Genomic DNA, 43,360 nt, shown 5'->3' with positions numbered 1-43,360 from the left:
ACCTCACGGTAGAACACGTTTCAGTCTGGAAGCAATGAGAACGTGTTCTCACCCCGCGCACCACGTTTTGTCTGCGCTGATCGTGTGCTTCAATGGGGCTAGAGAGTGTCGTAGCTCACTCGGCTCTCACTAGATGCTCTAACCAGATCGTCCCTGAAAGATGCCCCGAAAGGCCATAGGAGTTCAACGTGGTGCACCCCAGCCTTCCCGCCGGATTCGACTTCACCGACCCGGAGATCTACCGCACTCGCCTGCCCATTGAAGAGTTCAAAGAGATGCGGGCTCACGCCCCCGTCTGGTGGAACGAGCAGCCCGACGGCGTCGGCGGCTTCAACGATGGCGGCTACTGGGTTGTCTCCAAGCACAAGGATGTCAAGGAGGTGTCTCTGCGTAGCGATGTCTTCTCCAGCTGGGAGAACACCGCGTTACCGCGTTTCAACGACGACATCGCGCGCGAGGATATCGAGCTGCAGCGCTTCGTCATGTTGAATATGGACGCACCGCACCACACCCGGTTGCGCAAAATTATTTCCCGTGGTTTCACTCCGCGGGCGATTGGCCGCCTGCGTGACGAGCTGAATGAGCGGGCGCAACAGATCGCCAAGACCGCGGTGGCGAGCGGCACCGGTGACTTTGTTGAGCAGGTCTCGTGCGAGCTGCCGCTACAAGCGATTGCTGGGTTGCTCGGCGTTCCGCAGGAGGACCGCGGCAAGCTCTTCAACTGGTCTAACGAGATGACCTCGTACGATGACCCCGAGTACGCGCACATCGACGCTAAGCAGTCGTCGATGGAGATTCTGGCTTACTCGATGGAGATGGCGAAGCACAAGGCCGAGAACCCCGGCGAAGACATCGTGACCACGCTCATCAACGCCGAGGTCGAGGGTGAGGGCAAGCTCTCCGATGACGAGTTCGGCTTCTTCGTGATCATGCTGGCGGTGGCCGGAAACGAGACCACTCGGAACTCGATCACTCAGGGCATGATGGCCTTCACCCAGTTCCCGGAGCAGTGGGAGCTGTACAAGAAGGAGCGTCCGGAGACCGCAGCCGATGAGATCGTGCGCTGGGCGACGCCGGTTACCTCGTTCCAGCGGACTGCGCTGGAGGACACCGAACTGTCCGGTGTGCAGATCAAGAAGGGGCAGCGCGTGGTGATGATGTACCGCAGCGCCAACTTCGACGAAGAGGTCTTCGAGGATCCGTTCAGCTTCGACATCATGCGTAATCCCAACCCGCATATGGGATTTGGTGGCAGCGGTGCGCATTACTGCATTGGTGCAAACCTGGCGCGCATGACCATCAACCTGATGTTCAACGCTATCGCCGATCACATGCCGGACATCGTCTCGGCTGGCGAACCGGAGCGGCTTCGCTCGGGCTGGCTCAACGCGATCAAGCACTGGCAGGTTGATTTCACCGGCGCCAGCGGCTGCCCGGTTCTGCAGTAGCTTTTCAAAAGGAAACGAGCATAATGGATTTCGCTTTCGCGGAGGAGCAGTACGCTGTCTCTGACGTGGTCGAAGCGGTGCTTGCCGACCGTGAGTTCATCGGTGTGGTGCCCGGGATCGGATACGACGAAGACACCTGGCATGCCTTGGCTGTCAATGGGGTACTGAACCTGGCGCTGCCCGAACGGCTGGGCGGTGACGGGCTGGGCCTCGCCGAGGTATCGGTGGCGCTGCGGGTGCTCGGGAAGCATGGCGCCCTGACACCCGTGCTGGCTACGCTCGGATTCGGGGTGGTACCCCTGCTGGAGCTGGCCTCCGAGCAGCAGCAGGATAGGTTCCTCGATGGCGTCGGCGCCGGTGGAATCCTGACGGCGGCTCTGGATGAGCCCGGGTCCGCGTTACCTTCGTCGCCCTCGGTCTCTGCCGTGCGCGACGGGTCCGCGCTGGTGTTGAACGGCCGTAAGATCGGCGTTCTGCATGCGGCCGAGGCGAATTGGATACTTGTCACCACCGACAATGGCGTCGTCGTGGTGGCACCCAACACTCCGGGTGTGACGATCGCCCGGACGCCGACCGCCAGTAAGGCCGCCGAATACGCGGTGACATTCGCCGACGCATCGGTGCCCGATTCGGATGTGTTAGCGGGATCTGTTGAGCGCGTGAACCAGCTCGCCCTGGCGGCGATCGGGTCCTACGCGGACGGATTGGTCTCCGGCGCCTTGCGACTGACGGCCGATCATGTGTCCAACCGGGTGCAGTTCGGCAAGCCGTTGGCGACCTTCCAGGCGGTTTCGCAGCAACTGGCGGACGTGTACGTGGTCTCGCGGACATTGAACCTCGGTGTCACCTCGGCGGTGTGGCGTCTCTCGGCGGGTCGTGACGCGACTGAGGATTTGGACATCGTCGCGTTTTGGATGGCCTCGGAGGCGCAGCGAGTCATGCAGATCTGTCACCACCTTCATGGCGGTCTCGGCGTCGATATCACGTACCCGATGAACCGTTACTACTCGACGATCAAGGACCTGAGCCGCCTGGTCGGTGGGTCCTCCGAGCGCCTGGACGTTCTTGCCGCGGCGCAGGTTTAGGAGCCAGTGATGTTGATTGACCTCACGCCGGAACAGGCGAAGTTGCAAAGCGATCTGCGACAGTATTTCTCGAACCTTGTCACCGCCGATGAGACCCGCGACATGATGGTCGACCGTCACGGATCGTCCTACGAGGCCGTTGTGCGCCGGATGGGCCAGGACGGCTGGCTCGGTGTCGGTTGGCCCAAGGAATATGGCGGACACGGATTCGGTCCGCTGGAGCAGCAGATCTTCATGAATGAGGTCATGCGTGCCGACGTGCCGATGCCCCTGGTTACGCTGCAGACCGTCGGCCCGACCCTGCAGAAGTACGGCACCGAGGAGCAGAAGAAGAAGTTTCTGCCCGGAATCCTGGCAGGTGAAATCCATTTCGCCATTGGGTATACCGAACCGGAAGCCGGGACTGACTTGGCGTCCCTGCGTACCACCGCGGTGCGCGACGGCGACCACTACATCGTCAACGGGCAGAAGATCTTCACCACCGGCGCGCACCAGGCCCAGTACATCTGGCTGGCTTGCCGCACCGACCCTGATGCACCAAAACACAAGGGCATCTCGATTCTGATCGTCGACACCAAGGACCCCGGCTACTCGTGGACGCCGATCATCACCAATGATGGCGCGCACCACACCAACGCCACGTACTACTCCGATGTGCGGGTACCGGTGGACATGCTGGTGGGCGAGGAGAACTTGGGCTGGAAGCTCATCACCACCCAGTTGAACCACGAGCGGGTTTCGCTGGGCCCATCCGGGCGGATCGCGGGCATGTACGACCGCGTCTACGAGTGGGCCGCCAAGCCCGGGCCCGATGGTGTGGCGCCGTTGGCACATGAGGATGTGCGTCGAGTCCTGGGTGAGATGAAGGCCGTATGGCGGCTCAACGAGCTGCTCAACTGGCAGGTGGCCTCATCGGGCGACGACATCAGCATGGCCGACGCCGCTGCCACGAAAATTCTTGCCACCGAATGGATTCAGAAGCTTGGTCGGCTGAGTGAAGGCGTTGTGGGTCGCTACGGCGATCCCGCTGACGCGAACACCGCAGAGACGCTGGAATGGCTTGATGCACAGACCAAGCGCCACCTGGTGATCACCTTCGGTGGCGGCGTGAACGAGGTGATGCGCGAGATGGTGTCGACAGCAGGACTGGGCACGCCCAGGGTTCCGCGGTGACGAGCGACTTGCGCGAAGAACAGGTAGATATGAGCGTGGTTGATATCCAGGAAGGCTTCTCCAGGATCAAGGCCGACGGCCCCAGCGCCCCGCGTTTGGCGCGGGATCCGGTGAACCAGGCCATGATCAACAACTGGGTCGAGGCGATGGGCGATCGCAACCCCATCTATGTCGACGAGGAAGCTGCCCGCGGGGCGGGTCATCCCGGCATTGTCGCGCCGCCGGCCATGGCGCAGGTGTGGACCATGGCGGGGTTGTACGGCGAGCGCTCCGGAGATGACCCGTTGGGCCGGGTCATGGAGCTCCTGGATGCGGCGGGCTACGAGTCGGTGGTCGCCACCAACTATGAGCAGATCTATCACCGCTATCTGCAGCTGGGTGAGCAGGTCACCACCACCAACGAGGTGACCGAAGTCTTCGGGCCGAAGCAGACGGCGCTCGGCGAGAGCTGGTTCATCAACATCCACGCCGAGTGGCGTGTGGGTGATGAGCTCGTCAATGAAATGAACTGGCGCATCATGAAGTTCCGCCCGGGCGCTAAGAAGTCGGCCAACGTACCGAAGGATCTCGATCCGTCGAAACTGATGCGTCCGTCCTGGTCACGAGACAGCGCGTACTTCTGGGAGGGAATCGCGGCGCACGAGCTGCGGCTGCAGGAGCGTCCCGACGGTTCGCTGCAGCATCCGCCGGTGCCTGCGGTGTGGCAGGACAAGGACGCTGCGATCGCGTATCAGGTGGCCAGCGGCCGCGGCACGGTGTACAGCTACGTGGTGCATCACGCTCCTCAGGTGCCCGGTCGCACATTGCCTTTCGTTATCGCGCTGGTGGAGCTTGATGAGGGTGTTCGGATGCTGGGCGAGCTTCGAGGGGTGTCGCCCGACGATGTTCAGATCGGGTTGCCGGTTCAGGTGACCTATCTGGACTTTCCGGCCGATGGCGAGAGCCCGGCGTGGACTCTGTACGCATGGGAGGCAGCGTGAGCATCGACGAGCAGCTCGCGCCAAGGGCGCAAGCAGAAGTCGGCGAGAAGCTGCCGGAACTGAAACTCGAAGGCACTCCGACGTTCATTGTGTCGACAGCGCTGGCGACACGTGACTTCCAGGACGTGCATCACGATCGGGATCTGGCGCAGGCCAAGGGATCAAAGGATATCTTCATCAACATCCTGTCCGACACCGGTCTGGTCGAGCGGTTTGTCACCGACTGGGCCGGGCCTTCTGCGCGCGTGAAATCGATTTCGTTGCGGCTGGGTGTGCCGTGGTACGCCTACGACACCACTGTGTTCACTGGTGAGGTAACCGCCGTCGAGGACGACGTGGTGGAAGTGGATGTGGTGGGCAACAACAGCCTTGGTGCGCACGTCACTGCCAAGGTTACGCTGACGATCGGAGCAAGCGCGTGAGCTTGTCGGGTAAGGCCCACATCGCCGGTATCGGCGCCACCGACTTCTCGAAGAAGTCGGGCCGATCCGAGCTGAGGCTGGCGGCCGAGGCGGTGCTCGATGCGCTCGACGATGCGGGTCTGGCACCGTCGGAAGTCGACGGTTTGGTGACCTTCACCATGGACTCCAACCTCGAGACCGCCGTTGCTCGTTCGACCGGTATCGGTGAGCTCAAGTTTTTCAGCCAGATCGGTTACGGCGGCGGGGCCGCTGCGGCGACGGTGCAGCAGGCCGCGTTGGCGGTTGCTGCCGGTGTCGCGGAAGTCGTTGTGGCATATCGCGCATTCAACGAGCGCTCGGAGTTTCGGTTCGGTCAGGTGATGGCCGGGCTGAGCTCGACCGCCGACTCGCGAGGTGTGGAGTACAGCTGGTCGTACCCGCACGGGCTGAGCACGCCCGCGGCCTCGGTGGCGATGATCGCTCGCCGGTACATGCACGAATATGGGGCCACGAGTGCCGATTTCGGCGCGGTGTCGGTGGCGGATCGTAAGCACGCGGCCACCAATCCGAAGGCATTCTTCTACGGCAAGCCGATCACCATCGAGGACCATCAGAACTCGCGGATGATCGCAGATCCGGTGCGGCTGCTGGATTGCTGTCAGGAGAGCGATGGCGGGGTGGCGATCGTGGTGACCACGCCCGAGCGAGCGAAGGATCTCAAGAACCGGCCGGTGGTCATCGAGGCCGCTGCCCAGGGTTCCGGTGAGGACCAGTTCACCATGTACTCGTACTACCGCGACGAGCTCGGACTGCCCGAGATGGGGCTGGTCGGTCGGCAGCTGTGGGGTCAATCAGGCTTGACTCCCAACGATATTCAGACCGCGATCCTGTATGACCACTTCACCCCGTACACGCTGCTGCAGCTCGAGGAGTTGGGCTTCTGCGGTAAGGGTGAGGCCAAGGATTTTATCGCCAACGGCGCCATCGAGCTGGGGGGCAAGCTGCCCATCAACACACATGGCGGTCAGCTCGGCGAGGCCTACATTCACGGTATGAACGGCATCGCCGAGGGTGTGCGTCAGCTGCGGGGCACGTCGGTCAACCAGGTGCCCAACGTTGAGCATGTCCTGGTCACCGCCGGCACGGGTGTGCCGACGTCCGGCCTCATCCTGGGGTAATCGACTCAGCTCAGGAACCTGGCTATGCCCTGGGCGATCGCCGCTGCCAGACGGGCTTGGCCATCCGAGCTGGACAGCATCGCGGCGTCGTCGCTGTTTTTCATGTTCCCGCACTCGATGAGGATTGCCGGGTACTGCGCCAGGTTGAGCCCGGCAAGGTCGGAACGCCCATAGAGACCACCGTTTCCACGGTAGGTCGACGGCTGGAATCCCGAGGTCTTGAGCTGATCGCGCATGGTGCTGGCCAAGCGCAGCGACGGACCACCCTGCGCTTCGTTGATCGGCGGATTCGAGTAGTTGACGTGAAACCCCTGGCCGTCCCGGGGGCCGCCATCGGCATGAATGCTGACAATCGCGTCGGGCTTGAAGGAGTTGCCGGTCGCGGCCCGCTGGTCGATGCATGGTCCGAGTGCGTTGTCATTGCCGCGGGAGAGGGCGGTGCGCACACCGGCCCCGGTAAGGGCCTGGCGGATGTGCAACACCACATTCCAGTTGAAGGTGTGCTCAGGAAAGCCCGCGTCGGTTGCGGTGCCGCTGGTCTGGCACTCCTTGGTGCGCCCCCGGCCGTCACTGACCTGCCGGGTGATCGAGCCATCGTTGGCGCCGTTGTGGCCGGGATCGAGGAAGACGATCTTGCCCGCGATGGGAGATTGGGCATGAGCCAGGGCGGTACTGGAGAGCATGGCCGGCATGCTCAACAAGACGGGCACGGTCGAGGCGTACTTGAGGACATCGCGTCGCGAGAGGCAGCGGGACCGCTTGGCGGGACCGCACGGGGAGGTCTGCACGCGGGAAAGGTATGTCCCGAACCTGGGGTATGCGACTCGGACATGTGGCTCGATTGAACTGTGACCGAGACGAGACCGTATCGCAGTCACAGCTTTCTGACAGAAATCCCGGCAATGCTTGGCCGATGATCTACCGGGAGACCTCCACCGCTGCGGGCGTGCTGACCCGTCTGCGCACGGACGTCGCCGAGACCTTTCGGCCGCCACGGCGCTGGCTCGAAGGATTGGGTCTGAACCTGGCCCTATCGATCGCTTACCTGATCATCTGGCAGCCGATCGCCGAACACGGACGCAGGCGCGACTGGGCGCTGCTCGTTGGCACCTACTTCGCCATGTTCATCTTTGCCGATGTGTCCGTGACCAACATGCTCGGTCTGGATGCCGATCGAGTCAGGTACGCGCTGCGAGGTCATCGGTCGCTGCTACATATCTTGCTGGTCAAGAACATCGCACTGTTTCTCGTCGCCGGGCTACCGACACTCGTGCTGACGGTTTTTCCGACCATCCACCGGCAGCAGGCAACCCAGACAGCGATCACCGTGCCCGATGTCGCCGTGCACATCGTGAGCTGGCTGGGCCTGGGCAATCTGGTGTCGGTGCTGCTGCCCATGGTGGCCCGGCCGCTGCTGATGCGTTGGCGGCAACGGGGCGACCTGTTGGTCACCGCGCGATGGCTCCTTTATCTGGCCCTGCCGTATGGCGTCTACTACCTCGTGGCGCCCGTGGGAGGTATTCCACGGGCCATTTTCGGGCGCAACGTCTTCCACGCTATGCCGCTTACCGAGCGGTCCCTCATGGAGCTCGGGTTGGGCGTCGCGGTCTGGAGCATCGGCACCGCGCTCGCGCTAGGTGTGAACCGCTACCGCGGAATACGCTGGTACTAGCCGGTTGGGCTACTTGTAGGTGAGCTCCACGTCGGCGAGTGCCGGGGCGTCCTCGCGCTCGGCGACGACGGCAGAGATCAGCAGCGTGCCGTCTTCCTTCCAGATGCGGGTCTTGAGCGTCTCTCCGGGGAACACCACGCCCGCGAACTTCGCGGCGTACGAGGTCACCCGCGATGCGTCCCCGTCGAGCGCAGCGTCCACCGCTGCCTTGCACACCACGCCGTAACTGCACAGTCCGTGCAGGATCGGGCGGGGGAATCCTGCCGCCGCCGCAAATGCGGGGTCGGAGTGCAGCGGATTGCGGTCTCCGCAGAGCCGGTACAGCAGCGCCTGCTGCGGCAGGATGTGCGTCGAGACTTCGAGGTCGGCGGGACGGGACGGAGCCTCTCCCGCTGAGGACGGACCACGCTCGCCGCCAAAGCCGCCCTCGCCGCGTGCGAAGATCGACCGGCGGATCGTCCAGAGAGGCCCCTGGTCATCGGAAGTGGTCGTCTCCGTGACGATGACAGCCGCCTTGCCCTTGTCCCAGATCTCCACGATCTTGCCCTCGGAACGGGCAGAGCCCGACGGCGGCAACGGCCGGTGCGCGGTCACCTGCTCGGTACCGTGCAGGATCTTGGCCAGGTCGATCTCGATACCCGGGAACGACACCTTGGGCGGCTCGACCGCGTGGAAACCGGAGGCCACGGTCGCGAACGTCGGCAACACCTGCGGGGCCTTGTCCTGCAGGTAGCGCAGTTCGGTCTCGCTTACTGGATCGGAACCAGCCCCGATTGCCAGGTGATACAGCTGCACATCGGAGGCGGTCCACGAGAATTCGGCGGGCTCGACGGCAGCGCCCAGGGCGATATCAACATTGATAGGCATGACCCAGACCCTACTTTCCGGCGATATCGAGCGCCGCGAGGTAACCCCACGTCATGGCGGGGCCAATGGTGGCGCCGGGGCCGGCGTAGGTGTGACCCATTACCGGAGTGCTGACATTGCCTGCGGCGTAAAGACCTTCGATGACGCTGTTGTCATCGCGCAGCACCCGGCCCTGCACGTCGGTGCGCACGCCACCCTTGGTGCCCAGGTCGCCAGGCACCATCTTCGCCGCGTAGAAGGGGCCCTTCTTGAGCTCGCCCAGATTTGGGTTCGGCTTGTTGGTGGGGTCGCCGTAGTAGCGGTCGTAGGCACTCTTACCGCGGCCGAAGTCCTCGTCGGTGCCACTGCGGGCGAAGCCGTTGAACCGTTCGACAGTCTGGACCAACGCGTCCACGGGCAAATTTGTCAGTTCCGCCAACCCCTCGATGGTGTCGGCCTTGACGATGACGCCCGACTCGATCCACTTACTCGGAATCTTTTGTCCCGGCTGCAATCCGGCGAAGATGTACCGATTGCGGTATTCCTGGTCGAAGAGCAGCCACGCGGGCAGGTTTTCGCCCGGACCGGGGCCCTGGCCGTACTCGCCGCCATACATGCGATGGGTGGCCTCCACGTAGGGCAGTGACTCATTCATGAATCGCTTACCGGACGCGTTGACGATGATCGACCCGGGGGAGTTGCGCTCGGACAGGGCGAACCACGGCCGGCCCACCAGTGGAACAGTTGGGCCCCACCATGAGTCCTCCATGAACTCCAGTGCAGCGCCCAATTTTTCGGCTGCCAGGATGCCGTCGCCGGTATTGGCCTTGGCGCCGACGGTCCAGTCGGCGGTGATGGGGGCACGCTGGTACTTCACGCGCATCTGCTCGTTGTGCTCGAATCCACCGGAGGCCAGGATGACGCCCTTGCGCGCCTTGATGACGGTCGGCTCGGAAGCCTCTGCGGCGCCCGTCTCACGTACGTAGACGCCCTTGACGGTGCCGTTCTCGATGTACAGATCGGTCAGCGCGGTGTTGAGTTTCACCGGAACCCCGGCATCGCGCAGGCCGATACGCAGCGCTGCCGACAGCGCCCGTCCCATGCCGACGAGCTTCTTGCCGGTGCCCTGCGCCCAGAAGGTGCGCACGCCCACCCGCAGGCTGCGCAGCACACCGCGCGGGTGGCGCTTGAGCTGGTTCAGCCGTACGTAATCCTGCTGGCGCACGACGACATTCAGCGGAACCTTGCCGTATGGCGGCTCCAGGTTGGGCAGCTCGTCGCCTAGCTTCTTGGCATCGAACGGCTTGGGCTCCACCGAGCGGCCGGCCGAGCGTCCACCCGGGGCCTCGGGGTAATAGTCGGAGTAGTTGGGCACCCAGTCGAGCTTCAGCGGCGAGTTCGCCAGCACGAACGAGAGCATCTCCGGGCCGCGATCCAGGTAGGTGTCGATCTTCTCGCGGGGGACGACGTCGCCGATGATGTTGTAGAGGTACTCGCGGGCCGCCTCCGGGGTGTCGGTCTGGCGGGCCTTCTTGAGCACCTCGTTGTTGGGGATCCAGACGCCGCCGCCGGAACGGGCGGTCGATCCACCGAAGTGGGGGGCCTTCTCGATCAGCACGGTGTTCAGGCCGTTGTGTGCCGCGGTGAGCGCCGCAACCATGCCGGCGCCACCACTTCCGACGACGACGACGTCGTACTCCTGCTCAGTCATGTAGAACACGTTATAGAATTGAAGCGGCCCGGCGCTACCGGCGCTGGCCTGTGGTTTCACCGCCCGGACACATTGATGTTGCGGTGAAAACAGAAACTTGTTGCTGTTTTGGCTATATGACGGTGAGGGAGGCCCAGTGCCGGGTGATGTCGAGGCGCCTTCCCCGGATGTCGTCATCGTGGGATACGGGGTGGCGGGGGCGTCGGCAGCGCTGGCCGCGCGGGAGCGCGGGGCATCCGTGGCGATCCTGGAGCGATTCGACGGTGGTGGAGCTTCGGCCATTTCAGGGGGCATTTACTACGCCGGTGGCGGCACCAATGTCCAGCGCGACGCGGGCGTCGAGGACACCCCGGAGCTGATGCTGGAGTATCTGCGGCTTGAGGTCGGGGATGCGGTGAAACCGGAGACGCTGCAGAAATTTGTGGACGGCAGCGTCGCCACCCTGGATTGGCTGCAAGGTTACGGAGTTCCGTTCGAAGGTTCGCTGGCCCCGTTCAAGACTTCGTACCCCACGAACGACTACTACCTCTACTTTTCCGGTAGCGAAACCTCTGGCATGGCGCGGGCTGTTACCGCGCCCCGTCAGCGGGGGCATCGAGCGTTCGGTCGGGGCGTATCCGGCAAGGCGTTGTTTGCGCCGTTGGCGGCCTCCGCGGAACGTTTGGGCGCCGAGGTGTGGCGGCAGACCCGGGTCACCGGGCTGATCGTCGAGGACGGTCGCGTCGTCGGGGTGCGCGGGGTAACGCTGAAGAACGCGCCGAAGTGGGTCCAGCGCGCGTACTCGCGGCTCACGCACTATGCGACCAAGCCGGGTATTTACTACCCGCCGATGCGAAAGGCGTTGGAGGGGCCCGCCTATGCGTTGGAGCGCCGGTTCGCCAAGCCGTATGAGATCCGCGCTAACGACGGGGTGGTGCTGTCTTCCGGTGGGTTCATCGCCAATCGTGAGCTGGTAGAGCGGTATGCCCCGGCGTACCGGGACGGGTTGCAGCTGGGCACTGCCGGTGACGACGGCACCGCGTTGAAGCTCGCGGAGCCGTTGGATGCGGCCACGGGGCACCTCGATGAGATCTCGGCGTGGCGTTTTATCGTGCCGCCTGCCGCGTTCCTCGGCTCGTTGTTGGTGGATACCAAGGGCCAGAGGATGGTTGACGAATCGCGATATGGTGCCGCGCTCGGTAAGGCGATTGTGCGGAAGGCCGGCGGGGTTGGATATCTGGTAGCGGACAAGGAGTTGGTGAAGCGGGCTCGTCAGCAGCTGGGTTCGCAGACGCTGTGGTTCCAGCGAATACAAGCAGAAGCGTTTCTCAACGTCGGGCGCAAGAAGGCCGGATCCATTGAGGCGTTGGCGGCCAAGGCGGGTATCGATCCAGAATTGTTGGCGCGCACCGTATCCGAACACAATCGCGCCATCGCGGACGGCACCCCCGACCCGTTCGGGAAGCCCGACGACATCCGAGTCCCCATTGAGCAGGGACCGTTCTATCTGTTCAACGTGTCGATCAAGACCAACATGCTGAATCCGTGTCCGATGCTGACTCTTGGCGGGCTGGTCGTTGACGAGGAGACTGGTGCCGTGCAGACCACATCGGGCGCGGCGATTCCGGGGCTTTATGCCGCCGGACGCGCGGCGGTGGGTATCTGCTCCAATTCGTATGTGAGCGGATTGTCCCTGGCCGACTGCGTCTTCTCCGGACGCCGGGCCGGGACCGAGACTGGGAGACACATAGATGCTTAGTTCCGACGTTCGCGAGGCCATCGCCGCAGATCTGGCAGATGCTGAGCGCACCCGGGTGGCCATCGCGCCGCCCACCGACACCTACCCGGATTTCGGTGTGGTCGACGCCTACGAGATCCAGCTCATGAACATTCGCTCCCGCCTAGCGGACGGAGCCAAGGTCGTGGGGCACAAGGTGGGCCTATCGTCCGAGGCGATGCAGAAGATGATGGGTGTCCACGAGCCGGACTATGGGCACCTGTTGGCCGATATGGAGCTGTTTGAGGATGTCGCGGCTTCGGCATCCAAGTTCCTGTTCCCGCGGGTGGAGGTGGAGGTCGGATTCATCCTGGCCGCCGACCTGCCTGGTGAGGACTGCACCGAGGATGATGTGCTGGCGGCCACGGCGGCATACGTGCCATCGATTGAGGTGGTGGATAGCCGGATCACCAACTGGCAGATCAAGATCTGCGACACCATCGCCGATAACGCCTCTTCGGCCGGGTTTGTGCTTGGCAAGCAGCGTGTTTCGCCGAAGGACATCGACATCAAGTCGATCGACGCGGTGCTGACCTGCAACGGCGAGAAGTTGGCCGAGGGCAGAAGCGATGCGGTGCTAGGCAATCCGGTGACCTCGGTGGCATGGCTGGCACGCAAGGTGGCCTCGTTCGGGGTTCGTCTGCGGGCCGGAGATGTGGTGCTGCCGGGTTCGTGCACACGCGCGTTTGACGCGCATCCGGGGGATGAGTTTTTGGCCGAGTTCGCCGGACTTGGTTCGGTCCGACTGGCTTTCGAGTAGAGGAGATATGGTGGACAGGCACCCTAAAATTCAGGCAGCGATCGTCGGTTCGGGAAACATCAGCACCGATCTGCTGTACAAGTTGCAGCGGTCCGAGTGGCTGGAGCCACGGTGGATGATCGGCATCGACCCCGAGTCCGAAGGTCTCAAGCGCGCCCGCGGCTTCGGTCTGGAAACCTCGCATGAGGGGGTGGACTGGCTGCTGGCGCAGGACGAGAAGCCCGATCTGGTGTTTGAGGCGACGTCGGCATACGTGCACAAGGCCGCCGCGCCGCGGTACGCGGAGGCCGGGATCCGGGCGATCGATCTGACGCCTGCCGCCGTGGGTCCGGCCGTGGTGCCGCCCGCGAATCTGCGTGCGCACCTTGATGCTCCGAACGTCAACATGATCACCTGCGGCGGACAGGCGACGATTCCGATCGTCTACGCGGTGTCCCGCGTCGTCGAGGTTCCTTACGCGGAAATTGTCGCCTCCGTCGCCTCTGTCTCGGCGGGGCCGGGCACACGCGCCAACATCGATGAGTTCACCAAGACGACCTCCCGGGGTGTGGAGGTTATCGGCGGAGCCAAGCGCGGTAAGGCCATCATCATCCTGAATCCGGCCGATCCGCCGATGATCATGCGCGACACCATCTTCTGTGCGATTCCGGAGGACGCGGACCGGGATGCGATCGCCGCGTCGATCCACGATGTGGTGAGCCAGGTGCAGCAGTACGTGCCCGGGTACCGGCTGCTCAACGAGCCGCAGTTCGACGAGCCGTCGGTGGTCAACGGCGGCAACCACGTCGTCACCACCTTCGTCGAGGTGGAGGGTGCCGGTGACTTCCTGCCGCCGTATGCCGGGAACCTGGACATCATGACCGCGGCCGCGACCAAGGTCGGCGAGGAAATCGCCAAAGAACTTCTATCAGCGAAGGTTTCGTAATAATGGGCTCGGACACCAGCGCTCAGCTTTTGGGCACCGACGGCATCTTCTTCGACGCCGCATGGGATGTGCGGATCACCGACACGTCATTGCGTGACGGCTCGCACCACAAGCGGCACCAGTTCACCGCCGATGAGGTGCGGGCGATCGTCGCAGCCCTTGACGGTGCCGGTGTGCCGGTCATTGAGGTGACGCACGGTGATGGTCTTGGTGGATCGTCGTTCAACTACGGGTTCTCGAAAACCCCTGAGCAGGAATTGATCAAGCTCGCCGCGGAGACCGCGACGAACGCCAAGATCGCGTTCCTGATGCTGCCTGGTGTGGGCACCAAGGAAGACATCATCGAGGCGCAGGGTAACGGTGGGTCCATCTGCCGTATCGCCACCCACTGCACCGAGGCTGACGTATCTCTTCAGCACTTCGGGCTGGCGCGCGAGCGAGGGCTGGAAACTGTTGGCTTCCTGATGATGTCGCACACGATCTCACCGGAGAAGCTGGCCAAGCAGGCCCGGATCATGGCCGACGCCGGATGTCAGTGCGTCTACGTGGTCGACTCCGCGGGCGCGCTGGTTCTCGATGGGGTGGCGGACCGTGTTGCCGCTGTCGTGGCCGAATTGGGATCGGATGCTCAAGTAGGTTTTCATGGGCACGAGAACCTGGGGCTCGGCGTCGCCAACTCGATCGAGGCGGTGCGCGCCGGCGCCAAGCAGATCGATGGCAGCACGAGGCGCTTCGGTGCCGGTGCGGGCAATGCTCCGGTGGAGGCGTTGATCGGCGTGTTCGACAAGATCGGTGTGAAGACGGGTATCGATTTCTTCGATATCGCCGACGCCGCCGAGGAGGTTGTGGCGCCGGCGATGCCGGCCGAGTGCCTGCTGGACCGCAATGCGCTGATCATGGGCTACAGCGGCGTGTACTCCAGCTTTCTCAAGCACGCCATCCGGCAGGGTGAGCGATACGGCGTGCCCGCGCACCAGCTGCTGCACCGCGCCGGTCAGCGCAAGCTCATTGGTGGGCAGGAGGATCAGCTCATCGATATCGCGCTGGAGATCCAGCGGGAGAACGCCGACAAGACGTCGTAGTCGCAGCGCCTGCCAGGGGGCGCTCGTGCCTCTCGGGACCTCCGCAAGCGCATCGATCGTGTACGTGGCGTGACCAGCCGAGGACGTCCGCCCATCGGATTCTGGGTGGCCGACGGTTAACGCGGGTTTTCGTGGCGTCGCGCAACGTGCCGACGCCCAGCGGACAATCGTGGCGGTATGAAGATCGCGTCGGCAAGCGCTGCGGTGGCTTAGCCAGTTCGCGCTGATTGATCCTGAGACCGACCCGCAGGCCCTGCGCGGTGGTTACCGCCGAGATCGCGCCGGTACGGGATCACCCCGAAGGCTGCGAGGACATTGCCATCTCCCTTAAGCTGCTGGTTGAGTGCGGGGGTTTATTTGGTTGGGTAACCAGTCTTGGTACCTGTGCGCTAGCAACTGAGTACGATCGAGCTTTACGACGGTTTGGCGATTGAGGAAGGGGAGGGGGACGTTGCCCAAGCAGGATCGTGGTGCACCGGCCCGTCCTCCGTGGCTGCCCGAAGAAGACGAACAACGAGGGTTTCTCCGTTCGTTGAGGCGCAAGAAGCGCAACGCGGACGAGGTCGAGTCCAACGATGACTCGTTAACTCACGAGAGCGAACGCGCCTCCGCTGCCCAAGCTCCTGCACAGAAACCGATCGCCGAATCGGTCGCACCTTCAGTTGAGGAGCGCTCTACCGTCGCGCCCCGTGACGAAAAGGCCAACGGCGGCATACCGGTGACCAACGTCTCGAAGTACTACACCCCACCGCGCGCGACCGAATCACCCGATCAACAGCCGCTGACCGTCGAGCCGAAGGTGACTGCCCAGACGCCCATTTCTGAGGCGCCTCGGATCGTCACGAGCCCTATTCCTGAGATGATGCCCGAGCCGCGGCCGCTATCGCAGGCAGCACAGCCGCCGACGCCTCCGCCTAGCGGGCCCCCAGCAACCCCCATGCCAGAGCCCGCCGCTCCTGAGGCCGCCGCTGACGAGCAGTCACCTACCCCACCTGCGGGCGAAGCGCCCTCGGAGATCGTGCCTTCAGACGAACCGGTGCAGGTGGCCCCAGGGTCGGAGGAGGCGAGCCTACCGGTAACCACCGCCGATCAGCGTGGTGCGGCGTCCGGCGGCACAGACCCGTTCTCGCGTTTCAGCCTGCTCGAAGCGCAGCTGCGCCAGATGAGCCTCGATGAGAGCATCACCGACGCCGAACTCGAACGTCATCGGCGCCATGCGGTACCCGAATCTGAGGCTGCGCCCGCTGCCGAGGCCCCCGGGGCTCTCCGCTTCACACTGCCAGAGGCGGTCGATGATGCCCCCGATGTCGTCGCGGACGTGGGGGAGCAAGGGCAAGTACCGGAGGACGTGCACGCCGCTGAGCAGGTCCCCGGTCCTACGCTCCGTTTTACGGAGCCCGAAGCCATCGATGATGCCCCCGAACCGATCGTCGGGGCTGTTTCCGATACGGCCGAACCCGAGCCCATCGACGGGGCAGCGCCGGATGACGAGCCCGCACGGGTTCCCTCAGAACCGGAGCCACCCGCAGCGCTCACCGCCGATTTCGTGCCCCCAGTATCGGAGCCGAACGCAGATATCGTCGGCGATTTGGTCTCGCAGACTCCGGTTGTGGAGGAGTCAACCCAGGTATCCGAAGAGCCCTCTCAGGTAATCGAAGAGCCTGCGGAACCAGAAGTACCGGAGCCTCCGGTGGCTGCCCCCGAGGTCAATGACGTCGACGCCCGAGCGGCCGCATTGCTGCAGCGCATCGAAGCCAAACGTGCCGAGCTCAATGAGGAACTGGCTGCGCACGATGCTGCCGACCTGGAAGCGCCTGCCCCCGAGCCTGAACCCGCGCCGTTTGTGCCGATGATGGCGCCGTGGGCTGCCGTGCCGGAACCGGTGGTCGATACATCCGGATCCCCCGACTCCGGGGGTGCGGAATTCGGTGTCGGTGCCGAAGAACTCGCTGAGAAGGAAACAACGGCCACGGCAGCGCCCGACCTTGAGGGGTTTGCGCCCCTGGTCGACGAGGACATTGTCATCGACCTGCCGGCCGTGGTGTTCGAGGAGACGTCCGCTGCCCCCGAGCTTGAGGACGTCGAGGCGTCGGCAGACGAACGTCAGGACGAGTCGCAGGTTCCGGCGGCACCTATCGAGCCCGAGCCCATTTCGGACGATGCCGCAGCGGAAGACGAGCCAGGTCACCCCGATGTGCCTCAGTCGCGGGAGATTCCCCCGGCGATACAGCCGACTCCTGCGGTGGAACCGGTGCAACCCGCCTACTACGTGCCGCCGTCTGCCCCGCAACAGCCTGTTCCGCCGCGGCCTGGACTCGACCAGCAGCATGCGGCTCAGGCTCCGCCGGGATGGAACCCGCGTCAGCCTTACCCCGGGCAGTGGTCGCAGGGCGCCCCCCAGGCGCCGCAACCCTATGGTGGACAGCAGCTTCCGCAGCAGCCACCTCCGCAGCCCACTAGTGTTGAGGGTCAATGGCAATGGGTGCCGCAACAGCAGCAGCCACAGGCACCTCAATCGCCCGGGCCGCAAGACCTGCCTCCGGGCTACTTGCCGCCACCGCAAGCCGCGACGCCTCCTGCCAACTACCGTGCGCCGCAGGCTTACCGGATGCCGCCCTCGCTCGACGAGGCGGAGGTTATCAATCGTGGTCGTTACGCGCCGCGATCCGGCTGGCGCAAGGCGGTGCACAGGTCCACCGGCGGCCGTGTCAATCCAGGCGACTCCCGGAAGGATCGTGAACAGGAACAGCTACTGGCCAGCATTCGGCAGCCAATTCTCGGCGATTACCGCATCGCAGTGCTCTCTATCAAGGGTGGCGTCGGAAAGACTACCACCACACTGGGATTGGGCTCGGCATTCGCGACGATCCGTACCGATCGGATCATCGCTGTGGACGCTAACCCCGACCGTGGCACCTTGGCTGAACGGGTGCGCGACCATTCGACACAGTCCACCGTTCGGGATCTTCTCAACGATCGGAACATCAGAAGTTACGCCGACGTGCGCAACCACACTCGGATGGCGACCAGTCGTTTGGAAGTACTTGCCAGTGAACAGGATCCGGCAGTTTCGGAGGCTTTCGGCGAGGTCGACTATCGCAATACGATCGACATACTGCAGCGGTACTACAACATCATCCTGACCGACTGCGGCACGGGAATCATGCATTCGGCGATGGCAGGGGTGCTCGATCTTGCGCACACCATTGTGTTGGTGAGCTCACCGGCCATGGACTCTGCTCGAAGTGCCTCGGCTACTCTTGATTGGCTTATGCAGCATGGACATTCGGCGCTGGTGCGCGAGGCCCACGTCGTCTTGAGCGCCTCGCGTCCAGGATCTGCGGGGATCAAGCTAGACAAGGTTTATGAGCATTTCGAGGCACGTTGCCGGTCTATTCACATGATCCCGTTCGATCCGCATCTCGCCGAAGGCGCTGATGTCGACTTCAATCTGCTCAATGCGGATACCAATGCCGCGTACCTGAAGCTGGCCGGTGCTATCTCGGAGAGTTTTCCGCGACTTCGCATGCGCGGCGACGAGCAGCGATAAGACGAAAGAGGCAGGACAGCAGGATGGTTGACGCTAGGGACGCCCAGCGGGTTCTTGACGCCGGTGTGCTCTCGCTGGGTGGTCCAATTGACGGTCTGGAAACGGATCGTGATGTCGACTGCGCCAAGCTCACGCCGTTCGAAACAGGGCTGTATGCCAACAGCGAGGAACATGGGGCAGCAGTGAAAGAGCTCGACGAGGACTCGCTGCGCCGTATCGGAGCCCCGGAGATGCGGGCGGCTCTCGATAATGTGCCCGGAATGATGGCGAAGTGATCTGACATGGCTGATTCAAACGACAACGCACCCGATTCGCCGCCACCGAGCGGCCCATGGCGTGAGCCCATTGCCGATGGACTGGGGGGTGGAGAGACCAAGGGCAATCCGTTCCGTCGATCCAAGAGCCCGAACCAGGAATTCGTGCCGCCGAGCGCCGACTACTTTCCGCAACCGACGCTCAAGCCGCCGCCCGCGCTGCCGAAGGCCCCCAAGCTCTCACGGCGCCAGCGGAACCATCAGCGTCCGATGAATCCGATCTGGGAACCAGACCCGCTGAGCGCTTACGGCATGCCGCAGTACCAGAATCCGGCGCCCCAGGCTCCACCGCAGGGGTACGGTGCGCCGGCTCAGCAGCCGCCACAGAACTACTACGGGCCGCCGCCGCAGAACTACCATGTCCCGCCGGCGCCCCCTGCCCAGCCACCGGGGCCCGCGGCCCCGGTGGAACCCTACGCACCTGCCGCACCCCCTCCCGCGCCCGAGCGGGCAAGCCAGCTACCGGCATGGCCCGCCTCCGCGGTGGTGCCCGAGCCGCACGCCGCGCCGCCTCCGGTCGAACAGCCTCCGGTCCGGGAGGAAGAAGAGGTGACCAGGGACGAGGAGCCGAGGGTGGAGGCGCCCACTGCACAGCCGCAGGTGCCCCCGCCCGCACCCGTAGCCCCGGCGCCGGAACCGCAGACCCGGCCCGACGACGTGTCCTCGATGATTCCGGACGGCATGACGCCGTGGGGTGGACAGGCGCCCCAAACACCACCCGCACCAATGCCACCCGCGGCGTCGTGGGCAGCACAGCCGCCGCTTGCGCCCCCGCCCGCGGCCGCACCACCCCCGCTCGCGGCGTTCCCCCGAGCGGACTGGAGCGCGCCGGCCGCACCACCACGGGCGCCCTTTGTTCCGGGTCAGACTCCGTTCACCGCTGCGCGTCCTGAAGCACCTGTGTATCGGTCGGCGCCGCAGCCGCCGCAGCCAGCACGACCGCAGGGGCCCAGCCACGACCAGCTTGGTCTCATCAGGTCGGTCAAGCCGCTGCCGAGGAGCGGGTGGCGCAAGGCCGTTCACCGGCTCTCGGGTGGCGCGATCAACCCCGGAGAGTCTTCGGATGAATCGCATCGCAGCGAGCTAATCGACCGAATCAACCTTCCTGTCCGAGGGGACTACCGGATCGCCGTGTTGTCCTTGAAGGGTGGCGTGGGTAAGACCACCACTACGTTCTCGTTGGGTGCCACTTTCGCCTCAATGCGTGGCGATCGTGTGATCGCCGTCGATGCGAACCCGGACTTCGGGACGCTTGCTCAACGCGGTCCGGATGAGACACGTTCAACTGCACGAGATCTGTTGCGTGATCCGGATATTCACCGATACTCCGATGTACGCAGGCACACCTCGCAGAGCGCGAGCCGGTTAGAGGTACTGGCCTCCGAACGTGATCCTGCGGCATCCGAGTTGTTCTCCGAAGCCGACTACCTCGCGGTGATGCGGATCCTGCAGCGGTTCTACAACATCATCCTGACCGACTGCGGCACCGGACTAATGCACTCGGCGATGGCGGGCGTGCTGGGGGAGGCCAATGCCATCGTCCTGGTGACGTCACCGGCCATCGACGGCGCGCGCAGCGCCCTCGCCACCCTGGATTGGCTTGATCACCACGGGTACTCGCACCTGGTGCGGCAATCTGTGGTGGCTATCAGCTCGTCGCGACCGGGTGCTTCCTCGATCGACCTGGAACAGCTGAGCCGACATTTCCTGACGCGGGCCAGGGCGGTGCACATCGTCCCGTTCGACAACCATCTGTCGGAGGGGTCGGAGATCTCGTTGGATCTGATGGGCAAGAAGACCCGGCTGGCGTTCATGGAGCTGGCGGCCTCGGTGGCCGATGGCTTCTACGAGGGTGGAAACACCCGGCAGGCGAGTTGGAGCTAACGCTCCAGTTCGTCTGTCGTCATCAGATCGTCGCGGACGCTGCGCTCGTGATACGCGAGCCGTGCCACCCGGTGTGCGACTACCGGGGCGGTGATGATGGTGAACAGCCCGCCGAGCACGATCATGCTGACATCGGCGTGCCCGCGAAGCCGCAGCGCGGTACCGGCCAGGACCAGTAGCAGTCCCAGCACCTGCGGCTTGGACGCGGCATGCATGCGGGCCAAGGTGTCGGGAAATCGCACCACGCCGATCGCCGCGGTCAGGGCCAGTACTGAGCCGCACAACACCAGCGCACCGGAGATTCCATCGAGAAAAGTGTTCATTGCGGCTGCCTCCTCTCGTCGCGGGGGTCGATCGCGGTGTCGGGCACACGGAATCGCGTCACGCTCACCGAACCGAGGAAGCTGATCAAGGACAGCGCGACCATTCCATACAGCACAGTGGAATCCAAGCTGTACGCAGCCCATGCGGCCAGTGCGCACATGGTGACGGCCACCAAGGTGTCTACGGCGACGAGTCGATCCAAGGTGTTGGGTCCGGCGAGCAGCCGGTACATCGTGACGGTGGCCGCGGCGATGAGCAGCACCGCGGTGATATGCCATACCAGGCTCATAACCCCTCCCTCGTCTCGGACTCGTCGACGGTGTTGTCCTCGGGGTGCCAGTCAGCATCGCGTTCAAAGGCCGCGATGAAAAGTTTTTCCAGTTGCCGTAACTGGGAGTAAAAGCTCGCCACGGCCTTCGGTGAACCCACATCCAGCACGTGCACATACGCCAGTCGGCGTTCTTGGTCTATCTCCAGGACCACCGATCCGGGGATGATCGTCAGCGTGTTGAGTAGCAGCGCCATCACCAGATCTGATTTCACCGAAAGCTGGGCTCGCAGTACGGCACTCAACGGCGGCAGGCCCGGTCTGATCGCCAGCCACGCCACCTGCAGACTCGACAGCACCATGTAGTACGCGACGGTGAACGCAAGCCGGATCATCGACACCACATGCAGACGGCCCTCGACCGGCAGGCGCGGCATCGGTAGCAGAACCGTGATGACCAGAGCCACCAGTAATCCGGTAATGGTGTTGGCGACAGAGAAATTGCCCCATAACATTGTCCAGACCAGCACCAGCCATACCAAAATCCAAGCCCGCAAGATGATTTCGAGGGGGCCGTACATCGCCAGGGTTTTCATCGCGGGCCACCCCCGAGGACGGCGCTGATGTAGACCGTGCGGTCACGGACCTCGGCCGCGGCCCGCTCGCTGATCCCAATGATGGGTCCGGCGAAGATGGTCAGTGCCACCCCGACTGCGATCAATCCCAATGTGGGCGCCAGCATTCCGGCCGGCATCCGGCCCACGTCGGCGCGGTCCACGAAGGCAATCTCTTCACTGTCGTCAAGAAGCGCGGACGGTGACGCGGCAGCAAGGTCGCCCTCTGGTGCATCGGCGCGCGGTCGCCAGAATGCCTTGGTCCAGACGCGGGCCACCGCATACAGGGTCAGCAGACTCGTGATCGTGCCCCCGGCCACGAGGGTCCACGCCAGCACCGAGCCCTGCAGCGACCCCGCCTCCAGGAGTGCGACCTTGCCGATGAAACCCGAGAACGGTGGGATGCCGGCCAGGTTCAACGCGGGGACGACGAATGCGAAGGCCAGCACTGGGCTCGCCGCGGCGAGCCCACCCAGACGATTCAGCGATGATGCCCCGGCCTGACGTTCGATGAGTCCCACTACGAGGAACAACGTCGTCTGCACGATGATGTGGTGTGCCACATAGAAAATAGCGCCGGACATACCGAGCTCGTTGGATAGCGCGATGCCGAAGATCATGTACCCGATATGGCTGACCAGGGTGAAAGACAGCAGTCGTTTGATATCGCTCTGCGCGATGGCACCCAGGATGCCGACGATCATGGTGAGGAGAGCGGCCACCAGCAGCACCGTGTTCAGCACACCGCCGGGGAACAACAGGGAATGTGCGCGAATGATGGCGTACACGCCCACTTTGGTGAGCAGGCCAGCGAAGACTGCCGTCACAGGTGCGGGCGCGGTGGGGTAGGAGTCGGGTAGCCAGGTCGATAGCGGGAAGACGGCCGCCTTGATGGCGAAGCCCACCAGCAGCACCGCGAAGATCGCCATCCGGGTACCCGAGGGGATGCCGTCTGCGCGGACGGCGATTTCGGCCATGTTCAAGGTGCCGGTCGCCGCATACACGAAGGCGATACCCAATAGGAAGACCACCGAGGACATCATCGAGACCATCACGTACGAGATGCCCGCACGCACCCGGTCGGCACTGGCCCCGATGGTCAAGAGCACGAAGCTGGCGGCCAGCAGCACCTCAAAACCGACGTACAGGTTGAACAAGTCGCCGGCCAGGAAGGCGTTGCATACGCCGGCCGACAGCGCCAGGTACGTGGGCATGAAGATGGACACCGGCTGGCGCTCGTCGCCGTCACGGATACCTTGAGCCGCCGCGTACAGCACGACCGCCAGCAGCACGATGGCCGAGACCACCAGCATTAGGCCCGAGAGACGATCTACGACAAGGGTTATCCCGAGAGGTCCCAGTTTCTCCTCGGTGGGTCCCCAGCCGCCTACGGCCAACGCGAAAGTGCCGTCGCGATCGGCGAGGTATAGCAGCGCCGCGCAGACGCCGAGCACCGTGGTCAATGCGGTGACGGTGATCAACAGCTGTAATCGCGGGCGACGGCCCGCGATTAGAGTTAACGCGGCCGCCGCCGTCGGGATGAGGACCGGGAGCGGTGTGAGAACGGCCATGGCACTCATGACTTCTCACCCACCGGCAGCGCGTCGAGCTCGGCAGGGGAGTCCTCATCCGCAGGGCCTGACGTCTCCCTGTGTTCGTCCCGGTCGTCGGTGACGGGCTCCGGCGGTTCCTGGGCGACGCGCGCATCCTCGGCGTCGTCGTCCACGACATCATCGGCTTCCAGGGTGAACATGCGATAGATCAGGGCGAGGGTGAAAGCGGCAACCCCCATGGTGATGACGATCGCTGTCAGGATCATGCCCTGGGCCAGTGGATCTGCCACGGTGGTTCGGTCGGCGGACTGGCGTCCGATGATCGGTGGATTGCCGGATTGGCCACCCACCGTAAGGATCAGCAGGTTCACGGCGTTGCCGACAAGTAGCAGACCCAACACCATGCGGGTGAGGTTGCGTTCTAACATCAGGTACACGCCGCATGCGGTGAGGGCGCCGATAATGATGAGCAGTCCCAGATTGGTCATGATGCACGCACCCCTCCCCGGGCGCGCGGAGACTCCTCGAGCTCGACATCCAGACGCGCGCCCAGACTGCGCAGCACATCGAGCACTAGGCCGACCACTACCAGGTAGACGCCAAGATCGAAGAACAGAGCGGTCACGATCTTGACGTGTCCAAACCCGAGCATGTCGAATTGGATTGTGGCCGAGGACAACACCGGTGCACCTAGCAGAATCGAAGCGAGGGCGGTCCCCCCGGAGAAGGCCAGTCCGAACCCTAGGATCTTGCCGGCATCGAAGGGCAGGGTCTCGCCCAGCTCGTAACGGCCACCGGCGAGATAACGCAGTACGAGTGCCAAACCGGCTGTCAGCCCGCCGGCGAATCCTCCGCCGGGAACGTTGTGCCCGGCGAAGAAGAAGTAGAAGGACAGCACCATGACGAGCGGGAAAATCAGCCGCGTCGCCACTTCGAGGACCAATGACCGGTGCTTGGGATCGCGCAGCTCGCTGCCACGCAACCAGAGTCCCGATGCCACCACGACATCCGGTTGGCCTGCCGCGTCCCCCACTCGGGGAGCTCTGCCAAAACGCCGGTGCCGGAACATCAACGAGGCAACACCCGTCGCGGCAACCAGCAGTACGGAGATCTCGCCCAGGGTGTCCCAGGCGCGGATATCCACCAGTAGGACGTTCACTGTGTTGGCGCCGTGGCCCCGCTGATACGCCGCCTCGGGGAGCAAGTCGGCGATCGGGCGATCGCGTCGTGCCGCCATCGCATATACCCCGAGAGCGGTAACCGTGCATCCGACCGCGATGGCGAGCAGGGCACGGGGTAGCCGGAATCTGTTGGCCTGCTCAACATCCGATTCAGCAGGAAGGGCCCGTAGTACCAATACGAAGATCACCAGGGTCAGGGTTTCGACGAGGAACTGCGTCAGCGCCAGATCCGGCGCGCCGTGCAGCGCGAAGATGACGCCCGTCCCGTAGCCGGTGATGCCCACCAGGAGCACCGCTGCCAGGCGGTTACGCATCACGGTCGCACCGATGGCGGCCGCAAGCATCAGTAGCCCGACGACACCTTGCAGCGGGGAATCCCACAGTTTCAGGTGTGGTTGATCGCGGGCTCCGAGGGCCAGCACGATCGTCGGCAGCATGACCAGGGTCACCAGAATGGTGGCCTGGGTGAACGGGATAGACCCGCGCTGAGTCAGTGCGGTCAGCCGCTGAGACAGCACATCGGCCCCGCGCAGCACTGCATCGTAGCCGCGGTCGGCATTGCCCAGCGGATTGACGGCTAGCCGTGCCCTGCGCAGGCGGCCGCGGGAGAAGAACGCGAAAATACCGACCGCGAAGGCGAGCGCGGTGAGCAGAAGAGGTACTCCGAAGCCCTCCCAGATCGCGATATGCGCGTTAACAGGTTCGGCGTAGCTGCCCAGTGCCCAGTTGAGCCAGTCGGGCAGTATGCCGACAGCGAGGCTTGCCACGGACAGCAGCGCGGGCGCCACCAGGAAGGCGGGAGCCGGAGCGTGCATACCCTGCACCCGGGCACTGGGTTCGGGTAAACCCTTGCGCGCGAAAGCTCCCCACATGAACCGCATGCTGTAGGTGATGGTGAACATCGAACCGATGACGATCCCCGCCAGCACCCAGGGCGCGGCCGAACCGAGGACCTGGCTGTGCAGCACCGTCGCGAAGGCCATCTCCTTGCCGACAAATCCTAGGGTCAGCGGTACCCCCGCCATGCTCGCCGCGGCGACCATGGCGATCACGAGTAGCGATGGTTCGCGGTTTCCGAGCCAGGCCAGCTTGCGGATATCGCGGGTGCCGACGGTGTGGTCGATGATTCCCGCCACCATGAACAGCGCGGCCTTGAACAGCGCGTGTGCGCAGAGCATGACCAGCCCGGCCAGGAGGATGTCGGGATCGCCGGTTCCGGTGAGCACCACCAGGAATCCCAGTTGGCTTACCGTGCCGAAGGCCAGGATCAGCTTGAGGTCGTACTCGCGCAGGGCCCGCCAGCCCGCCAGGATCATCGTGGCGATGCCCAACACCAGCACGATGGGCCGCCACGGCGTCGCCTCGGCGAACCCCGGCGACATGCGGGCCAACAGGTAGATGCCGGCCTTCACCATGGCCGCGGCGTGCAGGTAGGCACTGACCGGGGTCGGCGCGGCCATGGCGCCGGGAAGCCAAAAATGCAAGGGCACAATGGCGGACTTGCTCAGCGCACCGATCAGCACCAGCACGAGACCGACGCTGGCGGCCATACCCGACGGTGGGCGCGCGATGAGGTCGGATAGCAGGAAGCTTCCGCCGACATGACCGAGCACGATGACCCCGACCAGCATGGCGAGCCCACCCGCGGTGGTCACCAGCAGTGCCTGCACCGCCGCACGGCGACTCGCGAGCCGTTCCGCGTAATGGCCAACCAAGAGGAACGACAGCACGGTCGTCAGTTCCCAGAAGATGTAGAGCAGCAGCAGATTGTCACTGACCACCAGCCCGAACATGGCGCCAGAGAATGCCACCAGCTCGGCAGCGAAGCTTGGCAGCCGCGGTTCGGTGTGACCGTCGCGGTGCCGGAAGTAGCTCGCGCAATAGAACAGCACCATCGACCCGATGCCGAGCACCAGCACACTCATGATCGCGGCCAGCGAGTCGAAGCGCAGTGCGATGTCCATCGCTAGCTCGGGCACCCACGGAATGTCCACGCGGACGTCCGCGCCCTCGCCCGGCCATCTTGCTAGTACCCAGATCAGCGAACCTAAGGGGACCAGGGCAAGGGGATAGAACGCCAGTCGGCCAGCGCGCGCCACAAGTAGCGGCGCCATCGCGGCCGCAAGTGCGTGGGCAAGCAGAATGGCAAGCAAAGGCACTCCCGTCTATCGGTTGTTGGGCGGGGTGTCGTGGTGCCTAGTTTACGGGGCAGTCGATGATTGGCGCGACGCAACCCTTTTCAGCGGTTGTCAGCAAACGCGCGCAGGGATGCCACCTGCACGGGATCCAGCGACGGGCGCACCGTGGCCCGCGCGGTCTCGACATCGGCGACGGTGACATCGGCGGCGTCGATGGATCGTCGCATCGCCGCCATCGCGGCCTCGCGCAACAACGCCGCACAGTCGGCTGCCGAGAAGCCGTCGAGCTCGGCAGCGAGGGCGTCCAGATCTACGTCGGCGTCCAGCGGGACCGCCCGTGCGGCCGTCTTGAGGATGTCTTTGCGGGCCTGAGCATCCGGAGGTTCGACGAATACCAGGCGTTCCATCCGGCCCGGACGCAGCAGTGCGGGGTCGATGAGCTCTGGCCGGTTGGTCGCGCCGAGCACGACCACATCACGCAGTGGTTCCACCCCGTCCAGCTCGGTAAGCAGGGCCGACACCACGCGGTCGGTGACACCCGAGTCGAAGCTCTGCCCGCGTCGCGGCGCCAAGGCATCGACCTCGTCGAGGAACACCAGGGAAGGAGCGGAATCGCGCGCCCGCCGGAACAGCTCGCGCACCGCCTGCTCGGAGGCTCCGACCCATTTGTCCATCAGCTCGGCGCCCTTGACCGCGTGCACCGACAACCGCCCGGAGCTGGCCAGCGCGCGCACCACAAAGGTCTTTCCGCAGCCGGGCGGTCCGTACAGCAGCACCCCGCGGGGCGGGTCCACGCCCAGGCGTTCGAAGGTATCCGGATGCTGCAATGGCCACAAAACGGCTTCTGTCAGAGCCTGTTTGGTGGTCACCATGTCGCCGACGTCTTCGAGGGTTATCGATCCGACGGCCACCTCCTCGGTACTGGACCGAGAGAGTGGACGGATCACAGACAGCGCGCCGACCAAGTCTTCCTGATCCAGCGCCGGTGCGCTGGCCTTCTCGCTGGCCCGTGCCGCTGCCCGCAATGCGGCCTCGCGCACCAGTGCGGCCAGATCGGCCACCACAAAACCCGGTGTCCGTGCCGCGATCTCATCGAGCTGCAGATCCTGCGACGGCACCTTGGCCAACAGGATTTCGAGTAATGACTTGCGGGTGGCTGCGTCCGGCAGGCTCAAACCCAGCTCGCGGTCACACAGTTCGGGAGCGCGCAGCCGAACGTCGATAGCGTCGGGATGTGCGGTCGTCGCGATGAATGCGACCCCGGAAGTGGCTACCGCAGAACGTAATTCGGCGAGAATGAGTGTGGCCACGGGCTCGGCGGTGGCAGGCAGCAGTGCGTCGATATCCGAGATCAACAGGACTCCGCCGGATTGTCGAATGCGGCTCACTGCCCCGCGTATCGCGTTGAGACGTCCGTCGGCTGTCGTCGCACCTACCTCCGGTCCGTCCAGCTCGATGAGCGTGCGCGGCGCGCAGACCGCGCGAGCCAACGTTGCCTTGCCGACACCGCCGGGTCCGGATATCAGCACGCCCAGATTGGGCTGTGCACCAAGTGCTTTCAGCAAGCCCGGTTCATCGAGGGCGAGCTTGAGCCACTCGGTGAGCCGCGCGGCCTGCGCCTGGGAGCCCTTGAGGTCCTCTACGGAAATCGCCGCGGGGGGCTCCGGGGGAGGAGAGGCTGAATCGGTGGCGGATTCCGTGGACCGCACCGGCGCCGGTTGCGCGGCGGGGCCTAGCGGGTTGGAGCCCTGCCAGCTGACAAGAGAATTGGGTTGCACGCTGACCGGGCCGGCCGGATCCACGGCCGTCACCGTGAGGAGCTCGGAGGTCCAGGTGATGCCCACGGACCGGGCCAGCGTCGTCGTCGCCTCAGATGTGGACGTGCCGGGCCCCAGATCACGGGGCAGCAGCGAGACGGTGTCCCCGACGGTCATGACCTTGCCCAGTAGCGCCAGCCGAAGCGTCGCGGACGAAACGGACTGGGTGGTAAGGGAGGAACCGCGCACGCTGATCGACCGCGCCCCGTAGACCGTCACGGGGGCGATGATGACCGAGGCATCCTCGCGCAGTCCCGCGTTGGACAGCGTGACGTCGTCGAGCAGGGCGGTGCCGGCCGGAACTGAGCGCGGTGCGACCCCGACGACGGCCGCTGTCGTTCGCGATCCGGTCAGGGACACGGCATCCCATTCCCGGATACCCAGGGCGGCAATAGCTTCTGGATGTAAACGGATTACACCGCGCCGCGAGTCGACGGCCGCTGTGTTGAGGCGAGCGGTGAGAGTCAGCGATGAGCCACGTGGGCGAAGAGCATCAGGGTGGTCGCTCATGCGTTCCTAGCGCGGCCTGCCGGGACGGCGCAGACCCAGACGTTCCGCGGTGCGCCGTTTGGGAAGCGCGGCCTGTCGGAAGGCGCGTCGCTGGTCTCGGCGCTGATCGCGGCGCAGGTCGCGACGCTCCTTGGGTTTGGCGTCCCAGGATTCGGGCCGCGCCGCCACCCAGCGCTGACTGCGCCAGGCGAAGGGGATGTGCGCCAGGTAGACGACGATCAGGATCAGCAGCAGCACATAGGGGTACTGCAGTAGTCCGGCAGCGGCAACCGTCACCAGCGCAAGCAGTAAAACCACCATGCGGGGCGGCACCGAAACGGATTTCATGGCGGCGGTGGGTATCTGGCTGACGATGAGCATGGAGACGAACACCATCCATGTGCATATCGCCCATACTGACGACCACCATCCGTCGCCGAACTGCAGGAACGCCGCCAGCGGGGCGAGCACCATCAGCGCTCCCGCGGGCGAGGGCACCCCGACGAAGTACTCCTTGGTGAACGCAGGCTGGGAATCGTCGTCGAGCAGCGTGTTGAAGCGGGCCAGCCGCAGCACGATGCACACCGCGTAGAGAAGTGAAAACACCCAGGCCGTAGGGGTATCCGACAGCATCGAGATGTACAGCACCACCGCGGGGGCAACACCGAAATTCACCGCGTCGGCGAGCGAGTCGATCTCCGCACCCATCCGCGACGCCGCGTCCAGCAGCCGGGCGATCCTGCCGTCGAGACCGTCAAGGATGGCCGCGGCAGCGATCAACGTCAGTGAGATGTACGGCTTTCCGTCGAACGCGAACTTGATCGACGACAGGCCGCCGCAGATCGCCAGCACCGTCATCACACTCGGCAGGATCCGGATGTGCACGGGGCGCTTCGAGGATGCGGCTTGGCTCATGGCTGAGTCGCCTACGCGTTATCTGTCGATGAGGGCAGCTCGGCCAGCACAGTCTCGGCACCGACGGCTCGTTGTCCTGGCTGGACAAGGATTTTCGAACCCTCAGGCAGGTAGGTGTCCACCCGGGAACCGAATCGGATCAAGCCGTAGGTGTCGCCGATGGACAGCTGGTCGCCGACCTTGGCGTGACAGATGATCCGACGCGCGATGAGCCCAGCGATCTGCACCACCACCACATCGTGTCCGGTGCGGGTGCGGATCTGCACGCTATTGCGTTCGTTGGCCACACTCGCCTCGGCGCGATCGGCAGAGACGAACTGCCCGCTGCGGTGAATGACGGCAGTCGCTTCACCGGCGACGGGAACCCGCTGAACGTGAACGTCGAACACCGACAGAAAGATGCTGATGCGGGGGAGTAGTTCCGCCGGCAGCCCGAGCTCCGGCGGCGGTACCGCGCGGTCGACCAGACAGATCTGCCCGTCAGCGGCGGCCACCACCACATCGGCGCGGTTGGGTGGGATGCGTGGCGGATGCCGGAAGAATCCGGCGCACGCGCCAGCGAGCGCTAGCCCGGTACCGCGAATCCAACGATTCTTGAAACCAAGGCCTGCCAGCCCCAATCCGCCGGCGATGAACGGAAGGCCTGCCGGATGGATGGGTGGGATGGTCGAGCGGAAGAGTTCGACGATATGCGGGATGCCGGAATCCGGCTCTGAACCTACGGGGCGGGGGCGTCTTGCCACCGGACCATCCTAGTGATGTGGGTGATGTGCTGGGGACAGCACGACGGACACAGTGACTGGGACGTGGTGAGCAGCGGCCGTGATCAGCTCAGATTCCACACGCTGACTGTTGTTCCCGCCGTTAGTTCGGTGACGTCTTCCGGGATATCGAGCAGGCAATTCGATGCCGCCAGCCACCGCAAATGGTGTGATGCGGGAGGTCCGACTGCCGTCACCGTGCCGTTGCCGGCATCCCAGCAACCACGACGGAACTGTCGCTTACCCGCCGGAGCGGAGATCGGGTCGGTCAGGACTGCTTGGTGACGTGCCCGCGCCGGCTCCAACCCCATGGCTGCGCGTAGCGGCTCGCGAATGAATACCTCGAACGACACCAGGGCGCTGACGGGATTGCCGGGCAGCGTGAGCACCGGAACGCCGTTGACGTGTCCGGCTCCCTGCGGCTTGCCGGGCTGCATAGCCACCGAGACGAATTGGACCCCGGCGTCGGTGAGTGCGTCTTTGACCACTTCATAGGCTCCTGCGCTCACCCCGCCCGTGGTGATCAGCAGATCGGCCTGCGCGCCGAATTCGTCGAGCACGGACAGGAATTGCTCGACGTCGTCGGCGACGGTCGGTGCCACCACGGCGTCGGCTCCGGCTTCCTGAACAGCGGCGGCGAGCATGACGGCGTTGGACTCGTAGATCTGTCCGGGCTTGAGATCGGTGCCTGGGGGAATCAACTCGCTGCCGGTGGAGGCGATGACCACCCGCAGCCGAGGGCGCACGGTGAGCTCTTCGAGCCCGAGCGCCGCCGCCAGACCCAATGCCGGTGCCATGAGGAGGGAACCCGCGTACAGCACGGTGTCGCCGGCTCGCACATCCTCACCGGCAGATCGGATGTGTTGCCCGGCACGGGGTTCTTCGGTGATGGTCACGGTCTCGGTGCCGCCATCGGTGACCTCGACGGGCACCACCGCGGTGGCACCGGCGGGAAGCGGTGCACCCGTCATGATGCGGTGCGCGGTGCCGGGTTTGAGTGTCAGCTCGTCGGTGCGTCCGGCGGGGATGTCCTCGGTGACGGGCAGTGTGACGGGGTTAGTGGGTGAGGCTCCTGCGAGGTCGTCACGATGGACCGCATATCCATCCATCGCCGAGTTGTCGAACACCGGCAGGTCGAGTGGAGCGATGACATCGGCGGCAAGGACCAGACGATCGGACGCGGAGACCGGTACCCGCACGGGTGCCGGTGCCTGGATTAATCCGGCGACGACGTGCTGGTGTTCGGCGACGGAACGCATCGGCTCATTATTGCCCGATCGTCGGGCGCATGCCGCACGCAGGGGTTTTTGCCGCGTAGGTGCGCCCGGTATGCCCTGGGCGTGCGGTGCCCGCGGCGTGGCAGGAAACTAGCTCTATGACCGTTGGCGGAGTGCTCTTCGATATCGACGGGGTCCTGGTGACCTCGTGGGAGCCGATCGATGGCGCTGCCCAGGCCCTCAAGGCGCTGGAGATCGACGATGTCCGTCGTTGCTTCCTGACTAACACCACCTCGCGGACCCGGGTGCAGATCGCGGAGCTGCTCACCGCCGCCGGGCTGACGGTGCCCGCCGATGAGGTGATTACCGCCGCGATGCTGACCGCCGACCACGTGATCGCCCAGCATCCCGGCGCGCGGTGTTACCTGCTGAATGACGGCGACATCACGGCCGACATGTCCGGCGTCGAGTTCGTCGAATCTCTCTCCGATGATCCCGATGTGATCATTCTTGGTGGGGCCGGTCCGCAATTCGATCACGTCGCGCTGAGTCGGGTCTATGACCTGATGGCTCAGGGGATTCCGGTGGTCGCGATGCATCGCAACGCGGTGTGGAGCACCCGCGAGGGATTGCGCGTCGATACCGGTGTGTACCTGGCGGGCATGGAGCAGGTGTCGGGGCGCAAAGCCGTCGCGGTGGGCAAGCCGGCCCCGGCCGGGTTTCAGCTGGCCGCTGAGCGCATGGGGTGCGAGCCGGATCAAGTCGTGATGGTGGGTGACGACCTGCATGTCGATGTGCTCGCTGCGCAGGTTGTCGGTATGACGGGAGTGTTGGTGCGCACCGGCAAGTTCCGTCAGGACACGCTGGACAGATGGTCCGCCGATCAATACGCGATGCAGCCGGCATACGTCGTCGACTCGATCGCCGACTTACCGCCCCTGTTGTCGGGCCTGTAGGCCAGAATCTGCGTCATGATCGATCATTTCGGTATCAACTGCGCGGACCTCCCGACTGCGGCCGCGTTCTACGACAAGGTGCTCGGTGTCCTTGGGTTCACACGTCAGATGGATTTCGGTGTCGCCATCGGGTACGGGACGGCGGGAAAACCCGACTTTTGGATCGGCGGTGGCGATGTCGCGAGCGGTCCCAATCGTGAGATCCACGTTGCCTTCTCGGCCACGAGTACCGAGCAAGTCGACGAGTTCTTCGCGATGGCGACGGGTGAAGGCGCCGAGGCGCTCCATGCGCCGCGACTGTGGCCCGAGTACCACCCCGGCTACTACGGTGCGTTCGTGCGTGACCCCGACGGGAACAATGTCGAGGCCGTGTTCCACGGCGCGGCACTTGCGTAAGCGCCGGGGGTAACAATCGGCGTCGGTGCGGTCGTCGTCCCTGTGGTTGACGGTGTGGGCGGGACGGGTAATGCCCCCTTGGGCGCCACGATCGGGGCGGATGCGGTGTTGCGCTGACTCCACTGCTCGGAGTCAGCGTCCGAATCCGCGTCGGGCGGCCAATCCACGCTTGTCGGGGGCCAACTTTCGGCCTTGTCACCGCCCGTCGCGGCGGCAGGGGGAGCGCAGCCCGCAGCTGCTCCGAAGTCACCGGGGCTGCAGTTGTCGGCGTGCGCGATGGGTGCTTGTGACATGCCCAGGCACGCCCACATGACGACGGTGAGCACACGACGTTTCAGGCGAGCGTTCATAGCGAGAGGATGTCTCCGTAGACGTTCACACTGTCGTCGGACTTGTCGGTGTCGATCATTGCCGTCGTAAAGAACCGGATGGAGACGGGTCCACCGCACGCGTCCACTTTCACGTGGGCGTCGTGGACCACGATTTCACCGGTGCGTCCCTTGAGGGCCTTCTTTCCCAACACGATGTTCCTGATCGTTCCCGGCAGGAGATTGATTGAGATGCTGCCGTTCACCTCCGCATACGGGCCGACCATGGCGAGCAGATTGCTGCCGCCGGAGAAGCCCGGGCTCACGCCGGCGTCGGCGCCGACGTCAACGCTGCCGCCCTCACTGAGGTCGATCTGGCAGCCCAGCTGAAGCCCCATGACGAGCACGCCGGAGTTCACCGGAATCGCACCGTTGCCGTCGATGCTCGCGGCGGCCTTACCGGTGACGAAGCCCTCACGGGTGAAGGCCGTCGCGGCCATATTCGGCACCGAGTTGATCGCCATCCGCGACAGCGTGGCACTCAGGTGCCAGCCGTCGTCGGTATCCGCCGACTGGCTGACGTCAGCAACCGGCAACGGGTCTGCCGTGGCCAGTCCTGTGCCCGCGCACAGAAGTGAAATTACAAGGCTGACAACAGAAGCAAATCTGCGCACGAACCTGCCTTACATGCAGTAGGTGGCCAAGCTCAGTGATCCGGCGACGAGCGTATTGACTCCGGCTGTGTGATCGCTGGTATCGAACACCGGGTGAACTGTGAATGCCGTGGGGTGGGCAGCGCGGTGGTTCTGCGGCAGGATGCGTTTGTGACCGCGCACTGGACCACCGCTGATATTCCTGATCAAACCGGACGCATTGCCGTCATCACCGGTGCTAATACCGGCCTGGGCTTGGAGACGGCCCGCTCGCTGGCGGCCGCGGGAGCACAGGTGGTTCTCGCCGTCCGCGATCTCGACAAGGGCGCTGCTGCCATCGGCGAGATCAAGAAGACGGCGCCCGCGGGCAACCTGGCCCTGCAGCGGCTCGATCTGTCTTCCCTATCGGACATCACATCCGCGGCCGGGCAGTTGAGCGCCGACTATCCGCGGATCGATCTGCTCATCAACAACGCCGGAGTGATGTACCCGCCGAAGGGTGTCACCGCGGACGGCTTCGAGCTGCAATTCGGCACCAACCACCTGGGCCATTTCGCACTCACGGGGCTGCTGCTGGAGAACCTCACCGCTGTGCGTGGCTCGCGCATCGTGACCGTGAGCAGTAACGGTCACAAGTTCAGGGCCGCAATACATTTCGATGACCTTCAGTGGGACCATGGTTACAGCCGGGTGGGGGCGTACGCGCAGTCCAAACTCGCGAACCTTTTGTTTACCTATGAGCTGCAGCGGCGTCTCGCCGCCGCGGGGGCCGAGACGGTGGCATTGGCGGCGCACCCTGGTGCGTCGGGCACCGAGCTGATGCGTCACGTCACCTTTGGTCCCGAGGCGCTCAGTGCGGGGGTGTTGAAACTCGCGCAGAGTCCGGCGATGGGCGCACTGCCCAGCCTGCGTGCTGCCACGGACCTGGCCGCATCGGGCGGCCAGTACTACGGGCCCGCCGGTTTCGGGGAGCTCCGTGGGTACCCTAAGGCCGTCCGGTCCACCAAACAGTCACACGATGAGGCTCTGCAACAACGGCTTTGGGCAGTCTCCGAGGAGCTGACCGGAGTGCGGTTCCCGGTCTAGACGAAGAAGTTGTCGTGGTCGATGAACCACTGGGTGCGCTGCTCGTCGGTCATATCGGCTAGCTCTCCAAAACCTTCGAAGTAGCGCTGCCGGGGTGCGCCGGGCGCGAACAGCATCAGCATGGAAGCCGCTTCGCCCGAATCGTTGTGGAATGCGTGAAGGCCGCCCGGCGGTACGAATAGGAAGTCGCCCGCGGTGGCGTCGACCCATGTTTCGCCGTTGTACAACCGCCATGTTCCGGAGAGTACGAAGAATGCTTCCGACATCGCCTTGTGGAAATGCGTTGCGGCACCGAAACCTTTCACCGGGCCGGCATCGATTCGGTATAGCCCGTAGTCCCCGGCCGTGGACTGCTGGGTCGCCAGGTAGTGGTATTGGACGACGCTGCCGTTGTCGGGGGCGTAGTCGGCGGGGTCGGTGGCCGGTCTGAACGTTGCGCTGATCTCGCCGGTGTCGCCGTGATACCGAGGTTCGGGGTATCCAGAAACGATCAGTGACATGCGATCTACGCTACGCGTGTCACAGCTCCCGATGAAGGGTTCGGACGGCGACGATGCGCTCCTTGAGCTGATCGCGGGTGGCCGCCGCGATCGGGGGGCCGCCACACCGGCGGCGCAGCTCGTTGTGAATCCAGCCGTGCGGTTTACCCGACTTGAAATGTGTGGCCGACACCAGCGCGTTGAGCTCACGTCGCAGCTCGCGCAGCTGGCCATGCGTGGAGGTGATCTCCGGGGGCACTTCGCCCGAGGCGGTGCGCTTGGTGAGCTGCTCTTCTTGCCTGCGCCGCAAGAGATCTCGCATTTGGTTCGGATCGAGCAGGCCCGGGATGCCGAGGTACTCGGCCTCCTCTTCGCTGCCTGCGGGTGTTGCGGTGCCAAAGGATGCCCCGTCGAAGATCACCTGGTCCAGTTCGGCACTGGCACTGAGTGATTCGAAACCCTTCTCTTCCTCGCCCGGCTCGGTGCGCTTGCGTTCCACCGGCTCCTCATCGCCCATCGGCTCGCGATGTGGCTTGCCGAGCACGTGATTGCGCTGCTCCTCCAGCAGACTGGCGAGCTCCAGCAGCGTCGGCACCGAGGGCAGGAAGATGCTGGCCGTCTCACCTGGTGTCCGCGAGCGCACGTACCGCCCGATGGCCTGGGCGAAGAACAGCGGAGTTGAGGCACTCGTCGCGTAAACGCCGACGGCCAGACGTGGCACGTCCACCCCCTCGGACACCATGCGCACGGCCACCAGCCACTCACTGCCGTCGGCGGCGAACTGCGCGATGCGGTCGGAGGATTTCGGATCGTCGGAGAGCACCACGGTGGGTTCGGTGCCGGTGATCGTGGTCAGCAGCTTCGCGTAGGCCCGTGCGGCCTTCTGATCGGAGGCGATGATCATGGCCCCGGCATCGGTCATGCCGCCGTTGCGTTTCTGCTGCAGCCGCGCGTGGGCGGCGCGCAGCACCGCGGGTATCCAGTCGCCGTTGGGATCCAGGGTGGTGCGCCAGGCGCGCGCGGTCTGCTCGGCGGACAGTGGCTCGCCGAGGCGGGCGGCGTGCTCCTCGCCGGCGCTGTCACGCCACCGGGCCTCGCCCGAGTACGCCATGAAGACCACGGGACGCACCACGCCGTCGGCCAGGGCCTCGGAGTAGCCATAGGTGTGGTCGGCCTGCGAACGCTGAAAGCCGGCGCCATCGGGCTCGTAGTTGATGAACGGGATCGGGCTGTCGTCACTACGGAACGGGGTTCCGGTCAGTGAGAGGCGCCGGGTCGCGTCGTCGAACGCTTCGCGGACGGCCTCACCCCAGCTCTTGGCGTCGCCGGCGTGGTGGATCTCGTCGAAGATCACCAGGGTGCGGTGGTTCTCGGTGCGGACCCGGTGCCGGGTGGGGTGGCTGGCCACCTGTGCATAGGTGACGACGACTCCGTGATACTCGGAGGAGGTCTGTGCATCGGAGTTGCTGAATCTCGGGTCCAGGGACAGTCCGAAGGCGGTCGCGGACTGTGCCCACTGAACCTTGAGGTGTTCTGTAGGCACCACGACCGTGATCTTGTCGACGGTGCCGTCAGCCAGCAGTTCGGTAGCAATGCGCAGGGCAAACCTGGTTTTCCCTGATCCGGGGGTGGCGACCGCCAGGAAATCGCGGGGTTTGGCGGCCAAATACCGCACTAATGCCCTACGTTGCCAGCCCCGCAATGTGTGGGTGCTGGGCGCTTCTACAGCCCGCACCCTATGGACTCCTTACTGATCGAACAGGAGCCTAATGCAAGGGATTACGGGGCTGCATCCTGACGGGCGTGGCGGGCACTGCGTGTCGTGTCACCAGGGTGACAGTAGGTGACAATCGGCACAGTGCCCGTCTTCTTCGCGCTCTATCTACTTGACGGGGAAGGTCACGTCGGTGAGTTCCTCAGATACCGACCACAGGCGGCGCTGCAAATCGAGGTCATAGGACTGTTCGCTCGATGCGACCACCTTCGGGTTACCGCGTTGTTCCATAAATCCATCCGGTCCGTAGTACTGGCCGCCCAGAGCGGCCGGGTCGGTGGCGGCACGCAGTGTGGGCAGTGCTCCCATATCCGCACCCTGTGTCAGCAGTGGCGCCACAACGTCGAAAATGGCCCGGACCCACAGCGGAGAGTTGCGTGCGAGCTCGGTGTTGGAGCCACCGGGATGGGCGGCCAGGGCGACGGTGTCGGTGCCCACCAGGCGCCGCTGCAGTTCGTAAGTGAAGAGCAGGTTGGCCAGCTTCGATTGCCCGTAGGCCGCTACCCGGTCGTAATCGCGCTCCCACTGCAGGTCATCAAAGTGGATGGCCGCACGTAGGCGGTGCCCGATGCTGGAGACCGTCACCACGCGTGACCCTTCGACGGGCAGTAGATGGTCCAAAAGCAGACCGGTAAACGCGTAATGGCCCAGGTGATTGGTGCCGAACTGAAGCTCGAAGCCGTCGGCGGTGGTGGACTTCTCCGTCCACATGACACCGGCGTTGTTGATGAGCAGGTCGATCTTTTCGTAGCGCGTCTTGAGCTCGTCGCTGGCTCGGCGGACGGACTCCAGCGAGGACAGGTCCAACGACTGCAGGGTGATATCGGCATCCGCATGCGCCGCGGTGATCTCGGCGGCGGCGGCTTTGCCTTTCTCCGTGTTGCGCACGGCCAGTACGACGTGGGCGCCATGCGCGGCGAGCGCCTTGGCGGTCTCCAGTCCGAGTCCGGTATTGGCGCCGGTGACGATCGCGACGCGGCCGGTCTGATCGGGGATGTCGGTGGTACTCCATGTGGTCATGGGGGCTCCTGGGTAATATTGTCAGTAACCGGGGCGGCTACTCCGCTTACGAATATACGGAACGTGCGCCCCGTTTTGTCAAGGTGTATCGGACCCTCGAGGAGTGTGAGATGGATCAACCCGCCCGGCCCTTGCGTGCCGACGCCGCCCGCAACCGTGCGCGGGTGTTGGAAGTCGCCTACCAGGCATTCGCGGAGGAGGGTCTGGGCGTCTCGATCGATGAGATCGCGCGGCGCGCGGGCGTGGGCGCCGGCACCGTGTATCGGCATTTTCCGGCCAAGGAGGACCTATATCGCGCGGTCGCGGAGGATCAAATGGGCAGCGTGATTGGCAAGGGGCGCGAGCTGCTGGAGTCTGCCAGTCCGGGTGAGGCGCTGTTCGGATTCTTGCGGGTGGTGATGGACTGGAGTAGCGCCGATCAAGGATTGGTGGACGCGTTATCGGGCGCTGGTATTGATGTTCAGGCACTCATTCCGCATATCGAGGAGTCGTTCTATGCGGTCCTTGGTGACCTGCTGCAGGCCGCACAGAAGGCGGGCACGGTGCGCCCCGATGTCGGTGTACACGAGGTCAAGGCGCTCATGGTCGGGTGTCAGGCCATGCAGAGCTACAACCGGGAGGTCTCGCAGCAGGTGACCGATGTCGTGTTCGATGGGCTGCGGCCGCGTCGGTAGTCACGGGAGGTTTGCGTCGCTACCTTGGGTGGGTCGGAGGTAGCAAATGTCTGTTCGTCGTGGGCTGGTCGTGCTGGTGCCGGTGGCCGGGTGTTCGTACTTCGGGACGCGGCACGCGGACGATTGGCGCAGTCGGACCGATGTGGATTCGGCCGAGCTGGCGGTCAACCCCGCGCTGCGGAATATCGATCCGTGCAGATTCGTGGACGCTCAATCGATCAAAGCCAGGATTCCCCGTGCGATCTCCTACGGACACACTGAGGGTTTCGACCGGTGCACTCTGCGGCTGGGCGCGTATGACGGTGATTTCGTGAGTGACGTCTCAGCGACCATCGGCTTCGATCTGGCTCCTGAGCATCCGCAGGCCTCCGATCAGCCAACGGCCCCAATCGATGTCAACGGGATCAGCGTGGGGCATCTGCTGGGGCCGACGAGCAATCGCGGCTGGTGCCGATACGTGTTCACCCTCGGTATGGGCGATCCGCAAGGTGCGTCATCTCGGGGGAATGCCACCGATCCGATGAGTCGTGTCCGGCTGGCTGTGGTGGCCACCCTCTCCAAGGATCCAGGGCCAGGCCGCCCCGTCTATCCGTGCCGTGAGGCGGCCGCAATCGCGACTCAAGCTGCGCAGATCAGATCGCAGCACCTGCCTCGCTGGACAGGTTCGGTGCCCGGCCCCGCCGGGCAGGACCCGTGCTCGGTCCTCGCCGATGTGCGTGGCTTCGTCAGTTACCGGCCGAGTCAAAACCTCGGCGGACTGTTCACTGACGTGAATTCGTGCCGGTTGAGCTCCGGTCCGCCCTCCGATCAGAAGGCGCTCGGTGTCGAGCTGACATTGCGTCCCGCCGGTCCTCACGAACCAGACGCCCCGTCTTACGGCGAACAGAGGGATTCGGCCGTCGAACAGCGTGATGGCGTCGAATTACACGTCAGTACCGTCACCCGGACGTACGACAAGCCGTTTTGCGAGGTTTATGTGTTTCTTGGACGGAACTATTCGCCGACCTACCTCACCGCAGAAGGTGCCCGTCCGGAAGATGTCCGAGTGCCTGCTGCCGTGCTGCGCGGCACGGCGTCCTGTGACGACATCAAGGCCGTGGCCGTGGCGGCCGGCAAGAAGTTCGCTCAGTCGTAGGCAGGTAATGCGAAAGACCGGCCGACCTTGAGTGCCTGGCGGGCGACCAGCTGACGAACGCCCGGCAGCCGCAGGGACCACAGGCCGAGCATGCGCAGCCACGTCGCCCAGGGCGACTTGGCGCCGTCGACCTCCAGGGTGTTGAGGGCAAGCTGCTGGCATCGTGCGACGTATGGAGCCATCAACGCATGGAATCGGGTGAATGCGACCTCGAAATCTCCCTGTGCGGAACGTAATTCGTGCACGAGCACGTATGCGCGGACAACGTAGGGCTCGTCGGTGGTGGAAAGGGCGCGCAGAACGGCGGGGGTCTCCCAGCCGAAGCCCGTGAACGTTCGAGGAACAGCCGCTTGTTGCCCTCGGTGTTCCGATAGTCGAATTCCAGGTCGCTTTCGGGGACGCGAGTGAACCTCGTGCGGGAGCATCGAGTGCGGTTGCTTGGATGCCGACACCCCCGTCGCGAGTCGGATCTCGTGTTTGAGCTCTTCGAAGCGCTCTTCCGACGTGTGCGCTGCTGTTTCGGCGACCGGCTCGGCAGGTGTGCTGTCCGTATCCATTGGGCGCCAACCCTTCCCATTCGTAGCAAGGAGGCCGGGTACGTCCTCGCACCTGGAGGCCATCGACCAGGCCGTTTCCGGGGAGTCGCGGCCTTGACAACTCCGCCGGGTGGGCAATCCCCTCATCGGAAGCCTGGCGATCGGGAGACAGGGCGCCGACGTCGCATTTATTTGGTGTAGGGAGTCTGCAATCGACCTTGCACTCGCCATGTCCGAGTGCTAAAAATGGGGTTGGCACTCACGACCGGTGAGTGCTAGGCCGGGACGGTGAGGCCGCAGCCCACACAGCTGCGTCCGTCCGTCGCGGGCACTGCGCCCGGCCCAGAACGTGCAACCCCCTATACGGAGGAATCACTTCGCAATGGCCAAGACAATTGCGTATGACGAAGAGGCCCGCCGCGGCCTGGAGCGGGGCCTCAACGCCCTCGCTGACGCGGTCAAGGTGACACTCGGCCCCAAGGGTCGCAATGTCGTCTTGGAGAAGAAGTGGGGCGCCCCCACGATCACCAACGATGGTGTGTCCATCGCCAAGGAGATCGAGCTGGAGGACCCGTACGAGAAGATCGGCGCCGAGCTGGTCAAGGAAGTTGCGAAGAAGACCGATGACGTCGCGGGTGACGGCACTACTACCGCCACCGTGCTCGCTCAGGCTCTGGTCAAGGAAGGTCTGCGTAACGTCGCTGCTGGCGCCAACCCGCTCGGCCTGAAGCGCGGTATCGAGAAGGCCGTGGAGGCCGTCACCAGCGCCCTGCTGGCCTCTGCCAAGGAGATCGACACCAAGGAGCAGATCGCGGCCACCGCGGGCATCTCCGCTGGTGACCAGTCCATCGGCGATCTGATCGCCGAGGCCATGGACAAGGTTGGCAACGAGGGTGTCATCACCGTCGAGGAGTCCAACACCTTCGGCCTGCAGCTGGAGCTCACCGAAGGTATGCGCTTCGACAAGGGCTACATCTCGGGTTACTTCGTGACCGACGCCGAGCGTCAGGAAGCCGTCCTGGAGGATCCCTACATCCTGCTGGTCAGCTCCAAGGTATCGACCGTCAAGGACCTGCTTCCCCTGCTGGAGAAGGTCATTCAGGGCGGCAAGCCGCTGCTGATCATCGCCGAGGACGTCGAGGGCGAGGCTCTCTCGACCTTGGTCGTCAACAAGATCCGTGGCACCTTCAAGTCCGTCGCCGTCAAGGCCCCGGGCTTCGGTGACCGTCGCAAGGCGATGCTGCAGGACATGGCGATCCTCACCGGTGGCCAGGTCGTCAGCGAAGAGGTTGGCCTCTCCCTGGAGACCGCCGACATCACGCTGCTCGGGCAGGCCCGCAAGGTCGTCGTCACCAAGGACGAGACCACCATCGTCGAGGGCGCGGGCGATTCCGACGCCATCGCCGGTCGCGTGGCGCAGATCCGCAGCGAGATCGAGAACAGCGACTCCGACTACGACCGCGAGAAGCTGCAGGAGCGCTTGGCCAAGCTGGCCGGCGGTGTTGCGGTGATCAAGGCCGGAGCTGCCACCGAGGTGGAGCTCAAGGAGCGCAAGCACCGCATCGAGGACGCCGTTCGCAACGCGAAGGCCGCCGTCGAAGAGGGCATCGTCGCCGGTGGTGGCGTCGCCCTGCTGCAGGCTGCCCCCGCGCTGGACTCGCTCTCACTTGAGGGTGACGAGGCCACGGGTGCCAACATCGTGCGTGTGGCGCTGTCGGCTCCGCTGAAGCAGATCGCCTTCAACGGTGGTCTGGAGCCGGGTGTCGTCGCCGAGAAGGTCGCAAACCTTCCTGCGGGCCACGGCCTGAACGCGGCGACCAACGTGTACGAGGACCTGCTCGCGGCCGGCGTTGCCGACCCCGTGAAGGTGACTCGCTCGGCGCTGCAGAACGCGGCGTCCATCGCGGCGCTGTTCCTCACCACCGAGGCCGTTGTTGCCGATAAGCCGGAGAAGGCCGCCGCACCTGCGGGCGACCCGACCGGTGGCATGGGCGGTATGGACTTCTAAGTCCTGTAACGAAAAAAGGCCCGGTCTGCCTGGAGAAATCCAGTGCAGGCCGGGCCTTTTCGTTGTTTACACCGGTGCTGGTGCGATGACTCCTCCGGTGAGGCGCCGGTAGGTGTACACGTGGATCAGCGCCGTGAGGGCGAGCTGCATCGGCACAGCCACGATCCCGGCCAGGCCGCAGGTGACCGATGCCGCCATGCTCGCGACAAAACTGATCGCGTAGGTGATCAGGTACACCAGGAAGACCGGCCCCAGATTGTTCTTGACGATCTGGAAGCTTGCCTTGATCGCAT

At 64.5% G+C, this 43,360-nt stretch carries 38 protein-coding genes and 1 pseudogene (1 of these 39 running past the window's edge); 20 read left to right on the top strand and 19 right to left on the bottom strand.

The window, feature by feature from the left end; all coding sequences use genetic code 11:
- Nucleotides 1-188: 188 nt before the first annotated feature.
- From B4383_RS16130 to B4383_RS16105, 6 genes are read left to right on the top strand one after another with little or no spacing between them, the layout of a single operon-like run.
- Nucleotides 189-1,448, top strand: a complete 1,260-nt coding sequence (locus B4383_RS16130) for a cytochrome P450 (protein ID WP_078291885.1) — start codon at nucleotides 189-191, stop codon at nucleotides 1,446-1,448.
- 23 nt (nucleotides 1,449-1,471) lie between these two features.
- The gene (locus tag B4383_RS16125; protein WP_078291883.1) at nucleotides 1,472-2,533 is read left to right on the top strand and encodes an acyl-CoA dehydrogenase family protein; all 1,062 of its coding nucleotides are present in this window, start codon (nucleotides 1,472-1,474) and stop codon (nucleotides 2,531-2,533) included.
- 9 nt (nucleotides 2,534-2,542) lie between these two features.
- On the top strand, nucleotides 2,543-3,706 hold the full coding sequence (gene fadE29 / locus B4383_RS16120; protein ID WP_078291882.1) for an acyl-CoA dehydrogenase FadE29: 1,164 nt from the start codon (nucleotides 2,543-2,545) through the stop codon (nucleotides 3,704-3,706).
- A gap of 35 nt (nucleotides 3,707-3,741) precedes the next feature.
- The gene (locus B4383_RS16115; protein WP_286143824.1) at nucleotides 3,742-4,686 is read left to right on the top strand and encodes an OB-fold domain-containing protein; all 945 of its coding nucleotides are present in this window, start codon (nucleotides 3,742-3,744) and stop codon (nucleotides 4,684-4,686) included.
- A gap of 50 nt (nucleotides 4,687-4,736) precedes the next feature.
- Nucleotides 4,737-5,108 (top strand): MaoC family dehydratase, encoded by a 372-nt coding sequence (locus tag B4383_RS16110; RefSeq protein WP_176126458.1) that lies wholly within the window; start codon nucleotides 4,737-4,739, stop codon nucleotides 5,106-5,108.
- A 2-nt stretch (nucleotides 5,109-5,110) separates the two neighbouring features.
- Nucleotides 5,111-6,265 (top strand): lipid-transfer protein, encoded by a 1,155-nt coding sequence (locus B4383_RS16105; protein WP_176126460.1) that lies wholly within the window; start codon nucleotides 5,111-5,113, stop codon nucleotides 6,263-6,265.
- A 5-nt stretch (nucleotides 6,266-6,270) separates the two neighbouring features.
- Here the strand turns inward: B4383_RS16105 and B4383_RS16100 are convergent, their stop codons facing one another.
- Nucleotides 6,271-6,957, bottom strand: a complete 687-nt coding sequence (locus tag B4383_RS16100) for an Rv3717 family N-acetylmuramoyl-L-alanine amidase (protein ID WP_078291877.1) — start codon at nucleotides 6,955-6,957, stop codon at nucleotides 6,271-6,273.
- A 221-nt stretch (nucleotides 6,958-7,178) separates the two neighbouring features.
- Between B4383_RS16100 and B4383_RS16095 the strand changes: the two genes are divergently transcribed.
- On the top strand, nucleotides 7,179-7,937 hold the full coding sequence (locus B4383_RS16095; RefSeq protein ID WP_078291875.1) for a hypothetical protein: 759 nt from the start codon (nucleotides 7,179-7,181) through the stop codon (nucleotides 7,935-7,937).
- A 9-nt stretch (nucleotides 7,938-7,946) separates the two neighbouring features.
- Here B4383_RS16095 and B4383_RS16090 read toward each other — a convergent pair whose 3' ends face one another.
- Nucleotides 7,947-8,804: a MaoC/PaaZ C-terminal domain-containing protein gene (locus B4383_RS16090; protein ID WP_078291873.1), complete on the bottom strand. Its 858-nt coding sequence runs from the start codon at nucleotides 8,802-8,804 to the stop codon at nucleotides 7,947-7,949.
- A 10-nt stretch (nucleotides 8,805-8,814) separates the two neighbouring features.
- Complete coding sequence (gene kstD / locus B4383_RS16085; RefSeq protein WP_078291935.1) at nucleotides 8,815-10,494, bottom strand: 3-oxosteroid 1-dehydrogenase; 1,680 nt, start codon at nucleotides 10,492-10,494, stop codon at nucleotides 8,815-8,817.
- A gap of 97 nt (nucleotides 10,495-10,591) precedes the next feature.
- Between kstD and B4383_RS16080 the strand changes: the two genes are divergently transcribed.
- The 7 genes from B4383_RS16080 to B4383_RS16050 all read left to right on the top strand — a co-directional run bounded on the left by B4383_RS16080 (nucleotide 10,592) and on the right by B4383_RS16050 (nucleotide 20,765).
- Nucleotides 10,592-12,232, top strand: coding sequence for an FAD-binding protein (locus B4383_RS16080; RefSeq protein WP_078291870.1), 1,641 nt, complete (start codon nucleotides 10,592-10,594; stop codon nucleotides 12,230-12,232).
- Entirely contained in the window at nucleotides 12,225-13,010 is a 786-nt protein-coding gene (locus tag B4383_RS16075) for a 2-keto-4-pentenoate hydratase (protein ID WP_078291867.1), read from the top strand. Before B4383_RS16080 ends, B4383_RS16075 begins: the two co-directional genes overlap by 8 nt.
- Before the next feature lie 28 nt (nucleotides 13,011-13,038).
- Nucleotides 13,039-13,935: an acetaldehyde dehydrogenase (acetylating) gene (locus B4383_RS16070; protein ID WP_233146595.1), complete on the top strand. Its 897-nt coding sequence runs from the start codon at nucleotides 13,039-13,041 to the stop codon at nucleotides 13,933-13,935.
- Between the two features lie 2 nt (nucleotides 13,936-13,937).
- Entirely contained in the window at nucleotides 13,938-15,017 is a 1,080-nt protein-coding gene (gene dmpG / locus B4383_RS16065; RefSeq protein ID WP_139360817.1) for a 4-hydroxy-2-oxovalerate aldolase, read from the top strand.
- Nucleotides 15,018-15,468: 451 nt separating this feature from the next.
- Nucleotides 15,469-18,567 carry an AAA family ATPase gene (locus tag B4383_RS26685; protein WP_078291863.1) on the top strand — a complete coding sequence of 1,033 codons (3,099 nt, stop codon included), beginning with the start codon at nucleotides 15,469-15,471 and terminating at the stop codon, nucleotides 18,565-18,567.
- Nucleotides 18,568-18,590: 23 nt separating this feature from the next.
- The gene (locus tag B4383_RS16055) at nucleotides 18,591-18,842 is read left to right on the top strand and encodes a hypothetical protein (RefSeq protein ID WP_078291861.1); all 252 of its coding nucleotides are present in this window, start codon (nucleotides 18,591-18,593) and stop codon (nucleotides 18,840-18,842) included.
- A 6-nt stretch (nucleotides 18,843-18,848) separates the two neighbouring features.
- Complete coding sequence (locus B4383_RS16050) at nucleotides 18,849-20,765, top strand: AAA family ATPase (RefSeq protein WP_078291859.1); 1,917 nt, start codon at nucleotides 18,849-18,851, stop codon at nucleotides 20,763-20,765.
- Here B4383_RS16050 and mnhG read toward each other — a convergent pair.
- The 10 genes from mnhG to glp form a co-directional block, all read right to left on the bottom strand.
- On the bottom strand, nucleotides 20,762-21,088 hold the full coding sequence (gene mnhG, locus B4383_RS16045) for a monovalent cation/H(+) antiporter subunit G (protein ID WP_078291857.1): 327 nt from the start codon (nucleotides 21,086-21,088) through the stop codon (nucleotides 20,762-20,764). The genes B4383_RS16050 and mnhG overlap by 4 nt on opposite strands.
- Entirely contained in the window at nucleotides 21,085-21,378 is a 294-nt protein-coding gene (locus B4383_RS16040; protein ID WP_078291855.1) for a monovalent cation/H+ antiporter complex subunit F, read from the bottom strand. Before B4383_RS16040 ends, mnhG begins: the two co-directional genes overlap by 4 nt.
- Nucleotides 21,375-21,953 (bottom strand): Na+/H+ antiporter subunit E, encoded by a 579-nt coding sequence (locus B4383_RS16035; protein WP_078291851.1) that lies wholly within the window; start codon nucleotides 21,951-21,953, stop codon nucleotides 21,375-21,377. Before B4383_RS16035 ends, B4383_RS16040 begins: the two co-directional genes overlap by 4 nt.
- On the bottom strand, nucleotides 21,950-23,542 hold the full coding sequence (locus B4383_RS16030; RefSeq protein WP_078291931.1) for a Na+/H+ antiporter subunit D: 1,593 nt from the start codon (nucleotides 23,540-23,542) through the stop codon (nucleotides 21,950-21,952). Before B4383_RS16030 ends, B4383_RS16035 begins: the two co-directional genes overlap by 4 nt.
- A gap of 5 nt (nucleotides 23,543-23,547) precedes the next feature.
- Nucleotides 23,548-24,012 carry a Na(+)/H(+) antiporter subunit C gene (locus B4383_RS16025; protein ID WP_078291849.1) on the bottom strand — a complete coding sequence of 155 codons (465 nt, stop codon included), beginning with the start codon at nucleotides 24,010-24,012 and terminating at the stop codon, nucleotides 23,548-23,550.
- Nucleotides 24,009-26,858 (bottom strand): Na+/H+ antiporter subunit A, encoded by a 2,850-nt coding sequence (locus tag B4383_RS16020; protein WP_078291929.1) that lies wholly within the window; start codon nucleotides 26,856-26,858, stop codon nucleotides 24,009-24,011. The genes B4383_RS16025 and B4383_RS16020 overlap by 4 nt, the downstream gene beginning before the upstream one ends.
- Before the next feature lie 86 nt (nucleotides 26,859-26,944).
- On the bottom strand, nucleotides 26,945-29,170 hold the full coding sequence (locus B4383_RS16015) for an AAA family ATPase (protein ID WP_078291847.1): 2,226 nt from the start codon (nucleotides 29,168-29,170) through the stop codon (nucleotides 26,945-26,947).
- A gap of 6 nt (nucleotides 29,171-29,176) precedes the next feature.
- Nucleotides 29,177-30,064: a CDP-diacylglycerol--serine O-phosphatidyltransferase gene (pssA, locus tag B4383_RS16010; RefSeq protein ID WP_078291845.1), complete on the bottom strand. Its 888-nt coding sequence runs from the start codon at nucleotides 30,062-30,064 to the stop codon at nucleotides 29,177-29,179.
- Between the two features lie 11 nt (nucleotides 30,065-30,075).
- The gene (locus B4383_RS16005; protein ID WP_078291843.1) at nucleotides 30,076-30,807 is read right to left on the bottom strand and encodes a phosphatidylserine decarboxylase; all 732 of its coding nucleotides are present in this window, start codon (nucleotides 30,805-30,807) and stop codon (nucleotides 30,076-30,078) included.
- Between the two features lie 83 nt (nucleotides 30,808-30,890).
- Nucleotides 30,891-32,084, bottom strand: a complete 1,194-nt coding sequence (glp, locus tag B4383_RS16000; RefSeq protein ID WP_078291841.1) for a gephyrin-like molybdotransferase Glp — start codon at nucleotides 32,082-32,084, stop codon at nucleotides 30,891-30,893.
- A gap of 116 nt (nucleotides 32,085-32,200) precedes the next feature.
- Between glp and B4383_RS15995 the strand changes: the two genes are divergently transcribed.
- On the top strand, nucleotides 32,201-32,998 hold the full coding sequence (locus tag B4383_RS15995; RefSeq protein WP_078291839.1) for an HAD-IIA family hydrolase: 798 nt from the start codon (nucleotides 32,201-32,203) through the stop codon (nucleotides 32,996-32,998).
- A gap of 15 nt (nucleotides 32,999-33,013) precedes the next feature.
- Nucleotides 33,014-33,394 (top strand): VOC family protein, encoded by a 381-nt coding sequence (locus B4383_RS15990; protein ID WP_078291837.1) that lies wholly within the window; start codon nucleotides 33,014-33,016, stop codon nucleotides 33,392-33,394.
- Between the two features lie 346 nt (nucleotides 33,395-33,740).
- Here B4383_RS15990 and B4383_RS15980 read toward each other — a convergent pair whose 3' ends face one another.
- The gene (locus B4383_RS15980; RefSeq protein ID WP_176126462.1) at nucleotides 33,741-34,334 is read right to left on the bottom strand and encodes an MspA family porin; all 594 of its coding nucleotides are present in this window, start codon (nucleotides 34,332-34,334) and stop codon (nucleotides 33,741-33,743) included.
- Nucleotides 34,335-34,526: 192 nt separating this feature from the next.
- Here B4383_RS15980 and B4383_RS15975 point away from each other — a divergent pair, with 192 nt between their 5' ends.
- Nucleotides 34,527-35,441, top strand: a complete 915-nt coding sequence (locus B4383_RS15975; RefSeq protein ID WP_078291925.1) for an SDR family NAD(P)-dependent oxidoreductase — start codon at nucleotides 34,527-34,529, stop codon at nucleotides 35,439-35,441.
- On the opposite strand, the gene B4383_RS15970 is transcribed toward B4383_RS15975, so the two are convergent.
- The 3 genes from B4383_RS15970 to B4383_RS15960 form a co-directional block, all read right to left on the bottom strand.
- Nucleotides 35,438-35,941, bottom strand: a complete 504-nt coding sequence (locus B4383_RS15970) for a cupin domain-containing protein (protein ID WP_078291835.1) — start codon at nucleotides 35,939-35,941, stop codon at nucleotides 35,438-35,440. The genes B4383_RS15975 and B4383_RS15970 overlap by 4 nt on opposite strands.
- Before the next feature lie 19 nt (nucleotides 35,942-35,960).
- Entirely contained in the window at nucleotides 35,961-37,655 is a 1,695-nt protein-coding gene (locus B4383_RS15965) for a DEAD/DEAH box helicase (RefSeq protein ID WP_078291833.1), read from the bottom strand.
- A 147-nt stretch (nucleotides 37,656-37,802) separates the two neighbouring features.
- Nucleotides 37,803-38,714 carry an SDR family NAD(P)-dependent oxidoreductase gene (locus B4383_RS15960; protein WP_078291831.1) on the bottom strand — a complete coding sequence of 304 codons (912 nt, stop codon included), beginning with the start codon at nucleotides 38,712-38,714 and terminating at the stop codon, nucleotides 37,803-37,805.
- 110 nt (nucleotides 38,715-38,824) lie between these two features.
- Between B4383_RS15960 and B4383_RS15955 the strand changes: the two genes are divergently transcribed.
- Both B4383_RS15955 and B4383_RS15950 read left to right on the top strand, forming a co-directional pair.
- Nucleotides 38,825-39,388 carry a TetR/AcrR family transcriptional regulator gene (locus B4383_RS15955; protein ID WP_078291829.1) on the top strand — a complete coding sequence of 188 codons (564 nt, stop codon included), beginning with the start codon at nucleotides 38,825-38,827 and terminating at the stop codon, nucleotides 39,386-39,388.
- A gap of 46 nt (nucleotides 39,389-39,434) precedes the next feature.
- Nucleotides 39,435-40,523, top strand: a complete 1,089-nt coding sequence (locus tag B4383_RS15950; RefSeq protein WP_078291827.1) for a hypothetical protein — start codon at nucleotides 39,435-39,437, stop codon at nucleotides 40,521-40,523.
- Here B4383_RS15950 and B4383_RS15945 read toward each other — a convergent pair.
- Nucleotides 40,514-40,997 (bottom strand): annotated as a pseudogene (locus B4383_RS15945) (monooxygenase); the annotation flags it as partial. The gene B4383_RS15950 and the pseudogene B4383_RS15945 overlap by 10 nt on opposite strands.
- Before the next feature lie 444 nt (nucleotides 40,998-41,441).
- Between B4383_RS15945 and groL the strand changes: the two are divergent.
- On the top strand, nucleotides 41,442-43,067 hold the full coding sequence (gene groL / locus B4383_RS15940) for a chaperonin GroEL (RefSeq protein ID WP_078291825.1): 1,626 nt from the start codon (nucleotides 41,442-41,444) through the stop codon (nucleotides 43,065-43,067).
- A 66-nt stretch (nucleotides 43,068-43,133) separates the two neighbouring features.
- On the opposite strand, the gene B4383_RS15935 is transcribed toward groL, so the two are convergent.
- A protein-coding gene (locus B4383_RS15935) for a hypothetical protein (RefSeq protein ID WP_078291823.1) crosses the window boundary here: on the bottom strand, nucleotides 43,134-43,360 show its 3' portion. It continues 784 nt past the right edge of the window; only the last 227 of its 1,011 coding nucleotides appear in the window; its start codon lies off the right edge, out of view; its stop codon occupies nucleotides 43,134-43,136.

This window comes from Mycobacterium sp. D16R24 (assembly GCF_002013385.1).
In the GTDB taxonomy this organism is placed as follows: domain Bacteria; phylum Actinomycetota; class Actinomycetes; order Mycobacteriales; family Mycobacteriaceae; genus Mycobacterium.
This window is presented reverse-complemented; position numbering and strand designations above follow the sequence as displayed.

Bases quoted from the DNA above. Each gene is read 5' to 3' on its own strand.
- B4383_RS16050 (WP_078291859.1), top strand. From the start codon at position 18,849: ATGGCTGATTCAAACGACAACGCACCCGATTCGCCGCCACCGAGCGGC.
- B4383_RS16095 (WP_078291875.1), top strand. From the start codon at position 7,179: ATGATCTACCGGGAGACCTCCACCGCTGCGGGCGTGCTGACCCGTCTG.
- B4383_RS16030 (WP_078291931.1), bottom strand. From the start codon at position 23,542: ATGGCCGTTCTCACACCGCTCCCGGTCCTCATCCCGACGGCGGCGGCC.
- B4383_RS15995 (WP_078291839.1), top strand. From the start codon at position 32,201: ATGACCGTTGGCGGAGTGCTCTTCGATATCGACGGGGTCCTGGTGACC.
- B4383_RS16100 (WP_078291877.1), bottom strand. From the start codon at position 6,957: ATGCCGGCCATGCTCTCCAGTACCGCCCTGGCTCATGCCCAATCTCCC.
- mnhG (WP_078291857.1), bottom strand. From the start codon at position 21,088: ATGAACACTTTTCTCGATGGAATCTCCGGTGCGCTGGTGTTGTGCGGC.
- pssA (WP_078291845.1), bottom strand. From the start codon at position 30,064: ATGAGCCAAGCCGCATCCTCGAAGCGCCCCGTGCACATCCGGATCCTG.
- B4383_RS15960 (WP_078291831.1), bottom strand. From the start codon at position 38,714: ATGACCACATGGAGTACCACCGACATCCCCGATCAGACCGGCCGCGTC.
- B4383_RS16055 (WP_078291861.1), top strand. From the start codon at position 18,591: ATGGTTGACGCTAGGGACGCCCAGCGGGTTCTTGACGCCGGTGTGCTC.
- glp (WP_078291841.1), bottom strand. From the start codon at position 32,084: ATGCGTTCCGTCGCCGAACACCAGCACGTCGTCGCCGGATTAATCCAG.
- B4383_RS16035 (WP_078291851.1), bottom strand. From the start codon at position 21,953: ATGAAAACCCTGGCGATGTACGGCCCCCTCGAAATCATCTTGCGGGCT.
- B4383_RS16090 (WP_078291873.1), bottom strand. From the start codon at position 8,804: ATGCCTATCAATGTTGATATCGCCCTGGGCGCTGCCGTCGAGCCCGCC.
- B4383_RS15970 (WP_078291835.1), bottom strand. From the start codon at position 35,941: ATGTCACTGATCGTTTCTGGATACCCCGAACCTCGGTATCACGGCGAC.
- kstD (WP_078291935.1), bottom strand. From the start codon at position 10,494: ATGACTGAGCAGGAGTACGACGTCGTCGTCGTCGGAAGTGGTGGCGCC.
- dmpG (WP_139360817.1), top strand. From the start codon at position 13,938: ATGGGCTCGGACACCAGCGCTCAGCTTTTGGGCACCGACGGCATCTTC.
- fadE29 (WP_078291882.1), top strand. From the start codon at position 2,543: ATGTTGATTGACCTCACGCCGGAACAGGCGAAGTTGCAAAGCGATCTG.
- B4383_RS16025 (WP_078291849.1), bottom strand. From the start codon at position 24,012: ATGACCAATCTGGGACTGCTCATCATTATCGGCGCCCTCACCGCATGC.
- B4383_RS15950 (WP_078291827.1), top strand. From the start codon at position 39,435: ATGTCTGTTCGTCGTGGGCTGGTCGTGCTGGTGCCGGTGGCCGGGTGT.
- B4383_RS16075 (WP_078291867.1), top strand. From the start codon at position 12,225: ATGCTTAGTTCCGACGTTCGCGAGGCCATCGCCGCAGATCTGGCAGAT.
- B4383_RS16040 (WP_078291855.1), bottom strand. From the start codon at position 21,378: ATGAGCCTGGTATGGCATATCACCGCGGTGCTGCTCATCGCCGCGGCC.
- B4383_RS15990 (WP_078291837.1), top strand. From the start codon at position 33,014: ATGATCGATCATTTCGGTATCAACTGCGCGGACCTCCCGACTGCGGCC.
- B4383_RS16125 (WP_078291883.1), top strand. From the start codon at position 1,472: ATGGATTTCGCTTTCGCGGAGGAGCAGTACGCTGTCTCTGACGTGGTC.
- B4383_RS16015 (WP_078291847.1), bottom strand. From the start codon at position 29,170: ATGAGCGACCACCCTGATGCTCTTCGCCCACGTGGCTCATCGCTGACT.
- B4383_RS15955 (WP_078291829.1), top strand. From the start codon at position 38,825: ATGGATCAACCCGCCCGGCCCTTGCGTGCCGACGCCGCCCGCAACCGT.
- groL (WP_078291825.1), top strand. From the start codon at position 41,442: ATGGCCAAGACAATTGCGTATGACGAAGAGGCCCGCCGCGGCCTGGAG.